Origin of the sequence: Georgenia satyanarayanai, assembly GCF_023715365.1 — a bacterium.
In the GTDB taxonomy this organism is placed as follows: domain Bacteria; phylum Actinomycetota; class Actinomycetes; order Actinomycetales; family Actinomycetaceae; genus Oceanitalea; species Oceanitalea satyanarayanai_B.
On the sequence record NZ_JAMBNZ010000002.1, the window covers coordinates 168,279 to 224,913 of the forward strand.

Sequence of the window (56,635 nt, forward strand, 5' to 3'; positions counted from 1 at the left end):
GCTTCGCACGCTTCGGGCTGCCGCTCCACCTCACCGAGACGACGCTCCTCTCGGGCGACCTCATGCCTCCGGAGATCGTCGACCTCAACGACTACCGGGTGCCGTCGTGGCCCTCGACGCCCGAGGGTGAGGAGCGCCAGGCGGAGGATGTCGTGCGGCACTATCGCTCCCTCCTGTCCCACCCCTCGGTGCAGGCCATCACCTACTGGGGCCTCACCGACGACGGCGCCTGGCTCGGCGCCCCGGCGGGCCTCGTCCGGAGCGACGGCACGCCCAAGCCCGGGTACGAGGCGCTGCGCCGGCTCCTCAAGGAGGAGTGGTGGCTGCCGGCGACGACGCTGCGGACCGACGCGGAGGGGCGCGTGCGGGTCTCGGGCTTCCTCGGGGACTACTCGGTGGCTGCCGACGGCGCCACCGCGGCCCTCGCGCTGGACGCCGCCGGGCCGACCGCCGCGGAGGTGCGGCTGAGTCGGTAGCGACACGGCACGCCGTGATCCCGTGGCTGCGTGGCCGCCGGCCTAGCCGGTGGCATCATGAGGGTAGTCCCGGCCGTCGAGCGCTGCTCCCCGGGGCCATCCGTACCGGAACGAGGGCGTCGGCGACGCTCTCGCCACGCCCCTGGGTTGCTAGGGAGTGATCCGGATGTCGAACGTCCCTCACCTGCGCGCCGAGCAGACCGAGGACCCGTCGCCGAACCAGCAGGTCCCGTCCATGCTGCTCACGCTCGTCGTCGTGGCTGCGCTCGTACCCGGCGCCGCGGTGCTCGGCCTCACCTGGGTCGTGCGGCTCGTCGCCGCCGGATGGGGGCCGCTGCTCGGCGGTGCGCTCTTCGCCGCCACGTGGCCGCTCGTCCACCGCGCGTGGCGCGAGCTCAGCGGCCGGAAGCCGGAGCTGCCGCTCGGGCTGCCGGGCTGGGTGTGGCTGGGCGCCGCCGGGACGATGCTGTGCTGGGTGCTGTAGGCCGCGTCCCACCCCCGCACCTTAAGGTCTCGTCGTCGGGCGAACAGGCTGAACCGGGGCCTGGCCACGTCGACGAGAAGGCCGCTAGCTTTGCGGTTCCGGGAGCGTGTGCCGCGCCGGTCAGGCCGGCGGCGTGGCCGCTGCGGCGATGACCCGCTCGCACAGCTCGTGGGTGACGAGCGCGTCGCCGGCGTCGATCCGCCGGCCCTCCCGGACGGCGCCGAGGAAGTCCGCGCACATGGCGTCGAAGCCGCGCAGCTCGGTGGCCGGACGCCACCCGTCGCGGCGGACCAGCCGCTCCCCGCCGTCGTGGTCGACGACGTCGGCGAGGTCGGTGACCTGCCTGCGGCGCCCGTCGCCGACGACGTCGAGCAGCTCGTGCGCACCGCCCGACGTCCAGCTCATGACGCCCGTGGCGAGGCGGCCCTCCCCGGTGAACTGCACCGCCACCCGGCGGGTGCGGCCGGCGTCGTCGTGCCGGACGGAGACGGTGAGGTCCTCGAGGATGGACGGGACGAGGAAGCGGAGGGTGTCGAGGACGTGGATGAAGTCGTCCAGGACCATGGGCCGCGCCTCACCGAGCGGGTGGGAACGGTGCTTGTGGAGGGTGACGACGTCGCGGTCGGGCCAGTCGCCGAGCGCGCGGTAGGCGGGGGCCCAGCGGCGGTTGAAGCCGACGGCGAGGGAGACTCCGCGCTCGGCGGCGAGCGCGACGAGCCGGGCGGAGGTCTCGAGGTGCGGGGCGATCGGCTTGTCGACGAGGACCGGCACGTCGTGGCGCAGCAGCGTCTCGACGATCTGCGCGTGCGCATCGGTCGGGGCGTGGACCGTGGCGGCGTCCGGGCCGGAGGCGATCGCGGCGTCGAGGTCCGTGAAGCGGTCCGCGATGTGGTAGCGCTCACCGACGGCGTCGACCGTCTCGCGGCGGCGGGAGACGAGCACCGGGGTGAGGCCCGGGGTGGCGGTGAGGACGGGCAGGTAGGCCTTGGCCGCGATGTCCCCGAGGCCGATGACGGCGACGCGCACCGGTCAGGCCCTCCCGACGGGCGCAGCGAGCGTTGCCGAACCGTCCCGGACGGGGACGATCTGCTGGCCGAGCGGAAGGAGCGCGAGGGGCACCATCTTCCAGCACGCGATGCCGAAGGGGATGCCGACGACCGTGAGGCAGAGGAAGAGGCCGGCCAGGAGGTGCGCGACGGCGAGCTCCCAGCCGAGCAGGAGGATCCACAGCACGTTGCCGACGAGGGCGAGGGCCCCGGCATCGCGGCGGAAGACCGACCGGCGGCCGAAGGGCCACAGGACGAAGCTCGCGAGCCGGAAGGAGGCGATGCCGAAGGGGATGGTGATGATGGGGATGCAAGCGATGACCCCGGCGACGACGTAGAGCAGCGCGAGCCACCAGCCGGCGAGGAGGAGCCACAGGACGTTGCCGATGGTGCGCATGGGACCACGGTAGCGGGACGGGGGCTGGCCGGAACGGGTTGCGAGGCGCAGCGGTTGGGGATGGCGGTCACGCGGGCCCGGGATGGTGAGGTGGTCGCGCGGAGTGGCGGTCTCGTGACGGTCGGGCGTGGTGGTCAGGTCCGGGCGACCGGTTGGCGCAGGATGGTGCGCTGCCGCTCGGGTGCGACCCGGCGCACGTCGCTGAAGTAGATCTCGTGATGGGTGCCGGTGGGGCGCAGGCCGCGCTCGGGCAGGACCTCGCGGTGGAGGCGGTCGAGGACGGGGCCCTCCTCGTCGAAGGAGCCGACGTGGAGGGTCTGGACGCAGGTGCCCTCCGCGAGCGGCGCGACGCGCAGCTCGTCGATGAGGGCAGGGCGCTTGGTGGTGCGCACGTGCTCCACCGTGTCGTGGGCGAGGGAGGTGGGGACCCAGTCCGGGACGAGGAGCAGGAGCGTCCAGTCCCACTGGGACTTGTCACGGGCGGAGGTGAAGGCGTCCATGTCGCTCGCCCGCCACAGCCCCTCGAGCGGCGGGACGACGTAGTCGCGGCCGAGCTGCTCCTTGCTCGCGAACTTCAGTGCGTACGCCACCGGGTAGAGGGTCTCGACGGCGGCGGTGAAGGCGGGCGCGGTGTTGGGGTCGCCGTGGCCGTCGACCATGAGGTAGCGGAGCTCGGGGATCTCGAGGACCCGGAACTCCCCACGTCTGGCCTGGTAGCCGTCGAAGGTCTTCTTGAGGTCCGTCCTGCTCGTTCCTGGCGTCGACTCAGCCATCGCCGGCCTCTCGGGTCGTTCCAGTGGTGCACAGATGGTGACAGGGGGTGGACGGCTTCGCCAGGGCGCGGGACGCGGTTCGTCTCGGCGCCGTGCCCGTCAGAACGGGGGCTCGTCGTCGGCTGCCCATGACGGCCCGTCGGCCCCGGGCCACGGCGAGGCCGCCCGGAGTCCTCCCGGCGGTGCCCAGCTGCCACTGTTGTCGGTACCGGCGGAGATCTGCGCGAGCACACCGTCGACGAACGCGGGGTCGATCGCCCTGCGCTGCCTGACGGACTGCCGTCCCAGCTCCCGCAGCTCCTCGGCGGTGCGACGGGGCATCGTGACGATCGTGCCGTCCGGGCGGCGGAGGTAGCCGTGGCCGACGGGACCGGCCCAGGCGTAGGTCCGGTCGGAGCCGTGGGCGACGGTGTAGGCACCGATGGTCTTGACGGCGTGGTCCCGACCGCACTCGGGGTTGGTGTTATCCACGGAGGTGACGCCACCGTGCTGCCACTCGTGCTCGTGGTCGAGCTCGCTGTGCCGTGCGGGGTACGGGCAGCCGGGGCGGGCGCAGGTGCGATCACGCTCCCGGGCGAGCTCGGCGATCGCGGTCGCCGGCTGGTAACGGGTGCGTCCAACGTCGATGACCTGATTCGTCGCGGGATCGGTGACGAGCCTGCGCCACACCCCGCCGGCCGCCAACGCCCGGGCGATGACCGGTGGGACGGGTCCGTACCCCTCGAGCTCGGCGACCGGCTCGGTGGTCCGCTCGAGCGGGCTCTGCTCCCCCGGCGCGGGCAGGTAGTCGCCGAGCGGGACGGTGATCCGCACGTCGACCCTGCTGCCGCCCAGCGTGCCCAGCCGGATCGTGGGCAGGAGTCCGCCGGGGAGCCGGTGCCCAGGGTACGGCGGGCAGGAGATGACCGGAGACGCGGCGGGGCGGGCCGGTGTCGGGGTGTCCGGTTCGTGCGCTGGCGTACCCGGTGGAGGCGCGGTGCCCCGAACCTCAGGCGCTGGAGCACCCGGTGGAGGCGCGGTGCCCCGAATCTCAGGCGGTGGAGCACCCAGTGGGAGCGATGCCTCTGTTACTCCAGGTGGTGAAGCACCCGGCGGAGGTGGGGACGGCGGGGAGCCGTCGGGCGGCTCGGAAATGACCCCGCAACCGCACACGCGCAGGGCAGCGTCCGGGCCGATGTGGCCGCAGGCGAGAGCGGTGTGCGCCATGAGCGCGAACGCGTCGGCGCGGAGCTGGTCGAGGGTGCGCTTGTCCCCCTGATGCTTGGCGGACCGGGCCACGGAGTCCAGAGCGAGGTCGAAGGCGATGGCGTCGGCGGCCGGGACCGTGGCGGACACCCGCGCCATGCCGTCGGGCAGCGGCTGGGGGCGGGACACGCAGCGCCGCTGCCTCGCGCGGCGGTGCCTCTCGTCCGCGTGGTCTGGGTCCACCGCGATGACGGCTCGTGAGAGATCGTTCTGCAGCTGGCGGAGCGTGCGGCCGGGAGCCTTGTCGACGACCTCCCACTGGGCCGCCATGGCGACGTCGGAGGGAAGGTCCTCGAGCGCCTTGACGATCGCCTGCGCGCGCGGGTAGTCGATCTGTCCGTCCTCCAGCGCCTCACCGGTGAGGTGGAAGAGCCCCTCGAACCCGCGCCCGTTGGAGACGATCCGCATCGCGCTCTGGCGGCTCGTCCGCAGGCGCATGGCCAGCTCCTCACCGACGACGCACTCGCCCCGGTCCCGGCCGGGCACCTTCCCGGGCCACGTGGGGTTGAGTGCGGGCCGCCTGCTGAGGGCCGCGGCCGCGCGGGCGGTGCGTGCGGCCGCCCACGACTCCATCCGCCGGTAGGCGGCGACGACCTCGACGAGCGAGTAGTCGTCGACGTCCTCGGCGGTCTCGACGACGTCGAGGAGCTGCGCTAGCCGCGGCCCCGGCGGCAGGTGCTCGAGGTAGTCCCCCAGCGCCTGCGGGACGGGCAGGAGCTCGGCGACCATCTGCCGCGGCCAGTCGGCGGCCTCCTCCTCCGCGTACTTCGGGAGCCGGAAGCTGGCGAACTCGGCGTGGACGAGCGGGTCGCACTCGGTGGGCGGGAGGAGGTCGGCGGAGCGCAAGGGCGAGTCGGGGGCGAGCCTGCTCAGGAGATCTGCCACCCGAGCCTCGGCGAACCCCTCGGGCTCCGACCCGCGCGGCGCGTCGCCGTCCGGGTCGACGTCCTCTCGCTCGCTCAGTGTCATCGCTCGCCCTCCTTCCCCTATGATATAGAACACACGTTCGAGTATGCAAGGGGTGTGGACAACGATCCGGACGGTCCGCCGTCGGCCGCTACGCTCGACGCCGTGAAGATCGTGATCCCGGGAGGAACCGGACAGGTCGGTGGTGCACTGCGGCGGGCACTGGCGGCGCGAGGCGACGACGTCGTCGTCCTCAGCCGCCGGCCGGAACGGCTCGAGGAAGGTGTCCGCCACGTCGTCTGGGACGGACGCACCGTAGGTCCCTGGGCGCGGGAGATCGACGGCGCCGACGCCGTCGTCAACCTCGCAGGCCGGTCGGTGAGCTGCCGGTACACCGACGCCAACCTGCGCCAGATGATGTCCTCACGCGTGGACTCGACGCGCGCCGTCGGCGAGGCGATCGCCCGGGCCGAGCGTCCGCCGCGCGTGTGGCTGCAGATGAGCACCGCGACGATCTACGCCGACGCGCGCAGCCGGCCCGGCGATCTCCCCCACAACGAGAGCACCGGCGTCATCGGCGGTGACGAGCCGGACGTCCCCCTCTACTGGGAGTACAGCGTGCGCATCGCGCGGCGGTGGGAGGAGACGCAGGCCGAGGCCGACACACCCGCCACCCGCCGCGTGGCCCTGCGCACCGCGATGGTCATGACGCCGGACCGCGGCGGCGTCTTCGATTACATGTCGTGGATGGTCCGGCTCGGCCTGGGCGGTGCGGTCGACGGCGGTCGGCAGTACGTTTCGTGGATCCACGAGGAGGACTTCGTGCGCGCCGTCGAGCTGCTCCTCGAGCGCGACGACATCGACGGCCCGGTCAACCTCGCCGCACCCCAGCCGCTCCCGCAGCGCGAGTTCATGCGCGTCCTGCGACGGGCGTGGGGACAGCCGCTCGCGCTGCCGGCCACCCGGCTCATGGCCGAGGTCGGTGCCTTCGCGCTGCGGACGGACACCGAGCTGCTCCTCAAGAGCCGGCGGGTCCTTCCCGGGCGGCTCGCCGACGCCGGGTTCACCTTCCGCCACCCGACGTGGGAGCTGGCGGCACCGGACCTCGTGAGGCGGGCGCGCGGGCAGCGACGCGGCGGTGGCCGCCGGCGCCTGGGCTGACCCGCGACGACGCCGACGGGTGCACCACCAGGAGCTGCGACGGCGCACCTACCGCTGGCAGGAGATCTCCGAGGTCTGCTCCACGGCGAAGTGGGGAGAGTCGTTCGTCGAGCTGGTCGGCCACGACGGCGAAGCGGTGCGCCTCCCCCGGTCGACTGAGCGCCTCGACGTCCTCCGGCGCTGGTACGCCGCCGCGTCAGGCCGGCCCCGGCCGTAGCCACCCCTGGGCCGGCCGCGCCACGCGGAACGGCACCGTGACGGCACGGGCGGATGATGACCGCCATGGGTCCTCTCCAGCGCCCACCCACCGGGCCGGCGGTGCACATCCGCCTCGCGGACGGCGACCGGCGTCACCTCGCCGCACCAGCCCGTGCCGCCATGGCCGCGGTCGCGGTCGCGATCGCGGTCGGGACCGAAGCGGGCGAACCGGCTTGGTGAGCCGCGACGACGCAGGACGGGCGGCGATGTGCGTCATCCGGGCGGAGCAGCAGGCACCGGGACGTCAGCTGTTCACCGTCTCGATCCTCGGGGACCTGAGCACGAGCGCGCCGCCCCGGAAGACCGTGACCCTGGCGCCCCAGGACGTCGTCCGGCTCGTCGAGGCGTTCCTCGAGGAGGTCGCCGGGGACGAGTGAGCGCTCGTGCACCACGGGCAGGACCTCGAGCTCCCGTGCGACGGCCCAGTAACGCTCGAGTGACGCCCGGCGGCCTACGGTCGTGACCGTCGACGAGCGAGGCCCGACCATGAGCGAGCATGCACCCTCTCCGAGCAGGACCACGGGTCCGGTCCCGGGTGAGCTGTGCCTCTTCTGCGGTCCGTACGTCGTCGCGGCGGGGCGGCACGTCGAGGTGCCGGAAGGCAGCAAACGACTTCTGGTCTTCGTCGCGCTGCACGCGGGACGGCTGGACCGGCGCTTCGTCGCGGGGTCGCTGTGGCCCTACGGGGACGATGAGCGAGCGGCCGGCAACCTCCGTTCCGCGCTGTGGCGGCTGAGGCGAGCGGGGATCGATGTCGTCGAGGCGGACAAGTGGTCCCTGTGGCTGCGGCCGGACACGACCTCCGACGTCGCGACCGTCAGCGACTGGGCGACGCGGCTCGTCGCGGGCTACGCGACGCCCGCAGACCTCCACCTGCCGCCGTGGGACGTCCACGCCCTCGATCTCCTCCCCGGGTGGTACGACGACTGGGTGAGCTTCGAGCGGGAGCGGGTACGGCAGCGCCTGCTGCACGCTCTGGAGCAACTGAGCCGGGAGCTCGTCCTTCTCGGCAGGTGTGCGGAGGCCGTCGAGGCGGCGATCGACGCGGTGGGCATGGAGCCGCTTCGCGAGAGCGCGCAACGGGTCCTCATCGAGGCCCACCTTGCCGAGAACAACGTCGTCGAGGCGCGGCGGCTCTACGCGCACTACCGGCAGCTCGTGCGCCGTGAGCTGGGTGTCGAGCCCAGCCCGGGACTGACACGCCTCGTCGTCGCGGCTGACCAGGACGGCGGCATGTCGATGTCCCCGTCGCACCTGCTCGGTGTTCCGGTGGGCGCTGACCAGCCGAGCCGGACGGGAGCGATCGCGTGACGGTGCGGTGACACCGGCCGAGCATGCTGCCAGCATCCGAACCCACCAAGGAGGGTGACCTCGCATGCGGCGCCGTATCTCAGACCTCGTGCACCACGAACCGCCCACGCCACCGGGAGGGCCGCCGACCATCATCGGGCCCGAGGACGACGACGTCATCCCCGGCGAGGTCGTCGTCGCCCTGGAGGTGGATGCGGCCGCCGAGCTGCTCAGCATCCCCTCGATGCCGTTGCGGGGTGCGGCGGGGGCGGACGCGAGCGCGCTCGGTGAGAGCGGGCCTCTCGCCGAGGCGCTGAACGACCTCGGCATCTCCTCCGTGGCACGGGTCTACGCCCCCGGTCCGACGCAGCTGGTGGCCGGCAGCGCCGTGGCCGACGACCTCGGTCTGGACACGACGCTGCTTGTCCGGTTCGGCGCCGACACCTCCCCCGTCGAGGCGGCGGAGCGGCTCGGCGGGCTGGCCTCGGTCGCCTGGGCCGAGCCGAACCGGTGGCGGGAGGCCGACGCCGTCCCCAACGACCCCCAGTACGCGAGCCAGTGGGGGCTCACGCGGATCGGCTGCGAGGCCGCCTGGGACGTCGTCACCGGGGACCCGTCGGTCATCGTCGCGGTCATCGACTCGGGTGTCGACCTCAATCACCCCGACCTCGCTCCGCTGCTCGTGGGCGGTCGCGACTTCATCGACTTCCCCGTCGGCACCGTCCCCAGGCCCGGGTGGGTCTTCGAGGGCGACTTCACCGGGGTCGACAACGACGCGCAGGACGAGGTGGGCCACGGGACCCACGTCGCCGGGACCATCTGCGCGCTCAGCAACAACGCCCTCGGCGTGGCCGGCGTGGCGTGGAACGTGCGGCTCATGCCGCTGCGCAGCCTGGCGCGGGTCCGGGAGACCGCGACGGGCCGGGTGAGTGGCATGGGCTCGACGGCGGCGACCGCGGCGGCCGTCCGCTGGGCGGCGGACCACGGCGCCCGCGTCATCAACCTCAGCCTCGGCGGGTACACCGACACGACGGTCGAGCGCGAGGCCATCGCCTACGCCGTCAGCCGCAACGTCGTCGTCGTGGCGGCGATGGGCAACGACAACTCGGCCGCCCCGCACTTCCCCGCCGCGTACCCCGACGTCATCGCCGTCGCGGCGACCGACCAGAGCGATGCCCGCTCCGTCTGGAGCGCCACGCAAGCTTCCAACACCGGACCGCACGTCGACGTCGCCGCACCCGGCACGGGGATCCGCAGCACGTACTGGGACAACACCTACGCGACGAGCAACGGCACCTCCATGGCCTCGCCGCACGTCGCCGGCGTCGCCGCGCTCATCCTGTCGCGCAACGCGGCGCTCACCGCGGCCGAGGTCGGCAACATCATCCGCACGACCGCCCGGCCGCTGCGTGACAACCCGGGTGACTCGGTCCCGAACAACCAGTACGGGCACGGTCTCGTGCAGGCCGATGCCGCGGTCCGGGCCGCGCTCCCGCCTCGACCGAGCCTGGTGATCACCACCTGCCCGTCCGTGGTGGTGCGCTGCCCCACCGTCGCCCTGTCCTGTCCGTCGGTCGCGATCCGGTGCCCGAGCCGGCCCGTCTTCTCCTGCCCGTCGGTCGTGGTCGTGTGCCCGTCACAGCTCGTGACGGGGTGCGTCTCCCGGCCTATCACCGCCTGCCCGAGCGTCATTGTCCGGTGCCCCACTGCCCCGCCGATGTGCAACGTCGTCACCGAGGTCGCCTGTCCCAGCAGGCCCATCTGTCCCACGGACGTCATCTGCCAGTCCCGCGCGATCTGTCCGTCGCAGGGAGTCTGTCCCAGTCTGGCCGGGTGTCCCAGCCTGGCCGGCTGCCCGACCTTCGGCGGCCCCGGCGGACCCGAGCTCGGGCCCGGGAACGGTCTGGGCTGGTCGGACTACGACCCCTACGGCTTCGACCCCTACGGGACCACCTACTGATGAGCGCCCCCGCCCAGGCAGCAGTGGCGCCACCGCCGTCAGCGCTCGACGTGCTGGCGGCGGCGGGCCTGGCCGTCCCCGCGGGCACGCCCGTGTGGGACCGGTCCAGCTCCCACCGCGTCAGCCACGTCACCACGCCCGACGGTGCCGCGTACGTCGTCAAGGCCACCTCGGAACGCACCCGTGACAGTGGGCGGACGCTGGCGGCCGAGCTCTACGTGTACCGGCTCTCGACGTGGGTGCCGGGCCTGGCCGAGGTGGTCCCGAGGGTGGTGCACCTCGACGAGCGGGCGCAGGTCCTCGCGCTCGTCGCCGCGCCCGCGGAGCACCTCTTCACGAGCCGGTGCCTGGAGCCCGGGTTCCCCTCTTCCCCCGTGGCGGCGTCCCTGGGCCGCGCCCTGGCGCGGCTGCACACCACGACGAGGCAGGTCCCGCTCCTCGGCCGAGCCGCCGTCGGCGTCGTGCACCTGCCGCGGACAGCGCCCGAGGAGTGGTTCGCCGGCGAGACGTCCGCGTCGCTGCGTGACGCCGGGACCGCCGTCGTCGCGGACGTCGCTCTCGGTGCCGCCCTCACCCGAGCCGCGGACGCGCTGCGCCCCGCGTGCCTCGTCCATTCCGACCTCAAGTGGGACAACGTCGCCGTCGCGCCCGGGCCGCGGACGACCCTGTTCGACTGGGAGCTGTCGGGCCGAGGTGACCCGGCGTGGGACGTGGGCTCGGCACTGGCCGACACGCTCGCGCTCCACGTCCGGCTCACCGGGTCGACGCCGTCGCCGGTGGTCGACGCCTCGCAGCGGGCGCTCCTGCGGGCGTACGCCGACGGCGCGCCCTGGGCTCTCGGGCCGGCGCAGACCCGTACACCGAACGACGGCGGCACCCCGACCGACGCCGACCTCGCCACCCGCGTCACGCTGTGTCTCGTCGCACGCACGGTCCAGCTGGCGATCGAGTGCGCCGGCGCAGCGGGTGACGCCGCCTACCCCGTCGTCGTCCACCTCCTCGGCGCCGCTCGGTGGGTGTGCGCGTACGAGGCGGACGTCCGGGACTCTGTCGCGTCGGCGCTGGCACCAGGATGACGCGCCCTGCGACGACGGCGGTGCTGACGCCCGCGCACGTCCTTCGCCAGCTCGAGCGGCTGGCAGGCCTCGTCGCCGGCGAGCCCGCGGCGTGGGCCGCGGCCGTCCCCGGGGCGGCGACCCTCGCCGAGGCGCTCTACGCCCGCTGGTACACCGAGCCCCCGGCCGTCATCGGACCCGCGCGCGTCGCCGACCCCCCGCTGCACGCGGGCTCCCTCGTCGCCGTGCTGCGCGCGGCACGGACGGCCGACCGCCCGGCCGCGGAGCCGTGGGTCGTGCTCGCCGCCGCACCCGACGGCAGCGTCATGGCGCAGCGAGCAGAGACGGTGCGGCAGGTGCGCAGCGGCGAGTACGTCGCTCGTGCCCGCCCCGGCGTCCCGCCCGCTCCGGGCGAGCTCGTGGAGGTGCTCGCGCCCCTCGAGATGGTCGACGCCGAGCGCGGGCTCTGGTGGACCTTCACCGACGTGCCGCCCGAGCCGCCCTTCGGTCGGGTCTACCTCGACGCGCGGGCGGCGACGGTCGGCAGGGTCGTGCGGGCCGTGGGCGACGCCCTGGGCGGGACCAGCCACCAGCTCAAGTGCCCGGTCCTCCCGGGCGGGTACGCGCGGGTGGACGCCGTCGTCGTCTACCACCGGCGGGCGGACCGACCGGCCGTCCTCGACGCGCTGCGCAACGCACCGCTCGAGTGCCTGCTCGACGACCCGGTCCCGCCGCTGACCTGTCCGCTCGGGCCCGGCGTCAGCTGGGCCGACGACCCCGGCACCACCCTGTCCTTTGGGGAGCACGTCTGCCGGGCCCTCGCGGCAGGCATCGAGCGGTCCGCCGCCGGGTGGGCCGCGGCAACGGTGGAGCAGCGCACCGGCCGGCTCCTCTCCGCGCTCACCGACGCGGGCGTCGACCCCGGCACCCCGTGGGAGGCGGGCACGTGAGCGCCGGGCCTATCGAGGCCGCCGCCGCCATCTGCCGCGACCTCGTGGACCGTGCCGAAACCGCCGACGACGGCGTCACCTGGCGTGCGGAGATCGTCGTCGGGGTCGACGGCGACGCCGCCGTCCTCGGTCACGGTGACATCGGCACGAACCTCTACGACGGCACGGCCGGCGTCGCGCTCGCGCTGGCGTCGCTCATCGGCACGGCGGCCGACCGGGCCGGGGACGGGGTCCTCGCCACCACGGTGCGCGGTGCGACGAGGCACGCCCTCGCCGGAGCGCCGGAGCTGCTGGCGGCCGGTCTGCCGGGGTACTGGGACGGGGCGTGCGGCATCGCGTACGCGGCGGCGGTCGCGGCCCGCAGGCTGGACGACGACGACCTGCGCCGCGCGGCCGTCGCCCTGGCCCGGGATGTCGCTCACGCGGTGGCGGGGGGCGACGGTTCGGTGAGCGACCTCATCAGCGGCGATGCCGGCGCGGCGCTGGGACTCGCGTCCCTGGCGGACGAGCTCGCGCTGGAGGAGCTGCTCGCCACGGCGCAGGTGGCCGCGGCCCGGCTCGTCGACACGGCACGGCCGCAGGTGTGGGGGGCGGCGTGGGTGGACCCGGCCGACCCGGAGGGGCCACCTCTGCTGGGGCTCGGCCACGGGGCAGCGGGCATCGCGCTCGCCCTCGGGGAGCTCGCCGCCACGCACGGCGCGCCCGCCGGCCTCGAGGCTGCCTGCGCCGACGCTCTCGCCTACGAGCGAGGCTGGTACGACCCGGACCGCCGCGCGTGGCCCGACCTGCGTGGCGGGCTGCCGCAGGGCGAGCCGACCGGGTGGACGACGGCGTGGTGCCACGGCGGGATCGGGATCGGCCTCAGCCGGCTCCGCCTCGCGGCGCTCACGCCCGGCCCCCGGCTGCTCGCCGAGGCGACGGCCGCGCTGCAGGCGGCGCGGGACCTCGCGGTCAGCGCTGGGACCGCGCTGCACGGAGGAACCGCCGGCGACTGCTCCTCGTGCCACGGCCTCGGCGGGGTGGCCGAGCTCTACACCGTGGCGGCACGCGCGCTCGGCGCGGCCGAGCACGCGGCCGCCGCGCGGAGAGTCGCGGCGATCCTCGTGGCCGAGCGCGACGTCTCGGGAGAGTGGCCGTGCGGACTACCCGGCGCCGGTGAGGTGCCCGGTCTCATGACGGGCACGGCCGGGATCGCGCTCGCCCTGGCCCGGGCGGTGGGCGCCACCCCGGCGCCCACGCCGCTGCTGCCCGGGCCGGGCGGCTGGTGACCGGTCGAGCGGGCGCCGCCCGTGGGGCTGCGGTCAGATGTCGTGGAGGACGTCGCGCTCGGCGTAGCGGACGCCGGCGATCCGGCTGACACGGTCGAGGAAGGACTCGTCCACCGGGCCGGTACCGACAAGCACGCCGTCGAACAGCTCGTGGACGTCTGCCATGCCCGCCTCGCCCAGTGCCGCCGCCACCGCGGTGGCAGGCGCACGGTCGTCGAGACCGACCACCACACGACCAGTGGCGGGCGACTCCTCACGAGGTCGCTCCGGGACGGCATCGGTGTCGGGCATGTCCTTGTCGCCACTCACGGCACGATCGTGCCACTCCGTGCGCACGTCGTGAAGCGGTGGCCGGTCGCGGGATCTCGCCATGACGAGGGCTGCTCAGCGCGCCCGCGCCAGCCGCCGGCGCTGGGACCGCAGGTACGGACGCGCACGCCACTGCCCACCGTGGACGTCGATCGCGGCGTCGAGCCGGTCGAGCACGGCGCCGAGTGCAGCCGCGTCCGCCGGCCACCCGCGGCGCACACACTCCTCCAACCACTCCACCGGCGAGCGCTGGCCCCGCTCGCCGTTGCACCGCCGGCACGCGGCGACCTCGTTCTCCGCCCACGACGGCCCGCCCTTGGCGCGCGGGACGACGTGGTCCACCGTCGGCGCCACGAGCCGCCCGAACTCCTGGCCGCACCAGAAGCACCGGCCGCCCTGCGCGAGGACGGCCGCGTCGAGCCGCTCGGTCCGCCGCGCTTGCTGCCGCACGCGACCAGCGTGCCGCAGCCGGGACGCCGTCGCGCCCGTAGCGCGGCCGGGCGACGACAGCGGATCAGGCGACGTACGCGTCGACAGCCTCCGCGGGGGGCCCGATCACCGGCCACGCGCCCTCGGCGGTGTTGCCGAGGACGCTCACCGTGGTGCGCGAGTCGACGACGTGCGTCGAGCGGAAGGACGCGCCCGCGTCGTAGCCCTCGATGACGACGGCGTGGGCGGACTCGTGCTTGTGGTGATCACCCCGACAGCTCGGGTTCCGGCACCGCTCCGTGGGCACGTCACGCCGTGGCCGCGTCAGCGGCGCGCCAGGAGGCGGGACTACGGTTCGTCCATGAGCAACCTCAACGCGGTGGGCGAGCGCGACTCGTGGCGCTGCTGGCTGTGCGACGAGCCCGTCGACCCGGACGCCTCGGTCAACTCCGACCTCGGCCCCAGCGTCGACCTCGGCGCCTCCGCGTCGAAGAAGCCGGCGCCGGGCACCGAGCGTCTCGCGCACCGTGCCTGCAACACGCGCAAGGGAGCCGTCAAGCCGGTGGTGCCGTGGTCGCCCGAGCTCTTCGTCGTCGACCCCGCGCCGATCGCGGGGACCGTGGAGCGGCTGCGGCGCAAGAAGGGCCGCGAGATCGTGGCGCGTTGCCCCAGCCGCGAGGACGCCGACGCGGCCGCCGCCTGGCTGGTCGACCGCCTGTCCCGGTTCGCTCCCGACCTGCCCGTCGCGACCCAGGTCGAGCCGGGCGGTGGACAGTTCATGCTCGTGCTGCGTACCGCCTGACCCGAGGGCTGCACGTCAGGGGCGGCCGTCGGGTCCCGCCCCTCCGGTCGCGCGGGCACGGTGCCAGGCGACCGCGCTGCGGCGGACCCCTGCGCGCTCAGCTGCCGCGGGTGCCCCGGGGCCTCCTGACACCACGGGAGCAGATCGCCTCCCCCAAAGGTGGTAGACGCCATGCCCCACCGCGCCGGAAGCGGGCGAGCGCGCGGGCCGAGCAGCATGAAAGCAGGTCGCGAGCCGGTCATCCTCGGAGCCCCCGGGACGCTCGCGACGCCAGGAGGACACCATGCGCACGGCACCACGCACCCGTCGCGGCACCGCCCAGCGGATCGCGTTCGCTCTCGCGGGCGTCGTCGCCACTCTCGCCGCGTGCGGGAGCCCGTCCGAGAGCCTCGACCCGCCCGTCTCCTCCCGGGTGACGACCGCCGAGCTCACGGGCTCGGACGTCGACGCCTGGCTCGACGAGGCCCTTCCCGCCGCCCTCGAGGAGGGCCGGATCGCCGGCGCGACCGTCGCCGTCGTGCACGACGGCGAGATCCTCACCGCCCGCGGGTTCGGGGAGGCCGACGTCGACGCCGGGACGCCCGTCGACCCGGACCGCACGCTCTTCCGGGTCGGCTCGGTCTCCAAGCTCTTCACGGCGACGGCGGTCATGCAGCTCGTCGAGAGCGGTGACGTGGACCTGGACACCGACGTCAAGCAGTACACCGGGCTGGACCTCGGCCTGGAACATCCGGTCACCCTGCGGCACCTGCTCACCCACACGCCGGGCTTCGAGGAGCGCATCGCCGGCCTCATCGGCACGGGCACGACACCCGACCTGCGCGCGTCCCTCGTCACCGACCCGCCGGAGCAGGTCTTCGAGCCGGGCACGACCCCGGCGTACTCGAACTACGGCAACGCCCTCGCCGGGTACGTCGTCGAGGCCGTCAGCGGCGTGCCCTTCGAGGAGTACGTCGCGACGCACGTGCTCGAGCCGGCCGGCATGACCTCGTCGTCCTTCGCGCAGCCGCTGCCCGAGCACCTCGCCGGCGACGTCGCGCTCGGGTACCCGACGTCCGACGAGGCCCCGCTGCCCTTCGAGGTCGTCGGGCAGCCGCCGGCGGGGGCGCTGAGCGCGACGGCCACCGACATGGCTCGGTTCATGCTCGTCCACCTGGGCGAGCCGCAGGGCGAGGAGATCCTCTCCCCCGCCACCCGCCAGCTCATGATGGAGCCGGCGCTCGACCCCGGCACGCTCGGCGTCCTCGCGGAGGGACCCCGCATGGGGCTGGGCTGGTTCGACGAGTCGCGCCACGGCCACCGCGTGGTGGGCCACGGCGGTGACACGACCGCCTTCCACTCCCACCTCCAGCTGTGGCCCGACGACGGCACCGGCCTGTACCTCTCCTTCAACAGCACGGGAGCCGACGGCGCTGCGTACCTGCTGCGCGACGAGCTGCTCGACGCCTTCGCCGACCGGTACTACCCCGGAGAGGCCCCGGAGACGTCGTCGCGACGCTGGAGGTCGTGCCGGCGCAGGAGGTGCCGCCGGCGGATGTGGTGCCGTGGCTGCTCGTCCTCGTCGTCGTCCAGTCCCTGGCCCTGTCGTTCCGGCGGGTGGCCCTCGCCGCGTCGCTCGTGGCGGTGGTCGCGGCCCAGCTCGCGCTCGTCGCCCTGTCCCCGGAGCTGTCGCTACGGGCGGTCGCGGCGTTCGTCGTCGCCGCCACCATCGGCACCCGGCTGCCGGCCCGCCGCGCACTCAGCGTGGCGGGCGGGGCGGCTCTCGTCGAGGGCCTGGGCGGCGCCGTCGTCACCGTGGTCCGCGGTGCGGGCGCGGACGCCGTCGTCCAGCACGTCTCCTCCGCCCTGCTGGTGTGGGGCGCTTCCGTGCTGGCGGGCCTGTACCTCGCGGCGCGCCGGGAGCAGCTGTGGCTGCTCCAGGAGAGGGCCGCCCGGCTCGAGCGGGAGCGCGACGCCCGGGTGGAGAGCGCCATCGCGGACGAGCGCGCCCGGCTCGCCCGGGAGCTGCACGACGTCGCGGCGCACCAGCTGTCCGGGATGGTGGTCCAGGCAGCCGCCGTCGAGCGCCTCGTCGACCGGGACCCGCAGGCGGCGCGCGAGGGAGCCGCGTGGTTGCGCCACCAGGGCCGTGAGACTCTCGACAGCCTCCGCCAGATGGTCGGGCTGCTGCGCGGAGACGAGGGCGACCCCCTCGGCCCGGTCCCCGGTGTCGGCGCCCTGGAGGATCTCGTGAGGGCCGCGCGCGAGCTGGGTGACGACGTCCGGGTCGAGGAGGTGGGCACGCCGACGCCGCTGGCCCCGCTCGCCGACGTCTCCGTCTACCGGGTGGCGCAGCAGGCGCTGACGAACGCGCGGCAGCACGCGCCGGGCGGGCCCGTGGAGGTGCGGGTGGTGCACGAGCCGGCCGGCGTGGCCCTCGAGGTCGACAACGGCCCAGCCGCGCCCGGGCGCACGCCGGCGGAGGGCGACCGCGGCGGCACCGGGCTGGCCGTCATGCGGGAACGTGCGGCGCTGGTGGGCGGCAGCCTCGAGGCGGGGGCGAGGGACGACGGCGGGTGGCGCGTGCGGCTGCACGTCCCCGCCACGGACAGTGAGGGAGAACGATGATCAGGGTCGCGCTGGTGGACGACCAGCTCGTGGTGCGCGCGGGGTTTCGCGTACTTCTCGAGGACGCCGGCGACATCGAGATCGTCGGTGAGGCCTCGAGCGGCCCCGAGGCGGTGACGATGGTGCGCCGCGCCCGTCCCGACGTCGTGTGCATGGACGTGCGGATGCCGGGCGGGGACGGCCTCACCGCGACACGGCAGATCGTCGCCGAGCGCGACGGCGACCTGCCCTCCGTCCTCGTCATGACGACCTTCAACCTCGACGACTACGTCTTCGGTGCCCTGGAGGCCGGTGCGAGCGGCTTTGTCCTCAAGGACTCCGACCCCGACGACGTCGCGGACGCGATCCGCCGGCTCTCGCGGGGCGAGGGCATGATCGACCAGGCGGTGACCCGCCGCGTCATCTCCGAGTTCGCCCGCCGCCGGCCGGCCCCCGACCCGGACGAGGCGGCCGGCGTCCTCACCCCGCGGGAGCGGGACATCGTCCGGCTGCTCGCGGAAGGCATGTCGAACATGGAGATCGCCGCGGCGCTCTACGTCGAGCCGTCCACCGTGAAGTCCCACCTCGGGCGCGCGACGACGAAGCTCGGTACCCGCGACCGGCTGCAGACGGCGGTGTGGGCCTACCGGAGCGGCGTGGCGGGCTGAGCTGAGGCGCTGGGCACCAAGACTCCGCTGGCGTTCCAACACACTGGCACACTTGGGGACGGTCTCGGCCTACGGATATGCGTGCGACCACCCAGTAACAAGTTCTTATGGGCGTCGGCTGGACAGGTTGTTCAGCGGTCACCTATCCGACGAGCGAAGATCCTTCTCGCGACTAGAGTGGCCACGAGGAGCGTGACGGTGAGACCTCCGCGATGTTTGCTTGGTTCGTTCCGGCGGCCCGTGCCTACCGGATCCTCGGGGATTAGATCCAGATACTCTTCGGGAAAATCTCTCAGCCAACGCTTCTGACCCGCGTATGCTCCGTGCAGCTTGCGCTCATGCCCCCGAATCATGACGGATATAATCATCAAGTTAGTTAAGGCGGTCCATGCGCATAGCAGGGTCAGATCATTTAGTATCGAACGTTGCGAGGCCTGAGCGAACAACAGCAAGACGCTTACGGGCGCGGCGAGTAATGCTCCAGCCGCGAGCGGAGGAAGGCGCTTTCGCTTTCGCACATCGCCAGACACTCCGTCTCCTCGCACGTAGCGACGTGCCCAGTAGAAGAACGAAAGCGCAAACCCGCCTGAAGCGCATACGCTCACGCCAACTGGGGACCAATGCAGCCATCGTCCCGCACCGGGTGCGCAAAGAATCGCCACCAGGCCGGCTCCGTAGATCCACATCGATGGATGCCTGATGCTCGCGACGGATTCGCGAAGCGTTAGCCAGCCTGTCCGGAACTTCTGCAGGCGTGCCCCGGACTTTTTTTCGTAGCCCCGATTCAGAACCACGCCTAGCGCAACCGTGAACCAAATGCTCACAGCACACCAATTGCGAGCAAGACCGATACCGTCTTCCGACGAAGAGCCATAGTCGAACAATGAAGCACCGAAGACCACTGCGCTACTCACAGCCATGGCCAGGATCGTCTCGAGTCCAATTCTGTACATCGAGCCCATATACAAAGATCTATTTCGAATATTAGCCGGCATTCTGGTGTTTAATATCAGTAAGTAACTCGTCAGCAGCCGAGCCGGTTGTATGTGGGGGTACATCTGCTCGAGGTGTTCTGTCGGCTGGCGCTCGAGATATGCGGCGGACTGTGCGGGAAAGTCCCAGAAATACAATACTAAGCCGACGACAATAGCGGCCGCGACAGTGAGCAGCGCATCGCTCGTCATAAGGCCGGTGTCGCCGGGTGCCACCGTGGAGTATGCAGCGAACCCGACCGTGAATACTACGAAGCCGGGAATGATGATCCGGATGCCTTCGTAGCTGTCAAACGAACTCGCGCCAAAGTCGCCGATGCCGGCCATTACAGGAGCGAATCCACGCGTGGGAGGGGGGCATCCTGCGCCTCTTCTAATGAATCCATGACAGGCGCAACCCCGGCGCCCCAATCGCACCGAACTGGGAGTTGCAACTCCCACGCCACAACTGCTGCGGCCCGTCCATCTGGTACTCCCGACCCCAGTCGTCCAAGTTCTCGCTTCACCGCTTCGGTGGCGTCATGAATGGCGAGCGTCCGGAGTAAGTTGCCCCATTGCAATGCAGAACGCGTACCTTCCAGACGTTGCGCAAGGCGATCGACAACTGCGGGCGTACTAGCCGTCCGTGCCAGAAGGGGGACAATGCGCAGGAAGTTCCAACCGTCATCGACTTGAGCGTCGATCAGACTGGGCAAGTGTGAAGTCAATGCTGGGCTCTCACTGAAGGTCGACAGGTATGCGACCATTCTTGGCGCGTCGATTTGCGGCGCTTGGGACAAGCTTTCAAGCACGAAACTCAGTGCAAAATCATCTTGCTCTTTGGCGAGTCGCGGCAGGGAGAATCGCAGGAGCCGTCGATCTTTCCTTGCGACTGAATCAAGGAAGACCGACCGGAGATTCGCCCTGACGGCGGCCGGAGACTCATCTTGGGGGTGGTACACACTATCCAGAGAAGGACCCAGGGCGAGCCTGCGAAATTCGTCCAGGGTTAGAATGCGAGATTTTCCGCGATTTAACCGCAACCCGAGCGGGGCCAACGCTTTCGCGAGGTCCTCAAGTGCGGCCCAGCCTTCTGACTTTGAGTCGACAAAGAGCCGATAGTCATCCACCCATCGAGTGAAGGGCACCTTGAGGCGGGAGTCGGCATAGGCGAGTATCATATTCGCTATGAGCCGAGCGTCGCCATAGCCAGCGGGAAGGCCGCTAACTCCCAATTTCTGAGTTTGTTTGAGTAGTTCCGTCACAGGAGTCCATGCAGCGAGGTCGCCTACATGTCTCCGCGCCACATCAAGCGCCATGGGCGTTACCGAATCGAAGAAAGCCGCGATGTCTGCCATCACCACGAAAGCATGGCTTTCCGCTTCGCCCGCGCTCATCATTCGAAATCGGCGGTACTCGTTGCTGTAATGTACCGGACCCTCCGCTCCGGCCCGATATCCGCATACCGTCGGCGCGAGAAGTCTGTGACCTACTTCGCGTAGACCCTCCACTGCCTGATGCAACTGTCCCAGGGCAGCGCCCGACAGTTGCGGCACGGATCTGCTTTCCCCACGTGTCTTAGGCACCTGCACGAATCTGACGTCTTGTGGCGTCAACGTCGGCCGCTGCGCTTGGTTCGGCAAGTCGATGTCCGCCACGACGTCCGGCACCCACCGCGTAGCGAGGTCTTCCTCGAGGTCAACCTGCAGGCGCCGTCCTGCAGCCACGGGAGGGTTCGCGTTCGGGCTCATGCGTCGATGCTATATGTGGGCGCTGACATGCCTTGCTCCTCAGGCTTGCCCGGCTGGTCCGCGGCGGCGCAGAGCCCTGGCTCTCAGGCGGGAGATTCTGAGCAATCGAACGATTGCGTGCGGACAGTCGAGACGCGAGGCGCGGTCTTGCGCCCCGCCACAGGTCGTCCGCTCTGTGCCGCAGACTCCGTGGCGAACAGCCAGATCCGATACCCACGGCTGACTGGCTCTGGCGAGCTCGGGCGACCAGCCGTGTGGGCCGGAGGCCTGACCTGTGAGCGAGGGTGCCCTCGGTTCGCCGTTCGACCAATGCGAGAGGCTTTCGGCGATAGTGATGGTGCAACGACGCGACGGGCGCCCTACCGGCCCACCGCCGACAGCGTCAGGCCGGTGTCCGCGTCGAAGAGGTGGGCACGGTCCAGGTCGACGGTGACGGACATGCGCTGGCCCGGCGTGCCGGTGACGGTCGGCCGTGCCTTGACCTTGAGCATCTCCTTGCCGACCTTGACGTCGACCACGGTGCGGTCACCGAGCGGCTCGAGTCCGTAGAGCTCACCGCCGAGCGCCGCGTCACCGCGCGACTCGACCGACAGGTCCTCGGCGCGCACGCCGAGCAGCAGCGGACGGCCGTCCTCCGCCGTCGTCCACCGCGGCCGTGGCAGCGTCCAACCCTCCGCACCGACGAGCCGGTCCCCCTGCGCGTGGCAGGCGAGCAGGCTGATCCGCGGGCTCCCGACGAAGGCGGCGACCCACTGGTTCGCCGGGCGGTCGTACACCTCGGTCGGGGTCCCGACCTGCTGCACCGTGCCCTCGCGGAGCACCGCGACCTGGTCGGCCATGGACAGCGCCTCGACCTGGTCGTTGGTCACGTAGACGAAGGTCCCGCCGAGGCTGCGGTGGATCCGGGTGAGCTCGGTGCGCATCTCGACCCGGAGCTTGAGGTCGAGGTTCGTCAGGGGCTCGTCCATGAGGAACGCGCGCGGGTTGCGGACCAGCGCCCGGGCCAGGGCGACACGCTGCATCTCACCGCCCGAGAGCTGGCCGGGCTTCCGCTTGAGCAGCCGCTCGATGTGCAGCAGTCCCGAGACCTCCGTCACCGCGGCGGTGATCTTGTCCGTCGAGGCGCTGCGCGCGCGCAGCGGCGAGGCGATGTTCTCGAAGACCGTCTTGCGCGGGTAGAGGGCGTAGCTCTGGAACACCATCGCCAGGTCGCGCGCGGCCGGGGTGTCCCCGGTCGCGTCCCTGCCGTCGAGGTGCACCGAGCCGGCGTCGAGCTTCTCGAGCCCCGCGATCGCCCGCAGCGTCGTCGTCTTGCCCGCACCGGAGGGGCCGAGCACGACGAAGAAGGAGCCGTCCGGCACCTCCAGCGTCACGCCGTCGAGCGCCTGTACCTCTCCGAAGGCCTTGCGCAGCCCGTAGGCAGCAACCGTTCCCATCAGGCCACCAGCTCTTCCGTGCTCGAGTCGTAGACCGGCGGTGTCCCGCCGGTGTGCCGCAGGCCCACCGGGGCCTCTGCTGCGAAGCGGGTGGTCGGGGCCATCCGGACGCGGACGTCCCGTCCCCCGCTGGCGACGACGTAGATGATCTCGTCGCCCAGGACCTCGACGGACACGACGCGTCCCGGCACCGTCCCGCCCGTCCCGGCCGGGGTGACCTCCAGCGCCTCGGGCCGCACGCCGGCCACGAGCGGGCGGTCACGCCGCAGCCCGGGCGGTGGGGCGAGCGCGAGACCACCGGGGGTCCGCAGCGCACCGTCCGCCACCTCGACCTCGAAGAGGTTCATCGGCGGGGAGCCGATGAAGGCGGCGCAGAACAGGCTGGCCGGACGGTCGTAGACCTCCAGCGGCGTCCCGACCTGCTCCACCCGACCCTTGTTGAGGATGGCGATGCGGTGCCCGAGCGACATCGCCTCGACCTGGTCGTGCGTGACGTACACCATGGTCGTGCCGAGCTGCGCCTGCAGGTGCTTGATCTCGGTCCGTGTCTCGGCGCGCAGCTCCGCGTCGAGGTTGGTGAGCGGCTCGTCCATGAGGAAGGCACGCGGCCGCCGCACGAGAGCCCGGGCCAGGGCGACCCGCTGCTGCTCGCCACCGGAGAGCCGGTGCGGCTTGCGGTCCAGGAGCGGGCCGAGGTGCATCATCCGGGCGGCCTCGTCGACCCGTTCGCGGATCTCCGCCTTGGGCATGCCCTCGGCGCGAAGCGGGAACGCGAGGTTGTCCCGGGTCTTCAGGTGCGGGTAGAGGGCGTAGAACTGGAACACCATGGCGATGTCTCGTTCGGCGGGCGGCAGGTCGTTGACCAGCGTGTCGCCGATGTGGATGTCGCCGGACGTCTGGCGCTCCAGGCCGGCCATCGCGCGCAGGGTCGTCGTCTTGCCGCAGCCCGACGGGCCCAGCATGACGAACAGCTCGCCGTCACCGATGGACAGGTCGACGTGCTCGACCGCCACGGTCCCGTCCGGGTACCGCTTGTGCAGGGAGGTGACCTCGATGCCCGCCATCAGCGCCTCACCGCCCCGAGGGTCACACCGGCGACGAGGTGCTTGCGCACCAGGTAGGCGAAGATGAGGACCGGCAGCGCGAAGACGACCGCCGACGCGGCGACCAGGCCCCAGTTCACCGTCGTGCCTCCGATGAGGCCGGCGATGGCCGGTGGTGCCGTCCGCACCTCCTGGCTGGACGTGAGGAAGATGGCATAGACGAACTCGTTCCAGGAGAAGATGAGCGCGAACACCGCCGTCGCGGCGATGCCCGGGACGAGCAGGGGCAGGGTGAACTTCCGGAAGGCCTGCAGCCGGGTGTAGCCGTCGAGCATCGCGGCGTCCTCGTACTCCGAGGGCACCTCGTCCACGAAGCCCTTCATCATCCAGATCGTGAACGGCAGGTTGAACGCCGTGTAGACGAGGACGAGACCGAGCTTGGTGTCGATGAGCCCGAGCTCGCGGTACATGAGGAAGATCGGGATGACGACGACGACGGGCGGCATGAAGCGGGTGGACAGGATGAAGAAGAGCTGGTCCTTCTTCGCCTTGAGCGTGAAGCGCGAGTAGGCCCAGGCCGCGGGGACCCCGAGCAGGGTCGCCAGCGCGGTCGAGCTCCCGGCCACGATGACCGAGTTGAGGAAGGACCCGGACAGGTCCGAGCGCCCTCCGCCGGGTGCGACGAAGACGTCCTTGTAGTGCTGCAGGGTGACGTCGAAGCCGAGGAACTTCGCCGGCACGGCGTAGATGTCCTGACCGGTCTTGATGGAGGTCTGGAGCATCCACACCACCGGGAAGAGCAGGGAGCCGATGAGCACGGTCAGGAGCACGATCTCGATCCCGGACCGGATCCTGCCGGTGCTCCCGCGGCGGGCGCGGGCTGAGCTGCGGGCGACGGGGCCGGGGACGGCGTCGTCGACGGAGATGGCCATCAGCCCTCCTTGAGCTTGTTGAGGTAGCGCAGGTAGAGCTGCGCCAGCACGATGACGACGATGACCATGAGGATCCCGTAGGCCGAGGCGGTCCCGGTGCGGAACCCGAGGAACGCGACCTTGTAGACGTGGAAGGACAACGTCTCTGTGGAGACTCCTGGTCCGCCGCTCGTGAGGACGTAGACGAGGTCGAACTGGCGGAAGGCCTCGATCGCACGGAACATCACCGCGATGAGGAGCAGCGGCCACACCATCGGCAGGGTGATGTTGCGGAACCGGAACCACTCCGAGGCCCGGTCGATGGATGCGGCCTCGTAGAGGTACTTCGGCACCGCCGTGAGCCCGGCGAGCGCGATGAGCATGATGAACGGCGTCCACTGCCAGGTGTCGACGAGGATGAGGGAGAACAGCGCCGTCCGCTGCTGGGTCAGCCACTCCACCGGCTCGAACCCGAGCGAGACGAGCATGCTGTTGACCACGCCGAACTGCGCGTCGAGCATGAAGCGCCAGAACAGGCCGACGACGACGGGCGAGAGCATCATCGGGATGAGGAACAGCGTAGTGAGCAGCCCGCGCCCGCGTGTCCGGCGCGAGATGAGGTAGGCGATGGAGAAGCCCAGCACGGTCTGCAGGATCACCGCACCGGCCACGAAGAGCGCCGTCGTCACCGCTCGCGTGTGGACCTCCGACGACGTGAGGACGTCGGCGTAGTTCTCGAACCCGACGAAGTCGCCGGGCACGCTGCTCGTGGCCGAGTAGTCCGTAAAGGACAGGTACAGCGCCCACAGGAGCGGGAAGACGGACATCCCGAGCAGCAGCAGCATCGCCGGGGAGATGAAGGCAAGCGCGAGTCCGCGGTCACGCAGGCGCGGGGCCCGCCCCGGTGCAGGAGGCAGGGACGCTGCCTCCTGCACCGGGGCGTCGGCCGACGTCGTCGTGCTCATGTCAGAGCCCGCCGTCGCCGTCCAGCACGGCCTGCTGCTCCCGGGCGATGTCGTTCAGCGCCGTCTCCGGGTCCTTGGCGCCGTTGAGGGCCGCGTTGACGTTGGTGTTCTCGATGTCGATGAGGCGGGCGTACTCGGGCACGTTCCACATGTCCCGCTGCCGCGAGACGGAGTCGGCGTAGACCTGGTTGAACGGTCCGGCCTCGAGGAACTCGGGGGACTCCAGGGCGTCGGTGCGCGACGGCACGCCGCCGGCCTCGGCCCACTTCTTCTGGATGTCCTCCTGCTCGAACCACCGCATGAAGTTGAGCGCCTCGGCCACCCGCTCATCGGGGGCGTAGGCCGAGATGTGCATCCCCATGCCGCCGAGCGGCACGAGCTCCGTGTCCTGCGTCGGCAGGGTGGCGAAGCCGAGCTTCTCGAGGATCTCCTCGCGCGTCTCGCCGAGCACCGTCTGCGCCGGGTCCAGCAGACCACCGCTCGCGGCGATCCAGTTGAACGCGATGCACGCGCTCCCCTGGGCGACGGCGGCGTTGACCTCGTCGATGAACCAGTTGCCGGAGCCGGGCGCGGTGAGGGGCTTCATGTCGTTGACGAGGATGTCCATCGCCCGCTGGCCGGCCTCGTCGTTGATGACGCCCTCGATCTGGCCCTCCGCGCGGTTCCAGAGATTGCCGCCGTACAAGGCGTTGACGGTGTTGTAGGTGACCGCCGCGGCGTCGGAGCCGTTGGCCTGGTGGAAGGCCAGCCCGCTGATGCCGGGGTTGTCCTCCTGGCACTGCCGGGCGACCTCGATCATCTCGTCCCAGGTCTCGGGGGGCTCGTCGCCGATGAGGTCCTTGCGGTAGATCATCGTCCAGGTGTCACCGAGCAGCGGCAGCCCGTACATGCTGGCGCTCTCGTCACGCTGCCCCGTCTCGGCCTGGGGGTACTGGCCGTAGGCGGCCAGGAGGTACGGGTCGTAGGCGTCGGTCTCGATGTTCTCGTTGATGAAGTCGGTGATGTCGAGGATGCTGCCGTTCGTCACGGCCTCGCCGATGTGCTGCGAGTCGAGGACCGCGATGTCGAAGTCGGTCTGTCGCGCGGCGAACTGCGTGAACATCGCATCGTGCCAGTTCGCGTTCGGCACGGTGTTGACGTTGACCGTCACGTTCGGCCGCTCCTTGGTGTACTCCGCGTTCGCGAAGTCCTCGAGCAGCTGGGCGGGGGGCCACTCGAACCAGATGAAGCTCAGGTCCAGCGGCTCGTCGGTGAGCTCGGGGATCGTCGCGGGCGCCGCCGGTCCGGCGGCGTCCCCGTTCCCGTCGTCCGCGTCGGCGTCGTTGTCGCCACCGCTGCCACAGGCCGCCAGCGTGAAGGCGACCAGCGTGGTCGCCGCCGCCGCCCTCACCTTGCGGCCCTGGCGAGAGCTTCGTCGGTCTCGCTGTGCGTTGCTCATCAGTTCTCCTGCTTCCTGCATCGGGATGGTTGGGGGATCCGTTGCTGCTGTGGCGGCGTCACCACGACGTCGCGATGTACTGGGTCTCCATGAACTCGAGGAGTCCCTCGGTGCTCCCCTCGCGTCCCAAGCCGCTCTGCTTGGTGCCGCCGAAGGGCGCGGCGGGGTCGGAGACGAGCCCGCGGTTGAGGCCGACCATGCCGCTGTCGATGCCTTCTGCGAGGCGCAGACCACGGCCGAGGTCGCCGGTGTAGAGGTAGCTGACGAGGCCGTACTCGCTGTCGTTGACCATGGCCAGCATCTCCTCCTCCTGCTCGAAGCGGACCACCGGGGCCACCGGACCGAAGATCTCCTCGTGCAGGACGCGGGCGTCCGGCGGTACGTCGACGAGCACTGTCGGGGGGTAGAAGCAGCCCGACTCGTCGGGCCGCGTGCCGCCCAGCACGGCACGGGCGCCGCGAGCGAGTGCGTCCTGGACGAGCACGCCGACCTTGCGGGCGGCGTCCTCGTTGATGAGGGGCCCGCACTCGGTGCTCTCCTCGGAGCCCGGCCCGACCCGCAGCGCGGCCATCCGGGCGACAAGGCCGTCCACGAAGGCGTCGTGGACGGCGCCCTGCACGAAGAAGCGGTTGGCGGCGGTGCAGGCCTGGCCGCCGTTCCGCATCTTGGCGACCATCGCGCCCTCGACCGCCGCGTCGAGGTCGGCGTCGGCGAGGACGACGAAGGGGGCGTTGCCGCCGAGCTCCATCCCGCACTTGAGGACCTGGTCAGCGGCGGTGCGGAGCAGGCGGCGGCCCACCTCCGTCGACCCGGTGAACGAGAGCATGCGCGTCCGGGGGTCGGTGAGCATCGTGCCGACGACGGGGCCGGGCTGGGTGGTCGTGACGACGTTGAGGACACCGGCCGGCAGCCCTGCCTCTTGAAGGAGAGCCGCCACCGCGAGGGCCGTCAGCGGCGTCTCGGTGGCCGGCTTGAGGATCGCGGTGCACCCGGCGGCGAGGGCCGGTGCAATCTTCCGGGTCGCCATGGCCGCGGGGAAGTTCCACGGGGTGATGAGTACGCTGATGCCCACGGGCTGGTGGGTGACGACCAGCCGGTTCGCCCCGCTCGGTGAGATGCCCACCTGGCCGCGCAGGCGCACGCCCTCCTCGGCGTACCAGCGGAAGAACTCGGCGGCATAGGTCACCTCGGACCGTGCGTCCGTCAGGGACTTGCCGTTCTCGAGGCTGATGAGCAGGGCAAGCTCCTCGCTCCGCTCGTGCATGAGGGTGAAGGCCCGCAGCAGCAGCTCGGCTCGGGCGCGGGGCGCCGTGGCCGCCCACCCGGCCGCCGCGGCCGCCGCGGCGTTCACCGCCGCCTCGGCGTCAGGGATGCGGGCGTCGGCGACCGAGGCGAGCACCGCACCCGAGGCGGGGTCCCGGACGTCGATCCGTCCGCCGTCGGAGCCGCCGCGCCACGTGCCGGCCACCAGGAGGTCGGTCGGGACGTCGAGGGCGTCGAGGACGGGGCGCATGGACTCGTGCATCGTGATGCTCATCGGGCACCTGCTGTCGTGGTGAGGTCCGGCGAGGCCGGGCCGTGAGTGGTGGAGTCTCGGAGCGCGGCGCGGTCGCCGGTGTACGCGGCGCGGACGATTCTTTCCAGGGCGTCGGCGTCGAGCGGTCGCGGGTTGTTCGCGACGAGCCGTGCGGCGCCCAGCGCCTGCTCGGCCGTCCAGCGGAGCCGGTCGGCCGGCAGGCCGAGGTCCGCGAGGGTGGCCGGGATCCCCACCGAGGCGAGCAGGGCCGCGACCCTGTCGATCGCCGTGTCGGCGAGGTCCTCGTCCGAGGCGTCCGCGGACGCGCCCATCGCCACGGCGACGGCGGCGAGCTCCGGGACCCGCGCGGGACGGTTGAACTCCATGACGTAGGGCAGCAGGACGCCGACGCCGATCCCGTGCGGGGTGTGGGTCAGGGCACCGACCGGGTACTGGAGCGCGTGCGCCGCCGCCGTGCCGGACGTGCCGAGGGCGAAGCCGCCCGCAGTGGCCCCGAGCATCATCGCCTCGCGCGCACCCATGTCGCTCGGGTCCGACCAGGCGCGGTGCAGGCTGCTCGCGACGTGCCGGACGGCCATCAGCGCGTAGGAGTCCGTCAGCTCGTTCTTGCCGACGAAGACGCGCTCGGTCGCCAGCTCGGTGGTCACCGGACGGCGCACCGCGGTGAAGGCCTCGATCCCGTGGGACAGGGCGTCGGCGCCTGCGCTCGCCGTGAGGGCCGGCGGGCAGCCGAGGGTGAGCTCCGGGTCGCACAGGGCCGTGTGGGGAATGAGGTGCGGGCTGGAGATCCCCACCTTGCTCACGCGCTCGGGATCGGTGAGGACGGCCACGGGCGTCACCTCCGACCCGGTCCCGGCGGTGGTCGGCAGCGCCACGACCGGCATCACCGGACCGGGGACCCGCAGCTCGCCGTAGTAGTCCGACGGCTCGCCACCGTGCGTGAGGACCACGGCCACCGCCTTGGCGAGGTCGATGCAGCTCCCACCGCCCATACCGATGACGACGTCCGGCGCGGCGTGCCGCACGAGCCCGGCGCACTGGCTCACCTGGTGCACCGGGACGTCCGGCAGCACCTCGTCGAAGACCGTCACCTGGACGCCGGCGCTCCCGAGCAGCCCGACCAGCTCGGCGAACTCCGCCGTCGCACCGAAACGGGCGTCGGTGCAGACGAGGGCGCGGGAGCCGAGAGCGGCGGTCAGCGCGCCCAGGGCGTGCCGCTGCCCGGCGCCGAACACCACTTGTCGAGGCCCACGCAGGACACCGAGCATGCTCATGGAGACTCCAGGGATAGATTCTGGGAGGAGAGAGCCAGCGCGACCGGTACGCGCCTGGGGAAGGAAGAGCCGCTGTGCCTTTCCTATACGATCCGATTGCCGAGATCATGGAGCAGCGGAGCAGCCGCTGTCAACCATGCTCCCCAACGAGGTGGAAAGGGGCACACCCCTGTGGACGACGAAGCGACGATCGGACGGGACCGTGGGACCAGCGGCGCTCAGCTGAACGGGCGACCCCGCGGACGACTTGCCGACGAGGTGCACGACACGCTGCTGCGCCAACTCATGTCGTCGCGCATCGTCCCGGACTCCCGCGTGACGATCGACGCCCTGGCGCGCGAGCTCGGGGTCTCGCAGACGCCGATCCGCGATGCGCTCAACCGCATGGAGGCCGACGGGCTGGTGGTGCGGGTGCCCCACGCCGGCTACCGGATCCCGCCCCAGATCACGCGTGAGCGCTTCGACGACATGCTCGAGATCCGCCTGCTCCTGGAGCCGGCAGCAGCGCGCCGAGCGGCCGAACGCGCGACCGCCGCGCAGGTCACGGAGCTGCGCGGGCTGCTCGAGGAGATGTCGCAGCTGGAGGAGGGCGACGGGCCGCAGTCGTACGGCGCCTTCGGTCTGCGGGACGCGGCCTTCCACGATCTCGTCGCGAAGAGCGGCGGGAACCGGCTGGTCCGCGAGGCGCTCGCCCGGCTGCACACGCACGTGCACCTGTTCCGGCTGCTCTACGACACCCAGGTCACCAATCTCGCGATGAGCGAGCACGACGAGATCCTCGCCGCGATCGCGGCTCGAGACCCGGACCAGGCGGCCTACGCCATGCGCCGGCACATCCTGCGGTCGGGCGACCGGTTCCGTCACCTCTTCGACAACGCCCGGTCCGCGGACACGTCGTCAACAGCGCGTCTTGACTGACAGCATGGCGACGCGCAATCCTTACGCATCCGATCGGATCGGATCCGGGCTGCTCGACCACTCGGCCGAGCACCACCCCACACCCAACGTTGAGTGCGAGGAGAACCAAGGTGCCCAGAGCGTTGCTCCTGACCGGCGATGCCGCCGAAGAGCTGGACACGATGTACCCCTACTACCGGATACAGGAGGGCGGATGGGACGTCGACGTCGCGAACAAGTCGATGCGTGACGTCCAGCTCGTCATCCACGAGTTCGACCCCGGCTGCGACGCGTACGTCGAGAAGCCCGGCCGCAAGCTGCCGGTCGACGTGCTGTGGGAGGACGTCGACGTCGATCTCTACGACGGCCTCATCATCCCCGGGGGCCGCGCTCCCGAGTGGATCCGGGTGGACGACCACGTGCGGCGCATCACCGAGCACTTCTTCGCCCGCAACCTGCCGATCGCCCTCGTGTGCCACGGTGCGCAGGTGCCGGCGGACTACGGGCTGCTCAAGGGCCGCAGGACCGCGTGCTTCCCTCCCATCACCCGCGACATGGAGCATGCCGGCGCGACGGTCGTCGACGCGCCCGACGTCGTCGACGGCAACCTCGTGTCGTGCCGGGGCTGGCCGGACATGCCGCAGTTCGGTCGGGCGATGATGGAGCTCTTCTCGAACTCTCTCGTCAACGCCTGATGGACGCGACTGCCGGCGACCGGTGATGGACGATCGCACCATCGTCGTCGACGGCTCGCCCGTCCACGTCGTCCAGGGCGGCACCGGCCCCGCGGTGCTCCTCCTGCACGGCTCCGGACCCGGGACCACCGGGTCCGGAGCCTGGGCGGCGGCCATCGAGGCCCTCGGCGCATCGTGGCACCTCGTGGCTCCCGACCACGCGGGCTTCGGCCGTACTCCCCTGCCGCCCGGCTCCCGCGGCGGGCTGCGGGTGTGGACCGAGCAGGCCGCCAGACTGATGGACGCCCTCGGGCACCGCTCGTTCGCCGTCGTCGGCCACTCCATGGGCGGTGCGGTTGCCCTGGCCCTGGCGGCCATGCGTCCGGAGCAGGTCACCCACGTCGTGCCGGTGTCCACCATGGGAGCGCCGGGAGCACCGCTCTCGGCCGAGCTCGACGCGGTGTGGGCCGCTCCCGCCACCGAGGACGGGGCGCGGGACATGCTCAGCCGCCTCCTGCTGGACCCGTCGCTGGTCACGGAGTCAGCGGTCGCTGCCCGCACCGCCGCGATGCAGGCCGGGCAGGAGGCGTTCGAGGCGATCTTTCCACCGCCCCGCGCCCGGTGGGCCGAGGACCTCACTCTGCCGAATCAGATGCTGGCGGCCGTCCGCGCGCCGGTGCTGCTCGTCCACGGCGCGCAGGACCGTGTCACTCCGCTGCCGGACAGCCTGCCCCTGCTCGACCACCTCGCCGACGGCCGCCTGCACGTCCTCGGGCGGTGCGGGCACGCGCCGCCGGTCGAGCACCCGCGTGACTTCCTCCGCCTGCTGTCGGACTTCCTCTCGCACCATTGATGGGCGTGCCCGAGTACCGGAGACACGGTGGGCAGCACCAAGTCCGAGGCCTGCGCTGCGCCTCGGTGGCTCACGTGTCCAGAGGAGTCATGAACCCGGTGGTCTCGCCGATACTCCGGTCATGGACGCGCGAACACGGGTGATCGGCCCTCCCCCGCTGGAAGTGCGTCTCGTGGGGGTCGGCGGGCTGTGCGTGTTCGGCGTGATCGCGACGCTCGTGTCACTGACGGACTCGATCGATGGTGGTGGCCGGTCCTTCCTGCTCTGGGGCACCGGCCTCACGACGTGGGTCTGGCTCCACCTGCTGTTTGCGACCTCGCACATCGCGGTTCGCGACCGCGACCTCGTCTTCGTCGACGTCATCATCGAGCGGGCCGTACCTGCCGCCGAGGTCTTAGGAGCCTACGGCGACGATGGTGTCGGGGTGGAGCTGCGTCGGGGCGGCCGTATCGGATCTGCGGCGTACGGCTCGTCACTGCCTCAGGCTCTGCGTCCCTACCGTCGGTATCTGGACCTGGCGGATGCCATAGACGCCTGGGTCCAAGCCACGTCCGCAGTGCCCACGCCGCGCCGGCGCAGATCCAGAGTCCTGCGCTGGCAGATCCGCCGTTCGGCCTTTCACATTTTCGTCGTATCGGCCGCGGGCAGCTATCTGTGGATGCTTCTTCTGTGGCTGTTTGCCGACGTGCTTCGACCCCTGGTCGGCATACGCGGTTGAGTGTCCTGAGCGCCCAGCGACACAGTCATCGTGCGGACTGGAATGGGAATTTGCCGGCGGGTCAGGAGTCCGTGACTCGAAGGCGCTGACCGCGAATCAGGCACCCGGTCGATGCCCGAGCTGATTCCGAATAGCAGAAGAGGCTCGACCGGAACCTCCCGATCAAGCCTCTGACCTGCTCAATTCTGTCGGGCTGACAGGATTTGAACCTGCGACCCCTTGACCCCCAGTCAAGTGCGCTACCAAGCTGCGCCACAGCCCGTCTGGCTCGCGAACGAACCTAGAGAAGGTTACCCCAGAGACGCGGCCGAACCGAAACTGCGCCAGGCTACTGTGCGCGGCGTCACGTCCACCAACTCAGTGGGCGGCGCCCTGCCCTGTCCGCTCCAGACGCACCTTCTCGGCCTGGACCACGCCCAGCCCGAGCAGGGCGATCGCCATGACCGCCGTGGCGGGCCACGGGTCGATCCGGTAGAGCCCCACCACGGTGACGAGCAGCTGCAGCGTGAAGGCGCGCCGCAGCCACTGGAACGCGTCGTAGCGGTCCCGGCCCAGGAGCGTCCACGCGCGCGCCGCCACCGCGACGACGAGCACCGACGACGCGGCCGCCGCCCACAGGGACCAGCTCGGTGCGCCGTCGTCGGCGGTGAGGATGACGACGACGCCGCCGCCCAGGGCGAGGACGAGCAGCGCGCCGGCGACCGCCGTCGTCCACGAGCCGCGCACGACGCCGCGGAGCAGGCCGCGGACCTTGCGGGTGACGAGCTCGAGCGGGTCGGGCAGCTCGCTGTGGTCCTCCGGGACGGCGGCGAGCAGCGCCTCGACCTCGGCCTCCCCGCGGCCCCCGCTCCCCTGCCGCAGCAGCTCGCGCGCCACCTCGCGGCGCTGCGGGCTCAGCCCGCCCGCGAGCCCGGCGACGGCGTGGTCGGCCGCGGCGGCGAGCTGTTCGCTCGGGTGCGGCGGACGGCGCCCGTGGAGCACGTCGGCGAGGACGATGAGCACGACGAGCGTGACGTACATGATCATCGGGGCGGGCTGGAAGAAGTAGTCGTTGTCGTTGGTGAGGAACTTGCCCACCTCGTCGATGAACAGCCCGAACCCGATGCCGCCCAGGAAGGCGACGAGGGGCCGGATGACAGGCCCGACGAAGGACAGCGCGAGCACCATGGCCAGGGCCATGAACAGCCCGCCCCACAGCACGTGCGCGACGTGCAGCGTCTCCCCGCCGACCTGCGGGAAGCCGGTGAGCTGGAGAAGGCCGCGGGTGACGACGATCGTCACGACCGTCGTCAGGACGAAGCCGAGGACGTGCTCACCGGCGCGCGGGTCCCGGGGCAGTCCCCACCGCAGGAGGACGTGCCGGCGGGACCCCGCGGACATCAGCGGCGGCGCTTCTCGCGCACGCGCACGCTGATCTCGATCGGCGTGCCGACGAAGCCGAAGTTCTCGCGCAGCTTGCGCTCGATGAAGCGGCGGTAGCCGTGCTCGATGAACCCGGTCGCGAAGATGACGAAGCGCGGCGGGCGGCTGTCGGCCTGCGTCGCGAAGAGGATGCGCGGCTGCTTGCCACCGCGCACCGGGTGCGGGTTCGCGGCGGTGAGCTCACCGAGGAAGGAGTTGAGCTTACCGGTGGAGATGCGGGTGTCCCAGCCCCCCAGCGCCGTGTCGAGCGCCTTGACGAGGCGGTCGACGTGCCAGCGGGTCTTGGCGGAGATGTTGACGCGCGGCGCCCACTGGATCTGGACGAGGTCCTGCTCGACCGCGCGCTCCAGGAGGTGGCGCTGGTCGTCGTCCATGAGGTCCCACTTGTTGTAGGCGATGACGAGCGCGCGCCCGGCGTCGATGACCTGCTGGATGACGCGGGTGTCCTGCTCGGTCAGCGGGACCGAGGAGTCGATGAGGACGACGGCAACCTCCGCCTTCTCCAGCGCCGCCTGCGTGCGCAGGGAGGCGTAGAAGTCCGCGCCCTTGGTCTGGTGGACGCGACGGCGGATGCCGGCGGTGTCGACGAGCCACCACGGCCGGTCGCCCAGGAGCACGAGCTCGTCGACCGGGTCGCGCGTGGTGCCGGCGACGGAGTCGACGACGACGCGGTCCCGGCCGGCGATGGCGTTGAGGAGGCTGGACTTGCCGACGTTCGGGCGCCCGACCAGTGCCACGCGGCGCGGCCCGCCCTCGGGGAGCGGCGAGGCGACGCCGGAGACCTCGGGCAGCACGGCCATCGCGGCGTCGAGCACGTCGCCCGAGCCGCGCCCGTGGAGCGCGGACACCGACCACGGTTGGCCCAGGCCCAGGGACCACAGCGCGGAGGCGTCGGACTCCTGGACCGGGGAGTCGACCTTGTTCGCGACGAGGACCACCGGCTTGCCGGACTTCCGCAGCATGCGGACGACCTGCTCGTCGGTGCTCGTGGGGCCGACGGTCGCGTCGACGATGAACATCACGGCGTCCGCCATGGCGATGGCGACCTCGGCCTGCTCGGCGACGCGCGCGTTGAGTCCGGCCGCGTCGTGCTCCCAGCCACCGGTGTCGACGAGCATGAAGCGGCGCCCGGCCCACTCGGCGGGGTAGCTGACGCGGTCGCGGGTGACACCCGGGACGTCCTGGACGACGGCCTCGCGGCGGCCGAGGACGCGGTTGACGAGCGTCGACTTGCCGACGTTCGGACGGCCGACGACGGCGAGCACCGGCAGCGGCGCCTCCGGTCCGTCCTCGGCGCGGGCGCCGTCTGCGGACGCGAGAAGGGCGGCGTCCTCCTCGTCCAGCACGTAGTCGGACAGGCCGGCGCGCAGGGCCTCGGCGCGCTGCTCGTCGTCGGCCGGGGTGGTCGGGAAGTCGTCGGTGTCACTCACGCCGGCCATTGTCGCGTGTCGGAGCCACTGGACGCTAATGCCAGGAGGGTGTCGTGCAGCGCACGACTCCCCTGCCCCTCGCCGAGAGCCGGATTCCTCCGCCCCGTCCACGCCCGCCGAGAGCCGGATTTCTCCGGTCCCCCACCCCACCCCATCGAGAGCCGGATCCTCCGGTCCCCCACCCCACCCCATCGAGAGCCGGATGACTCCGGCTTGAGGAATCCGGCTCTCGGAGGCGGATGGGGCCCATCGTCCGGAGGAATCCGGCTGTCGGCGCGGGAGGGGGCACATTCTCTAGAGGAATCCGGCTGTCGGCGCGGGAGGGGGGCACATCCTCTAGAGGAATCCGGCTGTCGGCGCGGGAGGGCGGGGGATGGGGGTGGGGGTGGGGGGTCAGGTGAGGCCGGCGTCGTGGACGCACAGCGCGATCTGCACCCGGTTGCTCGCCTCGAGCTTCGTGAACAGGCGCCCGATGTGCGTCTTGACCGTCGCCAGCCCGAGGTAGAGCTCGGCGGCGATCTCGGCGTTGGACAGCCCGCGGCCGATGGCCACCGCCACCTCCCTCTCCCGGTCGGTGAGCCGGGAAACCCGCTCACGGGCGTGCTTCTCGCGGGTGTCGTCGGGTGTGCGCGTGGCCGCGGTGATGACCTGGGCCGTGACGCTCGGGGAGAGCATCGGCTCCCCGCGCGCGACGCGGACGACCGCGTCGACCAGCTGCGCTGGCGGGGTGTCCTTGAGGAGGAAGCCGGCCGCACCGTGACGCAGGGCCGTGAGCACCATCTCGTCGGTGTCGAAGGTCGTGAGGACGATGACGCGCGCGCTCGAGCCGCGCTCGGTGAGCCGACGCGTCGCGGCGAGCCCGTCCAGGCCGGGCATGCGGATGTCCATGAGGACGACGTCGGGCCGCTCCCGCTCGACGACGGTCAGCCCCTCGTGCCCGTCACCCGCCTCGCCGACGAGCTCGACGACGTCGCTCCCGCCGAGCATGAGCCGCAGACCGGTGCGGACCAGGGCGTCGTCGTCGACGACGACGACGCGCACGCGCGGCGCGCTCACCTGCTCTCTACCCACGGCAGCCAGCATCGCACGGTGAAGGAGCCGCCCGGCCCGGCCGCGTGCTCGAGCACTCCCCCGGCCAGCTCGACCCGCTCGGCCAGGCCGACGAGACCGAAGCCACCGCCCGGCGCCGCTGGCACGGGGCGGCCCCACACCGGCGGCCCGTTGTGGACCTCGATCGTGAGCAGCCCGCCCGGTCCTCCGGCGAGGTGGACGACGACGTCGCTCCCGGGGGCGTGCTTGCACGCGTTGGTCAGCGCCTCCTGGACCACGCGGTAGGCGGTCCGTGAGGCAGTGGCGGGCAGGTCCGCGACGGCACGCAGGTCCCCGCCCGGCAGGCCGCTCGGGTCCAGGGCCGCCTCGACCTGGACGCGGGCGCCGTCGACGAGCTCGCGCACCTGCGTGAGCAGCGGCTGCGGTGGCTCGGCCCGGCCGCCGTCGACGCTGACCTGCCCACCGTCGGCGCGCAGCACGCCGAGCACCTCGCGCAGCTCGGTGAGGGCGAGGTGCGCGCTGCTCTGGATGACACCCGCGGCCTCCGCGGTCTCCTCCGGGGAGAGGTCGGTGCGGTAGGCCAGCGCGCCGGCGTGCATCGCCACGAGCGAGATGCGGTGGGCCAGGACGTCGTGCATCTCCCGGGCGATGCGGGTGCGCTCAGCCTCCCGGGCGGCCTCCGCCTTGAGTGCCTGCTCGCGCTCGGCCGTCTCCGCACGCACCCGGAGGGTGACGAGCAGCTCTCGCCGTGCGCCGACGTAGTAGCCGGTGGCCGAGCACGTGGCGGCCGTGGCGATCGCAAAGGCCCCGGAGAGGGTGGCGTAGCCGGCGGGGATGACGTCGCCCGCGATGGCGGGGCGCCACAGCAGCTCGTAGACGACGGTCGACCACGCCCACACCACCATGACCGGCACGACCCACTGCCACCGCCGCCAGGTCGACACGGACACCGCGGCCACCGCCGCTGCACCGAGCGACGCCGCGGACACCATCCCGAGCAGCCCGGTGAGCACCGCGGTGAGGAGGGGGTGGCGGCGCCGCAGCGCCAGCAGGCACAGGGCGACGACGCCGAGCGCAGCGTCGAGGAGGATCGCCGCACCGACCCGGCCCGCGACGGCGTCGGACGCGTCGGTCTCGGCGACCGTGATGAGGTCGACGGAGACGACGAGCCACAGCACCAGCCCGATGCCGACGGCGGCGAGGTAGCGCCAGATCCGCGACCAGGGCCGCAACGACGGCGGCCCGTCCGTGCCGACCCTGTGGGGAACCGGCGGTGCTGCCGACCGGGTGACCGGCAGGGGTGGGGCCTGGGGGTGCATGGGACCACCCTAGGGACGGCGCGAGAGGACTCGGTCCACCGCAGGGCTCGCCGTCGTCAGCCGAAAGGTTGACGCCTCCGAGCCGGACCGCCGATCCGCGCGCGGTCGCCGGCCGGAAGTGTGGTCCCCATGATCACCGCAGAGCACCTCACCCGGCGGTACGGCACCCGCGCCGTCGTCGACGACGTCTCCTTCACCGCCCGCCCCGGCAGGGTCACCGGCTTCCTCGGCCCCAACGGCGCCGGGAAGTCGACCACCATGCGCATGCTCACCGGCCTCACCACGCCGACGTCGGGCCGCGCCACCATCCTCGGCTCGCCCTTCCGCGAGCTCGTCAACCCCGGCCGGCGGGTCGGCGTCCTCCTCGACGCCTCCGCCCAGCACGCCGGGCGCACCGGCCGCGAGGTGCTCCACCTGTCCGCGCGGCTCATGGGCCTGCGCCCGGGCCGGGTGGACGAGGTCCTCGCGACCGTCGGGCTCACCGCCTCCGAGGCGGGCGCGCGGACGCGAACCTACTCCCTCGGCATGCGCCAGCGCCTCGGCCTGGCCCACGCCCTCCTCGGCGAGCCGGAGGTCCTCATCCTCGACGAGCCCGTCAACGGTCTGGACCCCGCCGGCATCCGCTGGATGCGGGCGCTGCTGCGCGGCTTCGCCGACGACGGCGGCACGGTGCTCCTGTCCTCCCACCTGCTGCGGGAGGTCGAGGCCGTCGCCGACGACCTCGTCATCATCGGCAGCGGCCGCATCCTCGCCCAGGGCAGCGCCGAGGAGCTCCTCGCCACCCCGGGCACGCAGGTGCGCAGCCTTGACGACGCGCTGCTCGCTCAGACCCTCAGCGCCGCCGGGCACGAGGTGACCCGCGCCGGGACGGGGATCACGACGTCGGCCACGGCGGAGGAGGTCGGCCGGACCGCCCTGGGCGCCGCCGTCGTCCTCACCGACCTGCGGCCCTCGGCCGCCACCGGCCTGGAGGACCTGTTCTTCGACACGACCGCCCAGCACGGGCGAGAGGAGACCGCAGCATGACCGCGACCACCGCCACCCGCCCCTCACCCGCCCGCACCGCTCCCCCGGGCGTCCCCTTCACGCGCCTGGCGCTCGTCGAGCTGTGCAAGCAGGTCGACACCCGCGCCGGCGTGTGGCTGCTCGCGGTGATCGTCCTGCTCAACGCGGGGCTCATCGCGCTCGTCCTGTTCACCGGCGAGCCGCAGATGCGCACCTGGCAGGAGCTGACCATGGCCTCCTCCCTCGCGCAGATGCTCCTCCTGCCGCTCATCGGGATCATGGCCGCCACCGGCGAGTGGTCCCAGCGCACCGCGCTGACGACCTTCACGCTCGAGCCGCGCCGCACGCGGGTCAACGCCGCCAAGATGGTCTCGGCCCTGGGGCTGGGGCTCGCCGTCATGGTCGCCGCGCTGCTGGCCGGGGCGCTGTTCAACGTCGTCGGGATGGTCGCGCTCGACGGTGACGGCTCGTGGGCCCTGGAGTGGTCCGTGCTCGGCGGGATGCTCCTCGCCCTGCTGCTCCTCGTCGCCCAGGGCCTCGCGTTCGGGCTGGCGCTGCTGAGCACGCCGGTCGCGATCGTCGCCTACCTCGCGCTGCCGACGCTGTGGACGGTCCTCACCATGCTCGTCTCCGCGCTGCAGCGCCCGGCGGAGTGGCTCAGCCTCGACTCCGCCATGGGCCCGCTCATGGAGGGCCAGATGACGGCGACGACGTGGGGCCAGCTCGCGACGTCCTCGCTCGTGTGGATCGGGGTGCCCCTCGCCGTCGGCCTGTGGCGCACCGCCCGCCGCGACGTCAGCTGACCTCGCCCCGCGCCCCCGCCCGTTGCGCCGATAGCCGGATTCCTCCAGGAGGAATCCGGCTGTCGGCGGCAGGGGGTTGGGGTGCGGGTGCTCGGCGCGGAGGGGGTGCTGGCGCGGAGGTCAGGGGGTGGGGAGCGGGATGCCGCTCTGGCGGACCGCGTCCTCGACGTGCGCGGCCAGGCCCTGGTGGATCTGCTCCATGGCCCGCGTCATGACCTCGCGGTTGCCGCCCTCACGCTTCCCGGTGTCCAGCACGATCGGCTTGCCGAAGACGACGTGCAGGCGGGCGCGCGGCGGCGGGACGTAGCCGACCTTCTTGCCGGCGGGTCGGGTGCCGAGGCAGGCGACCGGCACGACCGGCGCGTTCCCGTGCACGGCGAGCCACGCGACGCCCGCCCGCGTGGACTGGACGTTGCCCGTCCCGCGGTTGCCCTCGGGGAAGATGCCGACGGCGCGCCCCTCGTGGAGCATCTGCTGGGCGACGGCGAGGGACGCCCGCCCGTGGCGCCGGTCCACCGGGATCTGCCCGGCGAGCGTCATGAGGAACCCGAGCGGGGAGTCCCAGAACTCCTGCTTGATGATGAAGTGCGAGCCGCGCGGGATGGCGCCGTGGAGCAGCGGGCCGTCGATGACGCCGGTGTGGTTGGAGGCGACGATGACCGGCCCGGTGCGCGGGACGTTCTCCGCGCCGTAGACCTTGGTGTTCCACCACACGTGGTCGAGGAACTGGCCCACGCGCCGGGACCAGACCGGACCCCAGCGGTAGATGTCCTCCGCCTTGACCCGGGAGCCACGTGAGGGCTCGGCGGCCGGCCGCGCGGTGCTCACTGCTCCTCCTGCCGCGCCTGCGCGACGACGCGCCGGACCACGGCGAGCGTCTGGTCGATGTCGAGGGCCGAGGAGTCGATGGTGACGACGCCGTCGGCCGCGGTGAGGAAGGTGGAGACCGTGGAGTCCTGGGCGTCGCGGCCCACGACCTCGTCGCGGGTCGCCGCGATGGCCTGGTCGTCCACGGTGCCGTGGAGCTCACGGGCCCGGCGCGCCAGGCGCGCTGCCTCGTCGGCGGTGAGGAGGATGCGCACGTCCGCGTCCGGGGCGACGACGGTCGTGATGTCACGCCCCTCGGCGACGATCCCGCGGCCGTCGCTGTGCCCGCCCGGCTGCCGCTCGGCGGCGATGATGGCGCGCTGCCGCTCCCGCAGCTGGGCGCGGACGTCGAGGTTCGTCGCGACCGCCGAGACGACCGAGGAGATCTCCGAGCGCCGGATCGCGGCCGTGATGTCGACGCCGTCGCACGTGATCGTCGGGTCGCCCGGGTCCACGCCCATGTCGAGGGGCATGACCTCGGTCGCCGCGGCGACCGCGGCGGTGTCGGTGAGCTCGACGCCCTGGCGGCGGCACCACCACGTCGCGGCGCGGTACATCGCCCCGGTGTCGAGGTAGGCCAGGCCCTCCGCGGCTGCGAGCCGCCTGCTGATCGTCGACTTCCCCGAGCCCGAGGGCCCGTCGATCGCCACCGTCACCGGTGCGGTCATTCCGCCACCACTCTCCATCCGCGGGTCGTCAGCTCCTGCTCCAGCTCGGCCGCCGCGGCCGGCACCACCGACAGGTGGGCGATGCCCACCCGGGCGCCGGCCGAGTGCTCGAGCAGGAGGTCCTCGATGTTCACGCCGATCTCCCCGACCTCGCCGAAGAGGCGGCCCAGCTCGCCGGGCTCGTCCGGGACGAGCACCTGGACGGTCGCGTAGCGGCGCGGGGCGCCGCCGTGCTTGCCCGGGACCCGGCCCACGCCGGTGTTGCCGGCGGAGACGACGGCGCTCAGCGCGCCCATCGCCCCGGGTGCCAGCGGCCCGTCGGTGGCGGCGCGGTCGAGGCTGTCGATGAGCGCGTCCAGGTCCGCGCGCAGCTCGCGCAGCCCCGCGGCGACGGGCCCCGCGTTGCCGACGAGGATCGCGGCCCACAGCCGCGGGTCGGAGGCGGCGATCCGGGTGACGTCGCGCAGGCCCTGCCCGGCGAGGGAGAGCGCCGCCTCGGGCGCGTCGACGAGACGCGCCGCGACGAGCGACGCCGCCAGCTGGGGGATGTGGGAGACGAGGGCGACGGCGTCGTCGTGCTCCTGCGGCGCGAGCGGCACCGGCAGGGCGCCGACGTCGAGGGCGAGGGCGCGCACGGCCCCCGCGGCGGCGGGCGAGGCGTCGTCGGCGGCGGAGATGACCCACGGCCGGCCCGCGAAGAGGTCCGCGTCCGCGGCGATCGCGCCGGAGCGCTCCCGGCCCGCCATGGGGTGGGAGCCGACGTACCGGGTGCGGGCGCCGTCGTCGGCCCCCTCGGCGACCTCGGCCGCGATGACGGCCTTGACGCTCGCGACGTCGGTGACGACGGCGCCCGGGTGACGGCGGAGCATGTCAAGGACGACCGGGCCGGCGACGTCGGGCGGGGTCGCGACCACGACGACGGCGGGCTCGGGGCTCGCGTCGTGGACGGGTTCACCCGCGCCCATGTCGCGTGCCAGGGCGAGCGCGGAGGGTGAGGCGTCGGAGAGCTGGACCGGCACGCCCTGGCCGGCGAGGCACAGCGCGATGCTCGTCCCCAGCAGCCCGGTGCCGACGACCTTGACGGGGCCCGTCGTCAGGGGTGCCGCCTGGCTCGTCACGCTCCTGCTTCCTCCCTGCCCGTGGGCCGCCCGGCGCGGCGCCCGGGACAGAGTACCGCCCGGCTCACAGGCCGACGCTCGACATCAGCGTGCCGAGCTCGGTGCCGGAGATGACCCTCGTGTGGCCGGGCTTGAGCTGGCCCAGGCGCACGGTGCCGAAGCGGGTGCGCACGAGGCGCGTCACCGGGTGGCCCACCTGCTCGAGCATGCGGCGCACGATGCGGTTGCGGCCCTCGTGCAGCTCGATCTCGACGACGGACGCGCTCGGCGAGGTCTCCAGCACCGTGAAGCGGTCGGCGTGGGCGGGGCCGTCCTCGAGCGTGATGCCCTCGCGCATGCGGCGGGCCAGCGCGCGTGGGGCCTCGCCCTCGACCGTGGCGACGTAGGTCTTGGCCACCTCGTAGGAGGGGTGCGCGAGGCGGTGGGCGAGCTCGCCGTCGTTGGTGAGGAGGATGAGCCCCTCGGTCCGTTCGTCCAGGCGGCCCACGTGGAAGAGCCGCTCGGCGCGGTCGGACACGTACCGGGACAGGTCCGGGCGCCCCTGCTCGTCGCTCATCGTCGATACGACGCCGGCGGGCTTGTGCAGCGCGAGCGTCACCTTCGTCTCGTCGAGCTGCAGGCGCACGCCGTCGACGTGGATGACGGCGGTGGCCGGGTCCACGCGGGTGCCGAGCTCGTCGACGCGGTGCCCGTCGACGGTCACCCGCCCGTCGGCGATGAGGTTCTCGCAGGCGCGTCGCGAGCCGTAGCCCGCCGCGGCGAGGACCTTCTGCAGTCGGGTTCCTCCGGGCTGGTGCACGTCGGTCATCGCAGGTCTCCCTCCAGGTCGTCCAGGGTGTCGAGGTCGGGCAGGTAGGGGGCGAGCGGGGGCAGGTCGCCGAGCGAGCCGAGCCCCATCCGCTCGAGGAAGGAGGAGCTCGTCCGGTAGAGGACCGCACCGCCGTCGTCGTCGTGCCCGGCCTCCTCGATGAGCCCGCGGGCGAGGAGGGTGCGGACGACGCCGTCGACGTTGACGCCGCGGATCGCGGCCACCCGGCCGCGCGAGACGGGCTGGCGGTAGGCGATGACGGCGAGCGTCTCGAGGGACGCCTGGGTGAGGCGGGCGGTCTGGCCGTCCACGACGAAGCGGCCCACGACGTCGGCGTAGGCCGGCGCCGAGTACACGCGCCACCCGCCGGCGAGTTCGCGCAGCTCGAAGCCGCGCGGACGTCCGCCCCGCTCCCCCGCGTAGTCCGCGGCGAGCTCGGTGAGCAGCTCGCTGACCTGCCCGGTGGGCAGGCCGAGGACGCTGGCGAGCTGGGCGGCCGGCACGGGCTCGTCGACGACCATGAGGATCGCCTCGAGGGCGGCGAGGTGCTCGCGCGGCATGACGTCGTCGGGCACCGGCTCGTAGCGCGGCGCCTCCTGCTCGGCGTCAGTCATCGGTGCGTCCCTCGTCCTCGTCCGTGGCGTCGTAGTCGTCGGCGACGACGACGTCGCCCTCCTCGCTCCCGGACCACCGTACGGTGAGCTCGCCCAGCGGCTGTGCCTGGTCGAAGGTGATGGCGCCCTCACGGAAGAGCTCGAGCAGCGCGAGGAAGCGCGAGACGACGACGGCGGTGGACTCGGCGTCGGCGGTGAGCGCACGGAAGGTCGTGGTGCGGTGGCGGCGGAGCCGCTCGACGATGAGGGCCGCCTGCTCACGGACCGGGACGACGGGCGCGTGGAGGTGGCCCAGGTCCACCTGTGGCGGCCCGGGACGCGGGGCGAAGGCCGCGGCGGCGAGCTGGGCGAGGCGCTCGGGGCCCACCCGGATGACGAGCTCGGGCAGCAGGGCCGCGAAGTGCGGCTCGAGGCTCACCGAGCGCGGGTAGGAGCGGGTGCCGACGGCCCAGCGGCGCTCGAGGTCGGCGGCGACCTCCTTGTACGCGCGGTACTGGAGGAGGCGGGCGAAGAGGAGGTCACGGGCCTCGAGGAGCTCGAGGTCCTCCTCGTCCTCGACGCTGCCCCGCGGCAGCAGCCGGGCGGCCTTGAGGTCGAGGAGGGTCGCGGCGACGACGAGGAACTCGCTCGCCTGGCCGAGGTCCCACTCCGCCTGGCCGGCGAGGTGGGAGATGAACTCGTCGGTGACCCTCGCCAGCGCGACCTCGGTGATGTCGAGCTTGTGCTTGGCGATGAGGGACAGGAGGAGGTCGAAGGGTCCGGAGAAGTTCTCCAGCGTCACCGCGAAGGCGGTGCGGTCCTGGGGCGCGGCGCCGGCGGCCGCTGGCCGCGGGGTCGGGGGTGCGGCCGCAGCCGCCTCAGGCGACGTCACCGCGGGCGACGAGCTCACGGGCCAGGCGCCGGTAGGCGTGCGCCCCGGCGTGGGTGGGGGCGTAGCTCGTGATCGGCTCGAGGGCGATGGTGGCGTCGGGGAACTTGATCGTGCGGTTGATGATCGTGTCGAAGACCTGGTTGCCGAAGCCCTCGCGGACCCGCTCGAGGACCTCACGGGCGTGGAGGGTGCGGCCGTCGTACATCGTCACGAGGATGCCGTCGAGCTCGAGGCGCGGGTTGATCCGCTCGCTCACCTTGTCGATGGTCTCCATGAGGAGGGCGACGCCGCGCAGCGCGAAGAACTCCGCCTCGAGCGGGATCATCACGCCGTGCGCCGCGGTGAGCGCGTTGACGGTGAGCAGTCCGAGCGAGGGCTGGCAGTCGACGAGGATGAGGTCGTACTCGTCCAGGACGGGGCGCAGCACGCGGCTGAGGGCCTGCTCGCGGGCGACCTCGGTGACGAGCTGGACCTCGGCGGCGGACAGGTCGATGTTCGCCGGCACGATGTGGAGGTTCTCCACCGCCGTCTCGTGGATGATCTCGCGGACGTCGGAGCGGGGCTCCATGAGCACGGAGTAGATCGTGCGGTCGAGCTCGTTGGCGTTGACGCCGAGGCCCGCCGAGGCGGCGCCCTGGGGGTCGAAGTCGACGATGAGGACGCGGCGGCCGTACTCGGCCAGCGCGGCGCCGAGGTTGATCGTCGTCGTCGTCTTGCCGACCCCGCCCTTCTGGTTGCACATGGCGATGATGCGCGCCGGTCCGTGGGAGTCGAGCGGCGCCGGCTCGGGGAAGTCGGCGACCTGCCCGTCGCCGGAGGCGTCGATCAGGGTCGGCTGGTGTGCGTCGCTCACCCCTCCACGTTAGTTCGCCGACGGCGTCCGAGGCGAGCGGCACGCGGGAGCACCCCCACTCTCCCCCGCCGACAGCCGGAATCCTCGCCCCTTGGGAGGCCCCGCACTTCCCGCCGACAGCCGGAATCCTCGCCCCTCCGAGGCCCCGCACCTCCCGCCGACAGCCGGAGTCCTCGCCCCGCCGAGGCCCCGCACCTCCCGCCGACAGCCGGAGTCCTCGCCCCGCCGAGGCCCCGCACCTCCCGCCGACAGCCGGAATCCTCGCCCCTCCGAGGCCCCGTCCGTCTCGGGCCCGGGACGACGGACTCCCCTGACAGCACGCGGTGTCAGGGGAGAAGGTCGGCTCTCGGCAGCGGGAGGTGGGGGTCCGCCGGCCGGTCAGGCGCGGTGGCGGCCGGTGGGCTGGTCCGGACCGGGGCTGTCGGCCCCGGCAGCCGTGGTGCCCGAGCCGTGGCTGCTGCCACCGGCGTTGCCGGCCGCGTTGACGCCGTCGGTCCCGCCGGTCGCGTGCGTCGTCGTACTCATGGTGGCCGGGTCCGTGCCGGTGGTACCGATGCGCGCGTCCGCGGCGTCACGGCCCTGCTGGACCTTGTCGGCGTGCTTCCCGCCGGTCACCTTGTTCGCGAGGTCTGCGGCGCCGTCGATCACCTTGTCGCTCGTCTGCTCGCCCTTGTCGCTGCTCAGGGCGTCCTTGGCCTTCTTGGCCATGTCTCCGAGTCCCATGGGTCCTCCTCGGTCGGGGTCCCGCCCAGGATGGGCGCCCCTCGCCGAGCCCGCACCCCGGGAGCGCAGGCCTCTGGCGTGCCGACCACGCCCACCGCCCGCGCGCTGCCGCGGCGTCCGGCTGCCACCGGATCGCCTGGGACGCACCTCCCGTCCGCCGGGAGCCGGCCGGAGGTGCGTCGAGACGACCGGAGGTGCGTCCCAGGCGGAGGCCGGCTAGTTGCGGGCGCGGGGGTGGGCGGTGGCGTAGACCTCGCGCATCGCCTGGACCGTCACCTGCGTGTAGATCTGCGTCGTCGTCACCGAGGCGTGGCCGAGGAGCTCCTGGACCACGCGGACGTCGGCGCCGCCGGCCAGGAGGTGGGTGGCGAAGGAGTGGCGCAGCGTGTGCGGGGAGACGTGCTCCCCGAGGCCGGCGCGCGCACCGGCCGTCTGGAGCACCGCCCAGGCGCTCTGCCGGCTCAGCGAACCGCCGCGCTGGTTGAGGAACAGCGCCGACGTCCCCCGGCCGGCGCGCGCCAGCTCCGGGCGGGCGCGTACGACGTAGGCCTCCACCGCTTCGACGGCGTACCGGCCCACCGGCACCACCCGTTCGCGGCGGCCCTTGCCGAACAGGCGCACCGTGCCGCCGTCGAGGTCGAGGTCGTCGGCGGACAGGCCGACCGCCTCGCTGATCCGTGCCCCCGTGCCGTACAGCACCTCCAGGAGCGCCCGGTCACGCAGCGGCACCGGCCCCTCGCCGAGGGAGGCGGCCTCGAGGAGCCGTTCGACGTCGTCGGTGCTCAGCGCCTTGGGCAGCCGCCGCGAGGTCGCGGGAGCGCGCACGTCCGCGCTCGGGTCATGGGCGGCGTGGCCCTCGAGCACGGCGAAGCGGTGCCAGCCACGGACGGCGACGACGGCGCGACCGGCGGAGGAGACGGCCAGCGCCCGTCCGCCGTCTGACCCGGTGCGCAGCGCCTCGACGTACTCGGCGACGTCGGCGGCGGCCACCTCCCCCAGCTCGCGGCGCCCGCGGACGGTGAGATAGGCGGCGTAGCGGCTGAGATCACGCCGGTAGGCGGACAGGGTGTGCTCGCTGAGCCCCCGCTCCACCCCGAGGTGGGCGAGGTACTCCTCCAGTGCGCGCCCCAGCGCCGGTGCGGTCGAGGGGCCCGGCTGCGCGGCAGACGTCGTCGTCGTGCGCGTCACGTCACTCCTACAGCGGGAGGAACGGGTCGACCGCCACGGCGACGAAGACGATCGTCAGGTAGGTGATCGAGGCGTGGAAGACCTTCATCGCCGCGAGCTTGCCGCGCTCGGGGTGGCGGGCACGGGCCAGCAGGCGCAGGCACCCGGCGATGAACCAGGCGCCGGCGAGCGCTGCGATCGCCGCGTACACCCACGTCATCCCCGCCACGGGCACGAGCACGAGCGAGCAGGCCACCATGGCCGCGCCGTACAGGAGGATCTGGACCGCGACCTTCTTGTCCGAGGCCACCACCGGCAGCATCGGCACCTCGGCACGCGCGTAGTCCTTCTTGAAGCGCATGGACAGGGGCCAGTAGTGCGGCGGGGTCCAGAAGAAGATGATGCCGAACAGGACCAGCGCGGGCCACTCCACCGTGCCGGTCACCGCGGACCAGCCGATGAGCACGGGCATGCAGCCCGCCGCGCCGCCCCAGACGATGTTCTGGGTGGTGCGCCGCTTGAGCAGCAGCGTGTACCCGACGACGTACATGGCGACGGCGGCGAGGGACAGCCAGGCCGAGGCCCAGTTGACGAGCAGGCCGAACCACAGGAAGGAGAAGACCCCGAGGACGACGGCGAAGACGGTCGCCTGCCGCACGGACAGCACACCGGTGACGAGCGGGCGCTGCTTCGTGCGGTTCATCAGCTTGTCGATGTCCCGGTCGATGATCATGTTCCACGTGTTCGCCGAGCCCGCGGACGCGTAGCCGCCGACCATCGTGGCCACGGTGAGCCACAGGCCCGGCCAGCCACCGGCGGCGAGGAAGAGCGTGGGGATGGTGGTGATGAGGAGGAGCTCGACGATGCGAGGCTTGGTCAGCGCGACGTAGGCCTTGACGCGGTCGGCGCGGGTCGCGGCCGGTCCGGAGGGGCCGGGGCTGGACCGCAGCGTCGAACGGTCGGACACGTGGGGTGCCACCTCCTCGGTCTGGCGCCCGGGCGCCGGCTGCACACTACGCACGCGTCGTTCCACTTCCAATCTCGCGCTCCGACTGTTGCGCGGGCAACCCCCATCCTACGGGCCTGCCCCCGGGGAACGGCCAGTCCCCGCGCCCGGAAGGGGGTGCCGACTTGCTCACACCGGGTGCGCGCTGTGCACCATGTGGCAACAATCTCTCTGCGGCCGACGGCGGCGATAGGGTCACCACATCCGTAGACGTACCGGTCGGGTTCCCGGCCGGCCGTGACCCACACCGAGGGAGACCTAGTGAGCGAGACCAGCACCCAGGCCGGGTGGAGCGACCTCGACCGTCGCGCGGTGGACACCGCGCGCGTCCTGGCAGCCGACGCCGTCGAGAAGGTCGGCAGCGGCCACCCGGGGACGGCGATGAGCCTGGCCCCCGCCGCCTACCTGCTCTACCAGAACGTCATGCGCCACGACCCCGCGGACCCGCACTGGGCGGGCCGCGACCGCTTCGTGCTCTCCGCCGGGCACAGCGCGCTGACGCAGTACATCCAGCTCTACTTCTCCGGCTACGGCCTGGAGCTCGACGACCTCAAGGCGCTGCGCACCTGGGGCTCCAAGACCCCCGGCCACCCCGAGTACCGCCACACCGAGGGCGTCGAGGTGACCACCGGCCCGCTCGGCCAGGGCCTGGCCAACGGCGTGGGCATGGCCATGGCCGCCCGCCGCGAGCGTGGCCTGCTCGACCCGGAGGCCGCCGCGGGCACCAGCCCCTTCGACCACCACATCTACGTCATCGCCTCCGACGGTGACCTCCAGGAGGGCGTCACCTCCGAGGCGAGCTCCATCGCCGGCGTGCAGCAGCTCGGCAACCTCGTCGTCATCTGGGACGACAACAGGATCTCGATCGAGGACGACACCAACATCGCCTTCACCGAGGACGTCCTCGCCCGCTACGCGGCCTACGGCTGGCACACCGAGCGCGTGGACTGGACCGACGGCGGGACCGGCTACACCGAGGACGTCGACGCGCTCGCCGCCGCCATCGCGGCCGGCAAGGCGGAGACGAACCGTCCGACGATCATCGCGCTGCGCACGATCATCGGCTGGCCCGCGCCCACCAAGCAGAACACCGGCGCCATCCACGGCTCTGCCCTCGGCGGCGACGAGGTCCGCGGCCTCAAGGAGGTCCTCGGCTTCGAGCCCGAGCAGAGCTTCGAGGTGAGCGACGAGGTCTTCAGCCACGTCCGTCAGGTCCGTGACCGCGGCGCTGCCCTCCGCGAGGAGTGGGAGACCTCCTTCCAGGCGTGGCGCACCGCCAACCCCGAGGGCGCCGCCCTCCTGGAGCGCCTGAGCGCCCGCGAGCTGCCCGAGGGCTGGACCGACGCGCTGCCCACCTTCGAGGCGGGCAAGGCCGTGTCCACGCGTTCCGCCTCCGGCTCCGTGCTGAGCGCGCTCGCGCCCGTGCTGCCCGAGCTCTGGGGCGGCTCCGCCGACCTCGCGGGCTCGAACAACACGACGATGAAGGGCGAGCCGTCCTTCCTGCCGGTCGAGCGCTCCACGAAGATGTTCCCCGGCAACCCCTACGGCCGCACGCTCCACTTCGGCATCCGTGAGCACGCCATGGGCTCGATCCTCAACGGGATCACCCTCCACGGCCTCACCCGCCCCTACGGCGGCACCTTCCTCACCTTCTCGGACTACATGCGCCCGCCGGTGCGCCTTGCCGCCCTCATGGGCGTCCCGACCACCTTTGTGTGGACGCACGACTCCATCGGTCTCGGTGAGGACGGCCCCACCCACCAGCCGATCGAGCACCTCGCCGCGCTGCGCGCGATCCCCGGCCTCGACGTCGTCCGTCCGGCCGACGCCGCCGAGGTGGCCGTCGCGTGGCGCACCATCCTCGAGAACACCGAGCGTCCCGCCGGCCTTGTCCTCACCCGCCAGAACGTGCCGAATCCGGCACGCGGCTCCGGCGCGGCCGAGGGTGACACGCTCGCCAGCGCCGAGGGCGTCGGCCGCGGCGGCTACGTCCTCGCCGAGGCCGCCGGCGGCACGCCGCAGGTCATCCTCATCGCCACCGGCTCCGAGGTGCAGGTCGCGCTCGCGGCCCGCGAGACCCTCCAGGCCGACGGTGTCGCCACGCGCGTCGTGTCGATGCCGTGCCGCGAGTGGTTCGCGCTCCAGGACGACGCCTACCAGGAGGAGGTGCTGCCCGGCTCGGTCAAGGCACGCGTCTCCGTCGAGGCGGCCATCGCCCAGGGCTGGCACGAGATCGTCGGCGACGCCGGCCGCTGCGTGAGCATCGAGCACTACGGCGCCTCGGCCGCCTACGAGCGCCTGTACGAGGAGTTCGGCATCACCGCCGAGGCGACCGTCGCCAAGGCGCGCGAGTCGCTGGCCGCAGCCGGCCACGACTCCCCCGGCACCGACCAGGACGCCGCCCCCGGCGGGACCGGCGACCTGCCCAAGTAGCACGACCCGGGTCCCGGCGGCACCCGCCGCCGGGACCCGGCCCACGCGAGGAGGAGCAATGACGAACCACCTGGCCGAGCTGAGCAGTCTCGGCGTCTCCGTCTGGTTGGACGACCTGTCCCGCGAACGCCTCGAGGGCGGTGGGGCGCAGTCCCTCACCTCACTCCTCGCGGAGGACCACGTCGTCGGCGTGACGACGAACCCCTCGATCTTCGCCTCGGCGCTGTCGGAGGGGACCCGGTACGACGCCGACCTCGCCGCCCTCGCCGCCGACGGCGCCGACGTCCCCACCGCGATCACCGCGCTCACCACCGCCGACGTCCGCAACGCCTGTGACCGCTTCCTCGACGTCTACGAGCGCACCGGTGGCGCCGACGGACGCGTCTCGATCGAGGTCGACCCGTACCTCGCCCACGACACCGACGCGACCATCGCCCAGGCCCGCGAGCTGTGGCAGCTCGTCGACCGGCCCAACCTCCTCGTCAAGATCCCCGCGACGACCGAGGGGCTGCCGGCGATCACCGAGGCGATCGCCGAGGGCATCAGCGTCAACGTCACCCTCATCTTCTCCCTCGACCGCTACCGCGCCGTGGCACGGGCCTACACCGACGGCCTGGAGCGTGCGCAGCTCGCCGGGGTGGACCTCTCGACGATCCACTCCGTCGCCTCCTTCTTCGTCTCGCGGATCGACTCGGCGGTCGACTCCCGGCTCGACGAGCTCGACGACGACGACGCCCGCGCCCTGCGTGGCCAGGTCGCCGTCGCCAACGCCCGCCTCGCCCACGAGGCCTTCGAGGAGATCTTCGGCACCGAGCGCTGGCAGTCCCTCGCCGACGCCGGGGCCCACCCGCAGCGCCTGCTGTGGGCCTCGACGGGGGTCAAGGACCCCGCCTACCCCGACACCCGCTACGTCGACGAGCTCGTCACCGACGGCGTCGTCAACACGATGCCGGAGGCCACCCTCCGTGCCGTCGCCGACCACGCCGAGCTGCGGGGAGACACGGTCCGCGGCCGCTACGACGAGGCGCGCGAGGTCCTCGACCGGCTCGAGCGCCTCGGGATCTCCTACGGCGAGATCATGGACACCCTCGAGACGGAGGGCGCGGAGAAGTTTCAGCACAGCTGGGACCAGCTGAGTGAGCGGGTCGCGACCGGCCTGCAGGCACCGGGCCGGCAATGAGCCCCGCGATCGTCACCTGGGCGGGTGACGAGGGGACCGCCGTCGTCGAGGTGAGCGCGACCGGGGCGGCGGCGCAAGCCGTGCACGACGCCGTCCCTGCCCTCCTCGGCGAGCACGTCGCCTCCCGCCTCGCGGCGCAGGACGTGTCTCTGTGGGGCGAGGGCCTCGACGTCGGCGACCGTCTCGGCTGGACCGACCTCCACCAGACCTCCCGCGAGCTCGTCGAGCGGGTCACCGCGCTGCGCGAGGAGCTGCGGGCCGAGGGCCTGGACCGCGTGGTCCTCGCCGGCATGGGCGGCTCGTCGCTCGCCGCGGAGGTCATCACCGGATCCGTCGGCACCCCGCTCACGGTGCTCGACTCGACGGTGCCCACGCAGGTGGAACGCGTCCTGGAAGGCGACCTCGCGCGCACGGTGCTCGTCGTCGCCTCCCGCTCGGGCACCACGGTGGAGACCGACTCCCACCGGCGCGCCTTCGTCGCCGCCCTCCAGGGCGCGGGCCGCGACCCCGCCCGGCACGTCGTCGTCGTCACCAAGCCGGGCTCGCCGCTCGAGGAGCTCGCTCGGGAGGAGGGCTACCGCGCCGTCTTCAGCGCCGACCCGCGGGTGGGTGGACGGTTCTCTGCGCTGTCCGCCTACGGCCTCGTGCCGAGCGCGCTCGCCGGGGTCGACGTCGGCAGGCTCCTCGACGAGGCCGCCGAGGTCGCCCCCTTCCTCGCCGAGGACACCGAGGCCAACCCGGCGCTCGTCCTCGGCGCTGCGCTGGCCGCCACCAGTCCGCTGCGCGAGACGGTGCTGCTCGTCGACGCCGGCAGCGGGCTCTACCACTTTGGCGCGTGGGCCGAGCAGCTGCTCGCCGAGTCGCTCGGCAAGGACGGGCGCGGCCTCGTCCCCGTCGTCGTCGACGAGCACGCCCCCGAGCTGGCCGCGCGTGACGCACGCACCCTGCCGGTCCTCCTCACCCCCCTGGCCGACGACGACGCCGCGGCAGAGCTCGACGACGTCGCCGACGGCGCGCGACGGGTCGCGGTGAGCGCGGACCTCGACGCCGACACCGAGTCCACCGAGATCACCGTCTCCGGCTCCCTCGGCGGCACCTTCCTCCTGTGGCAGCACGCCGTCGCCGTCGCCGGGCGGCTCCTCGGCGTCAACCCCTTCGACCAGCCCGACGTCGAGGCGACGAAGCAGGCCACCCGCGAGTTTCTCAGCGGCATGCCTTCCCTCGAGCCGCCGGCCTTCAGCGACTCGGGCGTCGAGGTGCGGGCCGCGCGCGTGCTGCTCGCCGGCGCGCGGACCGTGCCCGACGCCGTCACCACTCTCCTCGATCAGCTGGACTCTGAGCACGGCTACCTCGCCGTCCTCGCCTACCTCGACAGGGAGGGACGCGCGCCGGACCTGCTCCGGGGCGTGCGCGACGGCCTGGCCGCGCGCACGGGACGGCCGGTCACCTTCGGCTGGGGCCCGCGCTACCTCCACTCCACCGGCCAGCTCCACAAGGGCGGCCCGCCGCACGGGGTCTACCTCATGATCACGGGCGGTGCGCCCGCCCACGTGTCGGTCCCGGGGCGCGACTTCGACTTCGCCGAGCTCGTCGCGGCCCAGGCCGACGCCGACGCGCGGGTGCTCACCGGCCTCGGCCGGCCGGTGCTGCGGCTGCGCGTGGACACCCCCGACGCCCTCGCCTGGCTCACGGGTAGTCTGACGCGCCGGACCACCTGACCACAGGGCCGTGAGGAGACCATGAGCACCGCACCGACCCCGCCGGACAACCCGCTGCGCGACCCCCGGGACCGCCGCCTGCCCCGCATCGCCGGGCCCGCCGGCCTCGTCATCTTCGGCGTCACCGGCGATCTCGCCAAGCGCAAGCTGCTGCCGGCGATTTACGACCTCGCCAACCGAGGCCTGCTCCCGCCGTCCTTCGCCCTCACCGGCTTCGCGCGGCGCGACTGGTCGACCGAGGACTTCGCGCAGATCGTCCACGACGCTGTGCGTGAGCACGCCCGCACGGAGTTCTCCGAGCGGACCTGGGAGCAGCTGGCCTCCGGCTTCCGCTTCGTCCAGGGCGAGTTCGACGACGACGACGCCTTCGACAGGCTCGCCGAGACGGTCGCGGACCTCGACGCCGAGCGCGGCACGGGCGGCAACCACGCCTTCTACCTCTCGGTGCCGCCACGGTCCTTCCCGCTCGTGCTCAACCAGCTCAAGCGCTCGGGGCTGTCCGAGCCGTCGGCCGACACGTGGCGGCGGGTGGTCATCGAGAAGCCCTTCGGGCACAACCTCGAGTCCGCGCGTGAGCTCGACGCCGTCGTCTCCCAGGTGTTCCCCGAGGACTCGGTCTTCCGCATCGACCACTACCTGGGCAAGGAGACCGTCCAGAACATCCTCGCGATGCGCTTCGCGAACCAGCTCTTCGAGCCGGTGTGGAACAACCACTACGTCGACCACGTCCAGATCACCATGGCCGAGGACATCGGCATCGGCAGCCGCGCCGGCTACTACGACGGCATCGGCGCAGCCCGCGACGTCATCCAGAACCACCTGCTCCAGCTCCTCGCGCTCACCGCGATGGAGGAGCCCTTCTCCTTCGACGCGACCTCGCTGCGCCGGGAGAAGGAGAAGGTGCTCTCCGCCGTCCGGCTCGGGGACGACCTCGCCACCTCGACGGCGCGCGGCCAGTACGCGGCCGGGTGGCAGGGCGGGGAGCACGTGCGGGGTTACCACGAGGAGGACGGCATCTCGCCGGACTCGGTCACCGAGACCTACGCCGCGATGCGCCTGGAGGTCGACTCCCGCCGCTGGGCCGGGGTCCCCTTCTACCTGCGGGCCGGCAAGCGGCTCGGGCGGCGCGTCACGGAGATCGCCGTCGTCTTCAAGCGGGCCCCGCACCTGCCCTTCGACCTCGGCTCCTCCGGTGAGCTGGGCCAGAACGCCATCGTCTTCCGCGTCCAGCCCGACGAGGGCGTGACGATCCGCTTCGGCGCCAAGGTCCCGGGCACCGCGATGGAGGTGCGCGACGTGTCGATGGACTTCGGCTACGGCAACGCCTTCACCGAGAACTCCCCCGAGGCCTACGAGCGGCTCATCCTCGACGTGCTCCTCGGCGACCCGCCGCTCTTCCCCCACCAGCGGGAGGTGGAGCTGTCCTGGCAGATCCTCGACCCGATCACGGAGTTCTGGGAGTCCCACGGACGCCCCGAGGCCTACCGGCCCGGGTCGTGGGGCACCGTAGGCTCGGACGAGATGTTGGCACGCGACGGCCGCCGCTGGCGGATGCCGTAGAGGAGACGAGCATGATCACCACGATGCACGCGACGACGTCCGCCGCAGTGAGCAGCCGACTGTCGGCCATGCGCCGCTCCAGCGGCGCCAACTCCTTCACCCGGGTGCTCACCCTCATCATCGTCGCCGACGACCTCGAGGCCGCCGAGCACGGGATCCGGGCCGCCAACGGCGCGTCCCGGGAGCACCCCTGCCGGATCATCGCCGTCGTCCCCGAGAACGGCGACGGTCCCGCGAGCATCGACGCGGAGATCCGCGTGGGAGGGGACGCCGGCCTCAGCGAGGTCGTCATCCTCAGGCCGACCGGTGAGCCGGCCGACGCGGTCGACACCCTCGTCATGCCCCTCCTGCTGCCCGACGCACCAATCGTCGTGTGGTGGACGGGGCAGCCTCCCGCAGAGCCCAGCCGTGACCCGCTCGGGGCGATGGCCCAGCGACGGATCACCGACGCCACGGCGTCGGCCGACCCGCTCAGCACGCTGCGCTCGCTCGCGCCGGGGTACGCCCCGGGCGACACCGACCTCGCGTGGTCCCGGGTCACCCTGTGGCGCGGGCTCCTTGCCGCGACGCTCGACGAGCCGCCGTACGAGCCGGTCGTCGCCGCCCGTGTCACGGGCGCGAAGGGCCGGCCGTCGGTGTACATGCTCGCCGCGTGGCTCGCCGACTCCTTCGGCGTCCCCGTGGAGGTGGGCGTCGAGGACTCCAGGGCCGTGACCCACGTCGAGCTCGAGCGGGCCAACGGCTCGATCACGCTGCGCCGCACCCCGGGCGCGAGCGTGGCCATCCTCAGTCGTCCCGGCCGCATCGACCAACGGATCAACCTGGTGGAGCGCGCCCTGGCGGACTGCCTCACCGAGGAGCTGCGCCGCCTCGACGCGGACGAGACCTACGGCCGCACGCTGACGCGTGGGCTCCCCCTCGTCCCGGCGGAGGTCCGGTCATGAGCACCCAGGCACCCGTCGTCGTCCACCCCGACGGCGAGCTCCTTGCGCGGGCGACGGCCGCCCGCTTCCTTCTCGCGCTCGTCGACGCGCAGTCCGTGGCGACGCCGGTCCACGTCGCCCTCACGGGCGGCAGCATCCTCGTCGACGTCCTGCGCGCCGTGGCGGTGGACCCTCTGCGTGACGCGGTCGACTGGACCGCCGTCCACGTGTGGTGGGGCGACGAGCGCTTCGTGCCCGCGGGTCACGAGGAGCGCAACGACGTCGACGCCGCCGAGGCGCTGCTCGACCACCTGCCGTTGCGGCCCGAGAACGTCCACGCCGTCCCCGGGCCGGACACGGTCGCCGACGTCGACGCCGCCGCGCGGGCGTACACCGAGGAGCTGGCGACGCACGCCGCTCCGGGCGCCACGGTGCCCGAGCTCGCCGTCGTCCTCCTCGGCATGGGGCCCGACGGCCACGTCGCCTCCCTGTTCCCGGGCCGGCCGAGCCTCGCCGAAGAGTCCCTCGGCGCCCTCGCCGAGCCCGACTCACCCAAGCCGCCGCCC

General features: G+C 72.5%; 55 protein-coding genes, 1 tRNA gene and 1 pseudogene (2 of these 57 only partly in view). 26 read left to right on the plus strand and 31 right to left on the minus strand.

The window, feature by feature from the left end; genetic code table 11:
- A protein-coding gene (locus M3148_RS03015) for an endo-1,4-beta-xylanase (protein ID WP_251303163.1) crosses the window boundary here: on the plus strand, positions 1-476 show its 3' portion. 814 nt of this gene lie to the left of the window's left edge; only the last 476 of its 1,290 coding nucleotides appear in the window; its start codon lies off the left edge, out of view; its stop codon occupies positions 474-476.
- A 166-nt stretch (positions 477-642) separates the two neighbouring features.
- Positions 643-960: a hypothetical protein gene (locus M3148_RS03020; protein WP_251303164.1), complete on the plus strand. Its 318-nt coding sequence runs from the start codon at positions 643-645 to the stop codon at positions 958-960.
- A 120-nt stretch (positions 961-1,080) separates the two neighbouring features.
- Here the strand turns inward: M3148_RS03020 and M3148_RS03025 are convergent, their stop codons facing one another.
- The 4 genes from M3148_RS03025 to M3148_RS03040 all read right to left on the minus strand — a co-directional run bounded on the left by M3148_RS03025 (position 1,081) and on the right by M3148_RS03040 (position 5,390).
- Positions 1,081-1,986 (minus strand): Gfo/Idh/MocA family protein, encoded by a 906-nt coding sequence (locus M3148_RS03025; protein ID WP_251303165.1) that lies wholly within the window; start codon positions 1,984-1,986, stop codon positions 1,081-1,083.
- Between the two features lie 3 nt (positions 1,987-1,989).
- A complete protein-coding gene (locus M3148_RS03030) occupies positions 1,990-2,403 on the minus strand; it encodes a YccF domain-containing protein (RefSeq protein WP_251303166.1) in 414 nt (137 codons plus the stop codon).
- A gap of 134 nt (positions 2,404-2,537) precedes the next feature.
- On the minus strand, positions 2,538-3,176 hold the full coding sequence (locus M3148_RS03035) for a GyrI-like domain-containing protein (protein WP_251303167.1): 639 nt from the start codon (positions 3,174-3,176) through the stop codon (positions 2,538-2,540).
- Between the two features lie 99 nt (positions 3,177-3,275).
- A complete protein-coding gene (locus M3148_RS03040; RefSeq protein WP_251303168.1) occupies positions 3,276-5,390 on the minus strand; it encodes an HNH endonuclease signature motif containing protein in 2,115 nt (704 codons plus the stop codon).
- Positions 5,391-5,492: 102 nt separating this feature from the next.
- Between M3148_RS03040 and M3148_RS03045 the strand changes: the two genes are divergently transcribed.
- The 8 genes from M3148_RS03045 (at position 5,493) to M3148_RS03080 (ending at position 13,269) form a co-directional block, all read left to right on the plus strand.
- Positions 5,493-6,488, plus strand: a complete 996-nt coding sequence (locus M3148_RS03045) for a TIGR01777 family oxidoreductase (protein WP_251303169.1) — start codon at positions 5,493-5,495, stop codon at positions 6,486-6,488.
- Positions 6,489-6,507: 19 nt separating this feature from the next.
- A complete protein-coding gene (locus M3148_RS03050) occupies positions 6,508-6,705 on the plus strand; it encodes a PH domain-containing protein (protein WP_251303170.1) in 198 nt (65 codons plus the stop codon).
- Positions 6,706-6,922: 217 nt separating this feature from the next.
- A complete protein-coding gene (locus tag M3148_RS03055; RefSeq protein WP_251303171.1) occupies positions 6,923-7,123 on the plus strand; it encodes a hypothetical protein in 201 nt (66 codons plus the stop codon).
- 109 nt (positions 7,124-7,232) lie between these two features.
- Positions 7,233-8,057 carry an AfsR/SARP family transcriptional regulator gene (locus tag M3148_RS03060; RefSeq protein ID WP_251303172.1) on the plus strand — a complete coding sequence of 275 codons (825 nt, stop codon included), beginning with the start codon at positions 7,233-7,235 and terminating at the stop codon, positions 8,055-8,057.
- Between the two features lie 64 nt (positions 8,058-8,121).
- A complete protein-coding gene (locus tag M3148_RS03065) occupies positions 8,122-9,996 on the plus strand; it encodes a S8 family serine peptidase (RefSeq protein ID WP_251303173.1) in 1,875 nt (624 codons plus the stop codon).
- A complete protein-coding gene (locus M3148_RS03070) occupies positions 9,996-11,072 on the plus strand; it encodes an aminoglycoside phosphotransferase family protein (protein WP_251303174.1) in 1,077 nt (358 codons plus the stop codon). The genes M3148_RS03065 and M3148_RS03070 overlap by 1 nt, the downstream gene beginning before the upstream one ends.
- Positions 11,069-12,001, plus strand: coding sequence for a T3SS effector HopA1 family protein (locus tag M3148_RS03075; RefSeq protein ID WP_251303175.1), 933 nt, complete (start codon positions 11,069-11,071; stop codon positions 11,999-12,001). The genes M3148_RS03070 and M3148_RS03075 overlap by 4 nt, the downstream gene beginning before the upstream one ends.
- Positions 11,998-13,269, plus strand: a complete 1,272-nt coding sequence (locus M3148_RS03080; protein ID WP_251303176.1) for a lanthionine synthetase LanC family protein — start codon at positions 11,998-12,000, stop codon at positions 13,267-13,269. The genes M3148_RS03075 and M3148_RS03080 overlap by 4 nt, the downstream gene beginning before the upstream one ends.
- A 33-nt stretch (positions 13,270-13,302) precedes the next feature.
- On the opposite strand, the gene M3148_RS03085 is transcribed toward M3148_RS03080, so the two are convergent.
- From M3148_RS03085 to M3148_RS03095, 3 genes are all read right to left on the minus strand, one after another.
- Positions 13,303-13,578: a hypothetical protein gene (locus M3148_RS03085; RefSeq protein ID WP_251303177.1), complete on the minus strand. Its 276-nt coding sequence runs from the start codon at positions 13,576-13,578 to the stop codon at positions 13,303-13,305.
- A gap of 75 nt (positions 13,579-13,653) precedes the next feature.
- Positions 13,654-14,028, minus strand: a complete 375-nt coding sequence (locus tag M3148_RS18890) for an HNH endonuclease (protein WP_251303178.1) — start codon at positions 14,026-14,028, stop codon at positions 13,654-13,656.
- Between the two features lie 64 nt (positions 14,029-14,092).
- Positions 14,093-14,314: a hypothetical protein gene (locus M3148_RS03095; RefSeq protein WP_251303179.1), complete on the minus strand. Its 222-nt coding sequence runs from the start codon at positions 14,312-14,314 to the stop codon at positions 14,093-14,095.
- A 54-nt stretch (positions 14,315-14,368) separates the two neighbouring features.
- Between M3148_RS03095 and M3148_RS03100 the strand changes: the two genes are divergently transcribed.
- The 4 genes and pseudogenes from M3148_RS03100 (at position 14,369) to M3148_RS03115 (ending at position 18,063) form a co-directional block, all read left to right on the plus strand.
- Positions 14,369-14,809 carry a hypothetical protein gene (locus M3148_RS03100; protein ID WP_251303180.1) on the plus strand — a complete coding sequence of 147 codons (441 nt, stop codon included), beginning with the start codon at positions 14,369-14,371 and terminating at the stop codon, positions 14,807-14,809.
- 283 nt (positions 14,810-15,092) lie between these two features.
- Positions 15,093-16,157, plus strand: a pseudogene (locus M3148_RS03105) (serine hydrolase domain-containing protein); the annotation flags it as partial.
- Positions 16,158-16,315: 158 nt separating this feature from the next.
- A complete protein-coding gene (locus tag M3148_RS18255; RefSeq protein ID WP_251303181.1) occupies positions 16,316-17,416 on the plus strand; it encodes a sensor histidine kinase in 1,101 nt (366 codons plus the stop codon).
- On the plus strand, positions 17,413-18,063 hold the full coding sequence (locus tag M3148_RS03115; protein ID WP_251303182.1) for a response regulator: 651 nt from the start codon (positions 17,413-17,415) through the stop codon (positions 18,061-18,063). Before M3148_RS18255 ends, M3148_RS03115 begins: the two co-directional genes overlap by 4 nt.
- A 131-nt stretch (positions 18,064-18,194) precedes the next feature.
- Here the strand turns inward: M3148_RS03115 and M3148_RS03120 are convergent, their stop codons facing one another.
- From M3148_RS03120 to M3148_RS03160, 9 genes are all read right to left on the minus strand, one after another.
- Entirely contained in the window at positions 18,195-19,382 is a 1,188-nt protein-coding gene (locus M3148_RS03120; protein WP_251303183.1) for a hypothetical protein, read from the minus strand.
- The gene (locus tag M3148_RS03125) at positions 19,382-20,785 is read right to left on the minus strand and encodes an RNA-directed DNA polymerase (protein WP_251303184.1); all 1,404 of its coding nucleotides are present in this window, start codon (positions 20,783-20,785) and stop codon (positions 19,382-19,384) included. Before M3148_RS03125 ends, M3148_RS03120 begins: the two co-directional genes overlap by 1 nt.
- Before the next feature lie 359 nt (positions 20,786-21,144).
- On the minus strand, positions 21,145-22,221 hold the full coding sequence (locus tag M3148_RS03130; RefSeq protein ID WP_251303185.1) for an ABC transporter ATP-binding protein: 1,077 nt from the start codon (positions 22,219-22,221) through the stop codon (positions 21,145-21,147).
- Positions 22,221-23,285: an ABC transporter ATP-binding protein gene (locus tag M3148_RS03135; RefSeq protein WP_251303186.1), complete on the minus strand. Its 1,065-nt coding sequence runs from the start codon at positions 23,283-23,285 to the stop codon at positions 22,221-22,223. Before M3148_RS03135 ends, M3148_RS03130 begins: the two co-directional genes overlap by 1 nt.
- Positions 23,285-24,196 (minus strand): carbohydrate ABC transporter permease, encoded by a 912-nt coding sequence (locus M3148_RS03140; RefSeq protein ID WP_251303187.1) that lies wholly within the window; start codon positions 24,194-24,196, stop codon positions 23,285-23,287. The genes M3148_RS03135 and M3148_RS03140 overlap by 1 nt, the downstream gene beginning before the upstream one ends.
- Positions 24,196-25,140 carry a carbohydrate ABC transporter permease gene (locus M3148_RS03145; protein ID WP_251303188.1) on the minus strand — a complete coding sequence of 315 codons (945 nt, stop codon included), beginning with the start codon at positions 25,138-25,140 and terminating at the stop codon, positions 24,196-24,198. The genes M3148_RS03140 and M3148_RS03145 overlap by 1 nt, the downstream gene beginning before the upstream one ends.
- Position 25,141: 1 nt before the next feature.
- Complete coding sequence (locus tag M3148_RS03150; RefSeq protein WP_251303189.1) at positions 25,142-26,578, minus strand: extracellular solute-binding protein; 1,437 nt, start codon at positions 26,576-26,578, stop codon at positions 25,142-25,144.
- Between the two features lie 58 nt (positions 26,579-26,636).
- Positions 26,637-28,115, minus strand: a complete 1,479-nt coding sequence (locus tag M3148_RS03155; RefSeq protein ID WP_251303190.1) for an NAD-dependent succinate-semialdehyde dehydrogenase — start codon at positions 28,113-28,115, stop codon at positions 26,637-26,639.
- Positions 28,112-29,389 (minus strand): iron-containing alcohol dehydrogenase, encoded by a 1,278-nt coding sequence (locus M3148_RS03160; RefSeq protein ID WP_251303191.1) that lies wholly within the window; start codon positions 29,387-29,389, stop codon positions 28,112-28,114. Before M3148_RS03160 ends, M3148_RS03155 begins: the two co-directional genes overlap by 4 nt.
- 258 nt (positions 29,390-29,647) lie before the next feature.
- Here M3148_RS03160 and M3148_RS03165 point away from each other — a divergent pair, with 258 nt between their 5' ends.
- The 4 genes from M3148_RS03165 (at position 29,648) to M3148_RS03180 (ending at position 32,531) form a co-directional block, all read left to right on the plus strand.
- On the plus strand, positions 29,648-30,307 hold the full coding sequence (locus M3148_RS03165; RefSeq protein ID WP_251303192.1) for a GntR family transcriptional regulator: 660 nt from the start codon (positions 29,648-29,650) through the stop codon (positions 30,305-30,307).
- Between the two features lie 110 nt (positions 30,308-30,417).
- Positions 30,418-30,981 (plus strand): DJ-1/PfpI family protein, encoded by a 564-nt coding sequence (locus M3148_RS03170; protein ID WP_251303193.1) that lies wholly within the window; start codon positions 30,418-30,420, stop codon positions 30,979-30,981.
- A 25-nt stretch (positions 30,982-31,006) separates the two neighbouring features.
- Positions 31,007-31,813, plus strand: a complete 807-nt coding sequence (locus tag M3148_RS03175) for an alpha/beta fold hydrolase (protein ID WP_251303194.1) — start codon at positions 31,007-31,009, stop codon at positions 31,811-31,813.
- A 121-nt stretch (positions 31,814-31,934) separates the two neighbouring features.
- Positions 31,935-32,531 carry a hypothetical protein gene (locus M3148_RS03180; RefSeq protein WP_251303195.1) on the plus strand — a complete coding sequence of 199 codons (597 nt, stop codon included), beginning with the start codon at positions 31,935-31,937 and terminating at the stop codon, positions 32,529-32,531.
- Positions 32,532-32,719: 188 nt separating this feature from the next.
- Here the strand turns inward: M3148_RS03180 and M3148_RS03185 are convergent.
- The 5 genes from M3148_RS03185 to M3148_RS03205 form a co-directional block, all read right to left on the minus strand.
- A tRNA-Pro gene (locus M3148_RS03185) sits at positions 32,720-32,793 on the minus strand.
- Between the two features lie 95 nt (positions 32,794-32,888).
- Entirely contained in the window at positions 32,889-33,911 is a 1,023-nt protein-coding gene (locus M3148_RS03190; protein ID WP_251303196.1) for a hypothetical protein, read from the minus strand.
- Complete coding sequence (der, locus tag M3148_RS03195) at positions 33,911-35,392, minus strand: ribosome biogenesis GTPase Der (protein ID WP_440136889.1); 1,482 nt, start codon at positions 35,390-35,392, stop codon at positions 33,911-33,913. Before der ends, M3148_RS03190 begins: the two co-directional genes overlap by 1 nt.
- A gap of 384 nt (positions 35,393-35,776) precedes the next feature.
- The gene (locus tag M3148_RS03200) at positions 35,777-36,466 is read right to left on the minus strand and encodes a response regulator transcription factor (protein ID WP_306469887.1); all 690 of its coding nucleotides are present in this window, start codon (positions 36,464-36,466) and stop codon (positions 35,777-35,779) included.
- Positions 36,436-37,752, minus strand: a complete 1,317-nt coding sequence (locus M3148_RS03205; protein ID WP_251303199.1) for a sensor histidine kinase — start codon at positions 37,750-37,752, stop codon at positions 36,436-36,438. Before M3148_RS03205 ends, M3148_RS03200 begins: the two co-directional genes overlap by 31 nt.
- 129 nt (positions 37,753-37,881) lie before the next feature.
- Between M3148_RS03205 and M3148_RS03210 the strand changes: the two genes are divergently transcribed.
- Complete coding sequence (locus M3148_RS03210) at positions 37,882-38,778, plus strand: ABC transporter ATP-binding protein (RefSeq protein ID WP_251303200.1); 897 nt, start codon at positions 37,882-37,884, stop codon at positions 38,776-38,778.
- Positions 38,775-39,560: an ABC transporter permease gene (locus M3148_RS03215; RefSeq protein ID WP_251303201.1), complete on the plus strand. Its 786-nt coding sequence runs from the start codon at positions 38,775-38,777 to the stop codon at positions 39,558-39,560. The genes M3148_RS03210 and M3148_RS03215 overlap by 4 nt, the downstream gene beginning before the upstream one ends.
- 120 nt (positions 39,561-39,680) lie before the next feature.
- On the opposite strand, the gene M3148_RS03220 is transcribed toward M3148_RS03215, so the two are convergent.
- The 10 genes from M3148_RS03220 to M3148_RS03265 all read right to left on the minus strand — a co-directional run bounded on the left by M3148_RS03220 (position 39,681) and on the right by M3148_RS03265 (position 48,270).
- Positions 39,681-40,388, minus strand: coding sequence for a lysophospholipid acyltransferase family protein (locus M3148_RS03220; RefSeq protein WP_251303202.1), 708 nt, complete (start codon positions 40,386-40,388; stop codon positions 39,681-39,683).
- Positions 40,385-41,095, minus strand: coding sequence for a (d)CMP kinase (gene cmk, locus M3148_RS03225; RefSeq protein ID WP_251303203.1), 711 nt, complete (start codon positions 41,093-41,095; stop codon positions 40,385-40,387). The genes M3148_RS03220 and cmk overlap by 4 nt, the downstream gene beginning before the upstream one ends.
- Positions 41,092-42,213 (minus strand): prephenate dehydrogenase, encoded by a 1,122-nt coding sequence (locus M3148_RS03230; RefSeq protein WP_251303204.1) that lies wholly within the window; start codon positions 42,211-42,213, stop codon positions 41,092-41,094. Before M3148_RS03230 ends, cmk begins: the two co-directional genes overlap by 4 nt.
- A gap of 64 nt (positions 42,214-42,277) precedes the next feature.
- Positions 42,278-43,021, minus strand: coding sequence for a pseudouridine synthase (locus tag M3148_RS03235; protein WP_251303205.1), 744 nt, complete (start codon positions 43,019-43,021; stop codon positions 42,278-42,280).
- On the minus strand, positions 43,018-43,635 hold the full coding sequence (gene scpB, locus M3148_RS03240; RefSeq protein WP_440136890.1) for an SMC-Scp complex subunit ScpB: 618 nt from the start codon (positions 43,633-43,635) through the stop codon (positions 43,018-43,020). The genes M3148_RS03235 and scpB overlap by 4 nt, the downstream gene beginning before the upstream one ends.
- Entirely contained in the window at positions 43,628-44,506 is an 879-nt protein-coding gene (locus M3148_RS03245) for a segregation and condensation protein A (RefSeq protein ID WP_440136891.1), read from the minus strand. The genes scpB and M3148_RS03245 overlap by 8 nt, the downstream gene beginning before the upstream one ends.
- Positions 44,493-45,359 (minus strand): ParA family protein, encoded by an 867-nt coding sequence (locus M3148_RS03250; RefSeq protein WP_251303206.1) that lies wholly within the window; start codon positions 45,357-45,359, stop codon positions 44,493-44,495. Before M3148_RS03250 ends, M3148_RS03245 begins: the two co-directional genes overlap by 14 nt.
- A 378-nt stretch (positions 45,360-45,737) precedes the next feature.
- Complete coding sequence (locus M3148_RS03255) at positions 45,738-46,082, minus strand: antitoxin (RefSeq protein ID WP_251303207.1); 345 nt, start codon at positions 46,080-46,082, stop codon at positions 45,738-45,740.
- A gap of 216 nt (positions 46,083-46,298) precedes the next feature.
- Positions 46,299-47,270: a site-specific tyrosine recombinase XerD gene (gene xerD / locus M3148_RS03260; RefSeq protein WP_440136892.1), complete on the minus strand. Its 972-nt coding sequence runs from the start codon at positions 47,268-47,270 to the stop codon at positions 46,299-46,301.
- A gap of 7 nt (positions 47,271-47,277) precedes the next feature.
- Positions 47,278-48,270: a heme o synthase gene (locus M3148_RS03265; RefSeq protein ID WP_440136893.1), complete on the minus strand. Its 993-nt coding sequence runs from the start codon at positions 48,268-48,270 to the stop codon at positions 47,278-47,280.
- A gap of 246 nt (positions 48,271-48,516) precedes the next feature.
- On the opposite strand from M3148_RS03265, the gene tkt reads away from it, so the two are divergent.
- The 6 genes in view from tkt to pgl are tightly spaced (at most 58 nt apart) and all read left to right on the plus strand, a layout consistent with a single transcriptional unit that may run on beyond the window.
- Entirely contained in the window at positions 48,517-50,688 is a 2,172-nt protein-coding gene (gene tkt, locus M3148_RS03270; protein WP_251303208.1) for a transketolase, read from the plus strand.
- Positions 50,689-50,746: 58 nt separating this feature from the next.
- Entirely contained in the window at positions 50,747-51,868 is a 1,122-nt protein-coding gene (gene tal, locus M3148_RS03275) for a transaldolase (RefSeq protein WP_251303209.1), read from the plus strand.
- A complete protein-coding gene (locus M3148_RS03280; protein ID WP_251303210.1) occupies positions 51,865-53,586 on the plus strand; it encodes a glucose-6-phosphate isomerase in 1,722 nt (573 codons plus the stop codon). The genes tal and M3148_RS03280 overlap by 4 nt, the downstream gene beginning before the upstream one ends.
- Before the next feature lie 21 nt (positions 53,587-53,607).
- Positions 53,608-55,146, plus strand: a complete 1,539-nt coding sequence (gene zwf / locus M3148_RS03285; RefSeq protein ID WP_251303211.1) for a glucose-6-phosphate dehydrogenase — start codon at positions 53,608-53,610, stop codon at positions 55,144-55,146.
- 11 nt (positions 55,147-55,157) lie between these two features.
- A complete protein-coding gene (locus M3148_RS03290; RefSeq protein ID WP_251303212.1) occupies positions 55,158-56,090 on the plus strand; it encodes a glucose-6-phosphate dehydrogenase assembly protein OpcA in 933 nt (310 codons plus the stop codon).
- Positions 56,087-56,635 carry the 5' portion of a 6-phosphogluconolactonase gene (gene pgl, locus M3148_RS03295; RefSeq protein WP_251303213.1) on the plus strand. 228 nt of this gene lie beyond the right edge of the window, so the window shows 549 of its 777 coding nt (coding positions 1-549); the start codon lies at positions 56,087-56,089; its stop codon lies beyond the right edge, outside the window. The genes M3148_RS03290 and pgl overlap by 4 nt, the downstream gene beginning before the upstream one ends.

Coding starts and splice junctions, on each gene's coding strand:
- M3148_RS03020 (WP_251303164.1), top strand. CDS start 643: ATGTCGAACGTCCCTCACCTGCGCGCCGAGCAGACCGAGGACCCGTCG.
- M3148_RS03030 (WP_251303166.1), bottom strand. CDS start 2,403: ATGCGCACCATCGGCAACGTCCTGTGGCTCCTCCTCGCCGGCTGGTGG.
- M3148_RS03035 (WP_251303167.1), bottom strand. CDS start 3,176: ATGGCTGAGTCGACGCCAGGAACGAGCAGGACGGACCTCAAGAAGACC.
- M3148_RS03040 (WP_251303168.1), bottom strand. CDS start 5,390: ATGACACTGAGCGAGCGAGAGGACGTCGACCCGGACGGCGACGCGCCG.
- M3148_RS03060 (WP_251303172.1), top strand. CDS start 7,233: ATGAGCGAGCATGCACCCTCTCCGAGCAGGACCACGGGTCCGGTCCCG.
- M3148_RS03065 (WP_251303173.1), top strand. CDS start 8,122: ATGCGGCGCCGTATCTCAGACCTCGTGCACCACGAACCGCCCACGCCA.
- M3148_RS03070 (WP_251303174.1), top strand. CDS start 9,996: ATGAGCGCCCCCGCCCAGGCAGCAGTGGCGCCACCGCCGTCAGCGCTC.
- M3148_RS03075 (WP_251303175.1), top strand. CDS start 11,069: ATGACGCGCCCTGCGACGACGGCGGTGCTGACGCCCGCGCACGTCCTT.
- M3148_RS03100 (WP_251303180.1), top strand. CDS start 14,369: ATGAGCAACCTCAACGCGGTGGGCGAGCGCGACTCGTGGCGCTGCTGG.
- M3148_RS03115 (WP_251303182.1), top strand. CDS start 17,413: ATGATCAGGGTCGCGCTGGTGGACGACCAGCTCGTGGTGCGCGCGGGG.
- M3148_RS03120 (WP_251303183.1), bottom strand. CDS start 19,382: ATGGCCGGCATCGGCGACTTTGGCGCGAGTTCGTTTGACAGCTACGAA.
- M3148_RS03125 (WP_251303184.1), bottom strand. CDS start 20,785: ATGAGCCCGAACGCGAACCCTCCCGTGGCTGCAGGACGGCGCCTGCAG.
- M3148_RS03130 (WP_251303185.1), bottom strand. CDS start 22,221: ATGGGAACGGTTGCTGCCTACGGGCTGCGCAAGGCCTTCGGAGAGGTA.
- M3148_RS03135 (WP_251303186.1), bottom strand. CDS start 23,285: ATGGCGGGCATCGAGGTCACCTCCCTGCACAAGCGGTACCCGGACGGG.
- M3148_RS03140 (WP_251303187.1), bottom strand. CDS start 24,196: ATGGCCATCTCCGTCGACGACGCCGTCCCCGGCCCCGTCGCCCGCAGC.
- M3148_RS03145 (WP_251303188.1), bottom strand. CDS start 25,140: ATGAGCACGACGACGTCGGCCGACGCCCCGGTGCAGGAGGCAGCGTCC.
- M3148_RS03150 (WP_251303189.1), bottom strand. CDS start 26,578: ATGAGCAACGCACAGCGAGACCGACGAAGCTCTCGCCAGGGCCGCAAG.
- M3148_RS03155 (WP_251303190.1), bottom strand. CDS start 28,115: ATGAGCATCACGATGCACGAGTCCATGCGCCCCGTCCTCGACGCCCTC.
- M3148_RS03160 (WP_251303191.1), bottom strand. CDS start 29,389: ATGAGCATGCTCGGTGTCCTGCGTGGGCCTCGACAAGTGGTGTTCGGC.
- M3148_RS03175 (WP_251303194.1), top strand. CDS start 31,007: ATGGACGATCGCACCATCGTCGTCGACGGCTCGCCCGTCCACGTCGTC.
- M3148_RS03180 (WP_251303195.1), top strand. CDS start 31,935: ATGGACGCGCGAACACGGGTGATCGGCCCTCCCCCGCTGGAAGTGCGT.
- M3148_RS03190 (WP_251303196.1), bottom strand. CDS start 33,911: ATGTCCGCGGGGTCCCGCCGGCACGTCCTCCTGCGGTGGGGACTGCCC.
- der (WP_440136889.1), bottom strand. CDS start 35,392: ATGGCCGGCGTGAGTGACACCGACGACTTCCCGACCACCCCGGCCGAC.
- M3148_RS03200 (WP_306469887.1), bottom strand. CDS start 36,466: ATGCTGGCTGCCGTGGGTAGAGAGCAGGTGAGCGCGCCGCGCGTGCGC.
- M3148_RS03205 (WP_251303199.1), bottom strand. CDS start 37,752: ATGCACCCCCAGGCCCCACCCCTGCCGGTCACCCGGTCGGCAGCACCG.
- M3148_RS03210 (WP_251303200.1), top strand. CDS start 37,882: ATGATCACCGCAGAGCACCTCACCCGGCGGTACGGCACCCGCGCCGTC.
- M3148_RS03215 (WP_251303201.1), top strand. CDS start 38,775: ATGACCGCGACCACCGCCACCCGCCCCTCACCCGCCCGCACCGCTCCC.
- cmk (WP_251303203.1), bottom strand. CDS start 41,095: ATGACCGCACCGGTGACGGTGGCGATCGACGGGCCCTCGGGCTCGGGG.
- M3148_RS03235 (WP_251303205.1), bottom strand. CDS start 43,021: ATGACCGACGTGCACCAGCCCGGAGGAACCCGACTGCAGAAGGTCCTC.
- scpB (WP_440136890.1), bottom strand. CDS start 43,635: ATGACTGACGCCGAGCAGGAGGCGCCGCGCTACGAGCCGGTGCCCGAC.
- M3148_RS03255 (WP_251303207.1), bottom strand. CDS start 46,082: ATGGGACTCGGAGACATGGCCAAGAAGGCCAAGGACGCCCTGAGCAGC.
- tal (WP_251303209.1), top strand. CDS start 50,747: ATGACGAACCACCTGGCCGAGCTGAGCAGTCTCGGCGTCTCCGTCTGG.
- M3148_RS03280 (WP_251303210.1), top strand. CDS start 51,865: ATGAGCCCCGCGATCGTCACCTGGGCGGGTGACGAGGGGACCGCCGTC.
- zwf (WP_251303211.1), top strand. CDS start 53,608: ATGAGCACCGCACCGACCCCGCCGGACAACCCGCTGCGCGACCCCCGG.
- M3148_RS03290 (WP_251303212.1), top strand. CDS start 55,158: ATGATCACCACGATGCACGCGACGACGTCCGCCGCAGTGAGCAGCCGA.